Origin of the sequence: Stappia indica, assembly GCF_001696535.1 — a bacterium.
GTDB classification, from domain to species: domain Bacteria; phylum Pseudomonadota; class Alphaproteobacteria; order Rhizobiales; family Stappiaceae; genus Stappia; species Stappia indica.
The window spans coordinates 57672-114722 of sequence record NZ_MBQE01000002.1 but is presented as its reverse complement, the minus strand read 5'-3'; the positions used below and the strand labels follow the sequence as shown (position 1 = coordinate 114722).

At 67.0% G+C, this 57051-nt stretch carries 49 protein-coding genes (1 of these 49 cut by a window edge); 20 read left to right on the top strand and 29 right to left on the bottom strand.

The genetic code is table 11. From position 1 onward, the window contains the following. The first annotated feature begins 253 nt into the window (after positions 1-253). The gene (gene hisN, locus BBX35_RS08505; RefSeq protein WP_067218613.1) at positions 254-1045 is read left to right on the top strand and encodes a histidinol-phosphatase; all 792 of its coding nucleotides are present in this window, start codon (positions 254-256) and stop codon (positions 1043-1045) included. Here hisN and BBX35_RS08500 read toward each other — a convergent pair. Together BBX35_RS08500 and BBX35_RS08495 are read right to left on the bottom strand one after the other, a co-directional pair. Beyond that, a complete protein-coding gene (locus BBX35_RS08500; protein WP_067218610.1) occupies positions 1039-1998 on the bottom strand; it encodes an alpha/beta fold hydrolase in 960 nt (319 codons plus the stop codon). The genes hisN and BBX35_RS08500 overlap by 7 nt on opposite strands. A 180-nt stretch (positions 1999-2178) precedes the next feature. Further along, a complete protein-coding gene (locus BBX35_RS08495) occupies positions 2179-2574 on the bottom strand; it encodes a hypothetical protein (RefSeq protein WP_067218607.1) in 396 nt (131 codons plus the stop codon). Between the two features lie 305 nt (positions 2575-2879). Here BBX35_RS08495 and BBX35_RS08490 point away from each other — a divergent pair, with 305 nt between their 5' ends. Next, positions 2880-3329, top strand: coding sequence for an Hsp20 family protein (locus BBX35_RS08490; protein WP_067218606.1), 450 nt, complete (start codon positions 2880-2882; stop codon positions 3327-3329). A gap of 115 nt (positions 3330-3444) precedes the next feature. Here the strand turns inward: BBX35_RS08490 and BBX35_RS08485 are convergent, their stop codons facing one another. Then, the gene (locus tag BBX35_RS08485) at positions 3445-3903 is read right to left on the bottom strand and encodes a GyrI-like domain-containing protein (protein WP_067218603.1); all 459 of its coding nucleotides are present in this window, start codon (positions 3901-3903) and stop codon (positions 3445-3447) included. 144 nt (positions 3904-4047) lie between these two features. Further along, the gene (locus BBX35_RS08480; RefSeq protein ID WP_067218601.1) at positions 4048-5082 is read right to left on the bottom strand and encodes a threonine aldolase family protein; all 1035 of its coding nucleotides are present in this window, start codon (positions 5080-5082) and stop codon (positions 4048-4050) included. Positions 5083-5744: 662 nt separating this feature from the next. On the opposite strand from BBX35_RS08480, the gene gltB reads away from it, so the two are divergent. Beyond that, entirely contained in the window at positions 5745-10463 is a 4719-nt protein-coding gene (gene gltB / locus BBX35_RS08475; RefSeq protein ID WP_088946082.1) for a glutamate synthase large subunit, read from the top strand. A gap of 15 nt (positions 10464-10478) precedes the next feature. Then, on the top strand, positions 10479-11909 hold the full coding sequence (locus BBX35_RS08470) for a glutamate synthase subunit beta (RefSeq protein ID WP_067218597.1): 1431 nt from the start codon (positions 10479-10481) through the stop codon (positions 11907-11909). 240 nt (positions 11910-12149) lie between these two features. Here the strand turns inward: BBX35_RS08470 and BBX35_RS08465 are convergent, their stop codons facing one another. After that, on the bottom strand, positions 12150-13493 hold the full coding sequence (locus BBX35_RS08465) for a methyl-accepting chemotaxis protein (RefSeq protein WP_067218595.1): 1344 nt from the start codon (positions 13491-13493) through the stop codon (positions 12150-12152). 139 nt (positions 13494-13632) lie between these two features. Beyond that, positions 13633-14835, bottom strand: coding sequence for an SGNH/GDSL hydrolase family protein (locus BBX35_RS08460; protein WP_171901413.1), 1203 nt, complete (start codon positions 14833-14835; stop codon positions 13633-13635). Between the two features lie 141 nt (positions 14836-14976). On the opposite strand from BBX35_RS08460, the gene BBX35_RS08455 reads away from it, so the two are divergent. Next, positions 14977-15372, top strand: a complete 396-nt coding sequence (locus BBX35_RS08455) for a VOC family protein (RefSeq protein ID WP_067218592.1) — start codon at positions 14977-14979, stop codon at positions 15370-15372. On the opposite strand, the gene BBX35_RS08450 is transcribed toward BBX35_RS08455, so the two are convergent. The 3 genes from BBX35_RS08450 to BBX35_RS08440 form a co-directional block, all read right to left on the bottom strand. After that, on the bottom strand, positions 15324-16013 hold the full coding sequence (locus BBX35_RS08450) for a helix-turn-helix transcriptional regulator (protein ID WP_067218590.1): 690 nt from the start codon (positions 16011-16013) through the stop codon (positions 15324-15326). The two genes, BBX35_RS08455 and BBX35_RS08450, sit on opposite strands and share 49 nt — an antisense overlap. A gap of 4 nt (positions 16014-16017) precedes the next feature. Then, on the bottom strand, positions 16018-17253 hold the full coding sequence (locus BBX35_RS08445; protein ID WP_067218588.1) for a lytic murein transglycosylase: 1236 nt from the start codon (positions 17251-17253) through the stop codon (positions 16018-16020). Positions 17254-17387: 134 nt separating this feature from the next. Then, positions 17388-18932: an outer membrane beta-barrel protein gene (locus BBX35_RS08440; protein ID WP_171901412.1), complete on the bottom strand. Its 1545-nt coding sequence runs from the start codon at positions 18930-18932 to the stop codon at positions 17388-17390. Between the two features lie 181 nt (positions 18933-19113). Between BBX35_RS08440 and BBX35_RS08435 the strand changes: the two genes are divergently transcribed. The 3 genes from BBX35_RS08435 to BBX35_RS08425 all read left to right on the top strand — a co-directional run bounded on the left by BBX35_RS08435 (position 19114) and on the right by BBX35_RS08425 (position 21941). Beyond that, entirely contained in the window at positions 19114-20121 is a 1008-nt protein-coding gene (locus BBX35_RS08435) for a KpsF/GutQ family sugar-phosphate isomerase (protein ID WP_067218584.1), read from the top strand. A gap of 157 nt (positions 20122-20278) precedes the next feature. Continuing rightward, positions 20279-21046: a motility protein A gene (locus BBX35_RS08430; protein ID WP_067218581.1), complete on the top strand. Its 768-nt coding sequence runs from the start codon at positions 20279-20281 to the stop codon at positions 21044-21046. A 40-nt stretch (positions 21047-21086) separates the two neighbouring features. Then, entirely contained in the window at positions 21087-21941 is an 855-nt protein-coding gene (locus BBX35_RS08425) for an OmpA/MotB family protein (RefSeq protein WP_067218579.1), read from the top strand. An 87-nt stretch (positions 21942-22028) separates the two neighbouring features. On the opposite strand, the gene BBX35_RS08420 is transcribed toward BBX35_RS08425, so the two are convergent. From BBX35_RS08420 to hemH, 3 genes are all read right to left on the bottom strand, one after another. Continuing rightward, positions 22029-22487, bottom strand: coding sequence for an NfeD family protein (locus BBX35_RS08420; protein WP_083206136.1), 459 nt, complete (start codon positions 22485-22487; stop codon positions 22029-22031). Beyond that, on the bottom strand, positions 22484-23485 hold the full coding sequence (locus BBX35_RS08415) for an SPFH domain-containing protein (protein ID WP_067218575.1): 1002 nt from the start codon (positions 23483-23485) through the stop codon (positions 22484-22486). Before BBX35_RS08415 ends, BBX35_RS08420 begins: the two co-directional genes overlap by 4 nt. A 166-nt stretch (positions 23486-23651) precedes the next feature. Continuing rightward, positions 23652-24722, bottom strand: a complete 1071-nt coding sequence (gene hemH / locus BBX35_RS08410) for a ferrochelatase (RefSeq protein ID WP_088946080.1) — start codon at positions 24720-24722, stop codon at positions 23652-23654. A gap of 287 nt (positions 24723-25009) precedes the next feature. Between hemH and BBX35_RS08405 the strand changes: the two genes are divergently transcribed. Next, entirely contained in the window at positions 25010-25489 is a 480-nt protein-coding gene (locus BBX35_RS08405; protein WP_067218571.1) for a response regulator, read from the top strand. 22 nt (positions 25490-25511) lie between these two features. Here the strand turns inward: BBX35_RS08405 and BBX35_RS08400 are convergent, their stop codons facing one another. From BBX35_RS08400 to BBX35_RS08365, 8 genes are all read right to left on the bottom strand, one after another. Then, a complete protein-coding gene (locus tag BBX35_RS08400) occupies positions 25512-25964 on the bottom strand; it encodes a response regulator (protein ID WP_067219882.1) in 453 nt (150 codons plus the stop codon). Between the two features lie 150 nt (positions 25965-26114). Continuing rightward, on the bottom strand, positions 26115-27356 hold the full coding sequence (locus tag BBX35_RS08395) for a phenylacetate--CoA ligase family protein (RefSeq protein ID WP_067218568.1): 1242 nt from the start codon (positions 27354-27356) through the stop codon (positions 26115-26117). Between the two features lie 112 nt (positions 27357-27468). Further along, on the bottom strand, positions 27469-28305 hold the full coding sequence (locus BBX35_RS08390; protein ID WP_067218567.1) for an ABC transporter ATP-binding protein: 837 nt from the start codon (positions 28303-28305) through the stop codon (positions 27469-27471). A gap of 120 nt (positions 28306-28425) precedes the next feature. Beyond that, positions 28426-29748, bottom strand: coding sequence for an ABC transporter substrate-binding protein (locus BBX35_RS08385; protein ID WP_067218565.1), 1323 nt, complete (start codon positions 29746-29748; stop codon positions 28426-28428). Positions 29749-29872: 124 nt separating this feature from the next. Beyond that, positions 29873-30949 carry a branched-chain amino acid ABC transporter permease gene (locus tag BBX35_RS08380; protein ID WP_067218562.1) on the bottom strand — a complete coding sequence of 359 codons (1077 nt, stop codon included), beginning with the start codon at positions 30947-30949 and terminating at the stop codon, positions 29873-29875. A 12-nt stretch (positions 30950-30961) separates the two neighbouring features. Continuing rightward, a complete protein-coding gene (locus BBX35_RS08375) occupies positions 30962-31915 on the bottom strand; it encodes a branched-chain amino acid ABC transporter permease (RefSeq protein ID WP_067219879.1) in 954 nt (317 codons plus the stop codon). 5 nt (positions 31916-31920) lie between these two features. After that, complete coding sequence (locus tag BBX35_RS08370; RefSeq protein ID WP_067218561.1) at positions 31921-32742, bottom strand: ABC transporter ATP-binding protein; 822 nt, start codon at positions 32740-32742, stop codon at positions 31921-31923. Continuing rightward, a complete protein-coding gene (locus BBX35_RS08365) occupies positions 32739-34727 on the bottom strand; it encodes an AMP-binding protein (RefSeq protein ID WP_067218558.1) in 1989 nt (662 codons plus the stop codon). Before BBX35_RS08365 ends, BBX35_RS08370 begins: the two co-directional genes overlap by 4 nt. Before the next feature lie 265 nt (positions 34728-34992). On the opposite strand from BBX35_RS08365, the gene BBX35_RS08360 reads away from it, so the two are divergent. Together BBX35_RS08360 and BBX35_RS08355 are read left to right on the top strand one after the other, a co-directional pair. Further along, positions 34993-36933 (top strand): PAS-domain containing protein, encoded by a 1941-nt coding sequence (locus tag BBX35_RS08360; protein WP_067218557.1) that lies wholly within the window; start codon positions 34993-34995, stop codon positions 36931-36933. Further along, positions 36930-37697, top strand: coding sequence for a response regulator transcription factor (locus BBX35_RS08355; RefSeq protein WP_067218554.1), 768 nt, complete (start codon positions 36930-36932; stop codon positions 37695-37697). Before BBX35_RS08360 ends, BBX35_RS08355 begins: the two co-directional genes overlap by 4 nt. Before the next feature lie 458 nt (positions 37698-38155). On the opposite strand, the gene BBX35_RS08350 is transcribed toward BBX35_RS08355, so the two are convergent. Beyond that, entirely contained in the window at positions 38156-41617 is a 3462-nt protein-coding gene (locus tag BBX35_RS08350; RefSeq protein WP_067218551.1) for an indolepyruvate ferredoxin oxidoreductase family protein, read from the bottom strand. Positions 41618-42021: 404 nt separating this feature from the next. Between BBX35_RS08350 and BBX35_RS08345 the strand changes: the two genes are divergently transcribed. Further along, complete coding sequence (locus tag BBX35_RS08345; protein ID WP_067218548.1) at positions 42022-42594, top strand: TRAP transporter small permease subunit; 573 nt, start codon at positions 42022-42024, stop codon at positions 42592-42594. Next, a complete protein-coding gene (locus tag BBX35_RS08340) occupies positions 42594-43985 on the top strand; it encodes a TRAP transporter large permease (RefSeq protein ID WP_067218546.1) in 1392 nt (463 codons plus the stop codon). Before BBX35_RS08345 ends, BBX35_RS08340 begins: the two co-directional genes overlap by 1 nt. Before the next feature lie 150 nt (positions 43986-44135). On the opposite strand, the gene BBX35_RS08335 is transcribed toward BBX35_RS08340, so the two are convergent. Next, on the bottom strand, positions 44136-45230 hold the full coding sequence (locus tag BBX35_RS08335; RefSeq protein WP_067218544.1) for a TRAP transporter substrate-binding protein: 1095 nt from the start codon (positions 45228-45230) through the stop codon (positions 44136-44138). A gap of 388 nt (positions 45231-45618) precedes the next feature. On the opposite strand from BBX35_RS08335, the gene BBX35_RS08330 reads away from it, so the two are divergent. The 5 genes from BBX35_RS08330 to BBX35_RS08310 all read left to right on the top strand — a co-directional run bounded on the left by BBX35_RS08330 (position 45619) and on the right by BBX35_RS08310 (position 49248). Then, positions 45619-46380 (top strand): gamma-glutamyl-gamma-aminobutyrate hydrolase family protein, encoded by a 762-nt coding sequence (locus tag BBX35_RS08330; protein ID WP_067218542.1) that lies wholly within the window; start codon positions 45619-45621, stop codon positions 46378-46380. 43 nt (positions 46381-46423) lie between these two features. Continuing rightward, positions 46424-47104, top strand: a complete 681-nt coding sequence (gene nthA, locus BBX35_RS08325) for a nitrile hydratase subunit alpha (protein ID WP_067218539.1) — start codon at positions 46424-46426, stop codon at positions 47102-47104. Continuing rightward, positions 47101-47760, top strand: a complete 660-nt coding sequence (gene nthB / locus BBX35_RS08320; protein ID WP_067218536.1) for a nitrile hydratase subunit beta — start codon at positions 47101-47103, stop codon at positions 47758-47760. Before nthA ends, nthB begins: the two co-directional genes overlap by 4 nt. Continuing rightward, positions 47747-48145, top strand: a complete 399-nt coding sequence (locus BBX35_RS08315) for a nitrile hydratase accessory protein (protein WP_067218534.1) — start codon at positions 47747-47749, stop codon at positions 48143-48145. Before nthB ends, BBX35_RS08315 begins: the two co-directional genes overlap by 14 nt. A gap of 158 nt (positions 48146-48303) precedes the next feature. Then, on the top strand, positions 48304-49248 hold the full coding sequence (locus tag BBX35_RS08310; protein WP_067218532.1) for a DMT family transporter: 945 nt from the start codon (positions 48304-48306) through the stop codon (positions 49246-49248). A gap of 6 nt (positions 49249-49254) precedes the next feature. On the opposite strand, the gene BBX35_RS08305 is transcribed toward BBX35_RS08310, so the two are convergent. Further along, the gene (locus BBX35_RS08305) at positions 49255-50403 is read right to left on the bottom strand and encodes a nickel/cobalt transporter (protein ID WP_067219877.1); all 1149 of its coding nucleotides are present in this window, start codon (positions 50401-50403) and stop codon (positions 49255-49257) included. A 22-nt stretch (positions 50404-50425) separates the two neighbouring features. Continuing rightward, positions 50426-51076, bottom strand: a complete 651-nt coding sequence (locus tag BBX35_RS08300; protein WP_171901411.1) for a DUF1007 family protein — start codon at positions 51074-51076, stop codon at positions 50426-50428. Positions 51077-51436: 360 nt separating this feature from the next. Between BBX35_RS08300 and BBX35_RS08295 the strand changes: the two genes are divergently transcribed. Beyond that, positions 51437-52513, top strand: a complete 1077-nt coding sequence (locus tag BBX35_RS08295; protein WP_067218528.1) for a Leu/Phe/Val dehydrogenase — start codon at positions 51437-51439, stop codon at positions 52511-52513. 34 nt (positions 52514-52547) lie between these two features. Here the strand turns inward: BBX35_RS08295 and BBX35_RS08290 are convergent, their stop codons facing one another. The 5 genes from BBX35_RS08290 to BBX35_RS08270 all read right to left on the bottom strand — a co-directional run bounded on the left by BBX35_RS08290 (position 52548) and on the right by BBX35_RS08270 (position 56684). After that, positions 52548-53456, bottom strand: a complete 909-nt coding sequence (locus BBX35_RS08290; protein ID WP_067218525.1) for a LysR family transcriptional regulator — start codon at positions 53454-53456, stop codon at positions 52548-52550. Between the two features lie 35 nt (positions 53457-53491). Then, the gene (locus tag BBX35_RS08285; RefSeq protein WP_067218523.1) at positions 53492-53989 is read right to left on the bottom strand and encodes a DUF2937 family protein; all 498 of its coding nucleotides are present in this window, start codon (positions 53987-53989) and stop codon (positions 53492-53494) included. A gap of 29 nt (positions 53990-54018) precedes the next feature. After that, a complete protein-coding gene (locus BBX35_RS08280) occupies positions 54019-54993 on the bottom strand; it encodes a WD40 repeat domain-containing protein (protein ID WP_067218521.1) in 975 nt (324 codons plus the stop codon). Between the two features lie 5 nt (positions 54994-54998). Further along, a complete protein-coding gene (locus tag BBX35_RS08275; RefSeq protein WP_067218519.1) occupies positions 54999-56084 on the bottom strand; it encodes a CobW family GTP-binding protein in 1086 nt (361 codons plus the stop codon). Between the two features lie 141 nt (positions 56085-56225). Continuing rightward, entirely contained in the window at positions 56226-56684 is a 459-nt protein-coding gene (locus BBX35_RS08270) for a methylated-DNA--[protein]-cysteine S-methyltransferase (RefSeq protein WP_067218516.1), read from the bottom strand. Positions 56685-56840: 156 nt separating this feature from the next. On the opposite strand from BBX35_RS08270, the gene BBX35_RS08265 reads away from it, so the two are divergent. After that, positions 56841-57051, top strand: the 5' end (the start) of a protein-coding gene (locus tag BBX35_RS08265) for a pyridoxal phosphate-dependent aminotransferase (protein WP_067218514.1). It continues 968 nt past the right edge of the window; only the first 211 of its 1179 coding nucleotides appear in the window; its start codon is at positions 56841-56843; its stop codon lies off the right edge, out of view.

Genomic DNA, 57051 nt, shown 5'->3' with positions numbered 1-57051 from the left:
TTCTTGAATAATTCGCCGCAAGGCCCGATTCCGCCCCTTCGGACCGCTCAAAAGCGCGCCACTCTCTGATTTGCCTACATTTTAATCAGGCGCATCCACCCCACTCTTCGCGCCGCAGCGGAAACCCGCCTGCCCGCACCCGCCACCGCACCGCCGGCCTTGCGAAGATTGCCCGCACGCCGTTCCCGCGCTATTGCGGGCAGGATCTTTTGCGCGCCGCCGCTCTCCGCCTCTTGCCCCGGAAGGACCCTTCATGCCCACGTCCGACGTTCTCTCCGCCTTCTCGGCCGAGCTGTGCCAGGCTTCGTCCGCCGCGATCCTTCCGCATTTCCGCGCGGCCCTGTCGGTGGAGAACAAGCTGGCCGAGGGCTTCGATCCGGTGACGGTCGCCGACCGCGCCGGCGAGGAGGCCTTGCGGGCGCTGATCGAGGCGCGCTTCCCCGAGCACGGCATTCTCGGCGAGGAGCACGGCAATGTCCGTCTCGATGCCGAGCATGTCTGGGTGCTCGATCCCATCGACGGCACCCGCGCCTTCATCTGCGGCCTGCCGACCTGGGGCACGCTCATCGGCCTGACGCGCGGCGGCAAGCCGGTCTTCGGCGTCATGGACCAGCCTTACGTGGAGGAGCGGTTCCTCGGCGATTGCGACAAGGCCTGGCTGGTCAACCGCGAGGGCACCCGGCCGATCTCGACCCGTCCTTGCGCGGACCTCGCCCAGGCCATCATGTGCACCACCCATCCGGGCCTCTTCCAGGGCGCGGAGGCGGATGCCTACCGGCAGATCGAGGGCACCGTGCGCACCGCCCGCTACGGCACCGACTGCTACGGCTATGCGATGATCGCCAGCGGCCAGGTCGACCTCGTCATCGAGACCGGCCTGCAGCCCTACGACATCGTCGCGCTGGCCCCGATCATCGAGGGCGCCGGCGGCGTGGTGACCAACTGGTCCGGCGGCTCGCCGGCAAACGGCGGCCAGATCGTTGCGGCCGGCGACCCGGCCCTGCACGCGAAGGTTCTGGAAATTCTCGCCCGCGCCGCTCAGTAGCTCCAGGCGCCGACCGGCTCGCCGTCCGCAACGAAGGCGTCGAAGGCTGCCAGGAACTGGTCGCGGTGGAAGTCGTCTTCCATCAGCAGCTCGTGGCGGGCGCCGGCGATCTCCAGATAGCGGCAGGAGCGGGTCTGGCGGGCGAAGCGTTCCGAGGCCCGCGCCGAGACGATGCGGTCGCCGGTCGAGGCGACCAGCAGCACCGGCAGCTGCAGCGAGGGGCCGAAATCCGGTTCGAAGAACCGCGTCATCGCGCGGCAGGCCGCTGCCAGCCAGTCGATGGTCGGCGCGCCGATCTCCAGGTCCGGATGCGCGCTCAGCACAGCCTCGTTGCGGCGGAAGCGCATTTCGTCGCTGGTCAGCGGGTTGCCCTCGAACGGCATGTGAAACTTCGCGCTGCCGCCCGGCACATAGGCGGTGCCGAAGCCGATGGAGGACAGCGCCGCCGACAGCGGGCAGATCACCCGTTGCGGCAGCCCCACCTTGCCGAGACCGATCAGCGGCGCCGACAGCACCGCCCGCTCGATGCGGGTGCGCAGCCGCCCGGCCGCCAGCAGCAGCACCGCCCCGCCGGTCGAATGCGCCAGCACGTGGTGCGGACCGGGCATCGAGGCGAGCGTCACCTCGCTCATCACCGTGTCGAGATCCGTGACGAAATCGGCGAAATCGTCCACATGGCCGCGCGCGGGGTTGGACAGCAGGCGCTGCGAGCCGCCCTGGCCGCGCCAGTCGAACGTGACGACGGCAAAGCCGCGCGCGCGCAGGTCCGCGACCGTCTCGTAATATTTCTCGATGAATTCGGCCCGGCCCTGCAGCAGCGTCACCGTGCCCTTGAGCGGGCCGCGGTCGGGCATCCAGCGCGCGGTGCGCAGGCGGATGCCGTCCGGCGTCGTCACCTGCTGGCAGATCGCCCCCGCCGGCACCGGGTTGTCCGGATGATCGTAGAGCTCCATTGCCACCGCGCCGCACTCCGCTCTTTCCGGGCCGGGTGTCTTTGCCGGTGTCGTTCGATGACAGCCGGCGTCGTCGCAAATCCTGCGTTCCCCGTGCCTTGACCCATACAGGAGCGGGGCCGCCGGCTCAACTCCGGCGGCCCCGTTCAGGCAGGCTGGCGGGTATGGAACCCGCTGCGATTACAGGCGGCCGTGGCGGCCCCAGCCGTGTCCGTAGCCGCGGCCGATCGGCGAGCGGCCGACGACCTGGCCCGAATAGGCGTCCACCACAAGGCGCTGCGGCATGCCGCGATAGCCGCGGGCATGGGCGACATAGACATGGCCCCGCGGGCGCACGTTGCTGATGTCGCGGAAGCCCTGGCGGTGCAGCCGGTTGACGATCTGGCGCGGGCCCAGGCGGTCGAGGCGGTAGCCGCGGCGGTCGCGGCCGCGATGGCCGGCAAGCTGGACCTCGACGGCGACGCCGGAAGAGGCGCCGGCCGGGCCGGAACCGATGCGGATATCGAGCGCCTGGGCGCTGGGAACCGAAAGAACGACACCAAGGGCGGCGACGGCGGCAAGAAGCGACTTCCTCATGGATCTGTCTCCTGTTTGGGCGCGTCAGCGCCTGTTGACGATCGGAAAGATGCACCGCCGCGCGTGAACCCTCCCGGAAGGCTCCGTTCACCTGTCGTTCAGGTGCCGGAGCCGGTCGCAGCCCCTCTTGCCGGGGGAGACGACGCGCCCGCTGCGATGTCCCTCTTGAAAGCCGATTTCGCGCTCCCCATCTCGTATTTCGCGGGTGCCACTGACGGGCCCGCAAGCGGTTCCCCTCCCGGCCACGACGGCGGGATACAGCGGAACCGACACCATCATCTGTTGCTCAACGAGAGGACACACCGATGCGTCACTTCGATTTCAGCCCGCTCTATCGTTCCACCGTCGGCTTCGATCGCCTGCTCTCCATGCTCGACACCAACACGGGCCAGGAGACGCCGAGTTATCCGCCCTACAACATCGAGCGGACCGGCGAGAACGCCTACCGCATCACCATGGCGGTGGCCGGCTTCGGCGAGGCCGACCTGACGATCGAGGCCAAGGAGCACACGCTGTCGGTCAAGGGCGAGCGCGCCCAGGAGACCGAGACCGGCGAGGTGCTCTACCGCGGCATTGCCTCGCGCGCCTTCGAGCGCCGCTTCCAGCTCGCCGACCATGTCGAGGTCAAGGGCGCCAGCCTGGAGAATGGCCTGCTGCATATCGACCTTGCCCGCGAGATTCCGGAGGCGATGAAGCCCCGCAAGATCGAGATCGGCAAGGGCGGCCAGAAGCAGATCGAAGGCAGCACCCACTGACGATCCCCAAGGATCAGGCAGGCGGAACCTCGCTATCCCCCCTCGGCGAGAGCAACGCCTGCCCCCCGCGCCCGGCCTTTTCGAAGGCCGGGCGCCTTTTGTTCGGGACAGGCCGTCAGCGCGACAGCTCGAACTGGATCTCGATGCGGTTGTAGCCGGCCTTGCCGCCGCGCCAGTCGTGATAGACCTCCCGGCTCTGGCCCGACAGATGATGCCGCGTCTCGCCGATGTCGCTCAGCAAGGGCGCGTAGCCTTGCGTGAACAGGGTCCTGACCGGCCCCAGATGCACGGCGGACGCCACCATGATCGGCTCCAGATGCAGAACCTCCAGCGGACCGTCATAGGCGGCAGCGCCCGCCACCGGCAGGCAAATGCGCCAGTCGAACGCGGTCTTGCCGTCGCGCGGCAGGTTCTGCGCAATGAAGGTCCACGGCCCCGCCGCCGCAAGGCCAGCGCGCTGGCGCTCCGCCTCGATCTCGCTCGACAGCTCGGCGGCAGCCGATGCCACCTCAGGAATGGTCAGCCTGCGGGCAATCGAGAGGACATGCATGTCCTCGGTGGGATGGATCTTCATCTGCTGTCGCTCCGGTCGTTTCGCTGAAACCGGCGCGAAGCTAGCCCCGTTCGGCTTTGCGCCAATCCGAAACGCGAAAACGAATTCCAAATTTCCGGCAAGAAAGCCGCACACGGAGAAAATTCTTCCACGCGCGGCCATCCCCTACCCCGCGGCGATCTCCAGGAAGCGCGCGACCTCTTCCGGCGTCGTCGCAAAGGACGTCACCAGCCGCACGCCGGACGTGCCCTCGCCCGCCTCGATCTCCGGCCATTCGTAGAACGCCGCGCCCGCCTCGCGCAGCCGCGCGATGGTGGCAAGATCGAGCACCGGGAACACCTCGTTCGCCTCCACCGGATGCGCAAGCGCATGGCCGGACGCCGCGAGCCCCTCGGCAAGCCGGCTCGCCATCGCGTTGGCGTGGCGGGCGCTTTCCAGCCAGTGGTCGTTCTCCAGATAGCCGTCGAGCTGGGCTGCGACGAAGCGCGACTTGGAGAACAGGTGCCCGGCGCGCGAGCGGTGTGCGGCAAGATCGCGCAAGGCATCCTGGTTGAACACCACGATCGCCTCGGCGCACCAGCAGCCGTTCTTGGTGCCGCCGAAGGACAGCACGTCGATCCCCGCCTTCCAGGTCATCTCCGCCGGGCTGCACCCAAGATGCACCAGCGCATTGGCGAAGCGCGCGCCGTCCATGTGGCAGACGAGATCGCGTTCCTTGGCAGCCCTCGTCAGCGCCGCCAGTTCATCCGGCCGGTAGACCGTGCCGCACTCGCTCGCCTGGGTCAGGCTCACCGCCACCGGCGTGCCGAAGCGGCTGCCGGCCGGGTGCCTGGCCAGTTCGCGCGACAGGGCTTCCGCCGAGATCCGCCCGTTGCGCGTCTCCACCGGCACCATCTTCATGCCGTGCGAGAAGAACTCCGTCGCTCCCCACTCGTCGCACAGCACATGCGCGATGTCGCTGGTCAGCACCAGCCCGCCGGGTCTTGCGCAGGCCGCCATGGTCAGGGCGTTCGCCGCCGTGCCGGTTGCGGTGAACCAGACCGTGAGGTCGTCCGTCTCGAAGATCTCGCGAAACCGGTCGCGGACCTTGAGGGTGAGCGGGTCCGTGCCGTAGGCCGGCGCGGCGCCCGTGTTGTGGCGGACCATGGCATCCATAACCGGCTGCGAGGCACCCGCCCAATTGTCGCTGGCGAAGATCATGGCGCGATCTAAGACCGGTGCGCGCAGCCTTGCAAGCCCGTCCGCATCCTTCCCTCAAGGCATGCGCGGGACCCGCTTTCCGCGCCCGCCGACACAATCTTTCCTTCCCGCCGAAACAGCATTGCATTAATGACAAAAGCCCCCGGCCGTGGCGCAAGAAATAGTTTTGCGCGGGCTTGCAAGCCGCTTGCCCCCCCACGGGAAATCTGGCATTGTGCGCCTCCGCCAGATAGGACAGGATTGCTGTCCCTTTTGGCGAAAGGGAAGAGGCCGGGGCTGGCCGGCTTCCCGCGCCGCGCCCGCGGCACTCCGTCGGACAGGGCTGAACGCATCCGACGGCTGATCGCAGGCGGCAGCGTGTGCTACAACTGGTCGCGGGGATCCGCCGGCACGGTTGCCGGCGTATGACTGCGGCACGCGAAGCGATATCGCCTTGCCGGTGCACGGGCACCGAAACGGATTGCCGGCGGACGTTCCTCAAGGAACAAGCACCGCCGGAACAGGCGGACTGCTGGGCAGGTCCGCTTCACTGGTCAGCGTCAGGGCGAACGCCCGTTCGACGGACGAGCCGGGCTCCTCGATCACGAGAGAGCGCGACCCGAACGGAGAAGGACGGTCCCGGCGCAGGATGAAAGAGGGCAGACATGAGCAAGACCGAAGCGATGATCGAGGCGCTGGACTTCGTGACCGAAACCGCACCGGCCAAAGCGACGACTGCCCGCAAAACGCTGAACGAGCGACGCGAGGAAGCCGCACGGTCGGGTCTTTACAATCCCGCGCGCGAGCATGACGCCTGCGGCGTCGGCTTCGTCGCCCATCTCAAGGGCGTTCCCTCCCACCGCATCGTCTCCGACGGGTTGCAGGTGCTGGAGAACCTCACCCATCGTGGCGCGGTCGGTGCCGACCCCCTGATGGGCGATGGCGCCGGCATGCTGGTGCAGATCCCGCACGACTTCTTCGCCGCCGAGACCAAGAGCCTCGGCTTCGAGCTGCCCGAGAAGGGCCGCTACGGCGTCGGCTTCCTCTTCCTGCCGCAGGACCCGGCGCTGCGCCGCGTCTGCGAGGAGATCGTCGAGCGCGTCATCAACGCGGAAGGCCAGGCGTGCCTCGGCTGGCGCGACGTGCCGGTCGACAATTCGTCCCTGTCCAAGGCGCCCGACATCGCGGCGACCGAGCCCTGCTCGCGCCAGGTGTTCATCGCCTGCCGCGACTGCGAGACCCAGGACGATTTCGAGCGCCGCCTCTTCGTGCTGCGCAAGGTGATCTCCAACGTCATCCGCGCCGAGACCGATGCCGTCACCAAGGGCTTCTACATCGTCTCGCTGTCGAGCCGGACGCTGGTCTACAAGGGCATGTTCCTGGCCTATCAGCTCGGCGCCTACTATGCCGACCTGAAGGACCCGCGCTTCACCTCGGCGCTGGCGCTGGTTCACCAGCGTTTCTCCACCAACACCTTCCCGTCCTGGGATCTCGCCCATCCCTACCGGATGGTCGCCCATAACGGCGAGATCAACACCCTGCGCGGCAACGTCAACTGGATGGCCGCCCGCCAGGCCAGCGTGTCCTCGCCGCTGTTCGGTGACGACATTTCCAAGCTGTGGCCGATCTCCTACGAGGGCCAGTCCGACACCGCCTGCTTCGACAACGCGCTCGAGTTCCTCGTGCGCGGCGGCTACTCGCTCGCCCATGCGGCGATGATGCTGATCCCCGAGGCCTGGGCCGGCAACCCGCTCATGGACGAGAACCTGCGGGCCTTCTACGAGTACCACGCCGCCCTGATGGAGCCGTGGGACGGCCCGGCCGCCGTCGCCTTCACCGACGGCCGCCAGATCGGCGCGACCCTCGACCGCAACGGCCTGCGTCCGGCCCGCTACGTGGTGACCGACGACGATTTCGTGATCATGTCCTCCGAGGTCGGCGTGCTGCCGGTGCCGGAAGAGAAGATCATCCGCAAGTGGCGCCTGCAGCCGGGCAAGATGCTGCTGATCGATCTCGAGGAAGGCCGGATCATTTCCGACGACGAGATCAAGCGGCAGCTCTCCACCGCCAACCCCTACAAGGACTGGCTGCACCGCACCCAGATCGTGCTGGAGGAGATGCCGGCGGTGCGCGGCCGTGCGCCGGTCGCGGCGGAGACGCTGCTCGACCGCCAGCAGGCCTTCGGCTACACCCAGGAAGACATCAAGCTCCTGATGCATCCGATGGCGACCGTCGGCCAGGAAGCCATCGGCTCGATGGGCACCGACACGCCGATCTCCGCGCTCTCGGACAAGCCGAAGCTGCTCTACACCTATTTCAAGCAGAACTTCGCCCAGGTCACCAACCCGCCGATCGACCCGATCCGCGAGGAGCTGGTGATGAGCCTCGTGTCCTTCATCGGGCCGCGGCCGAACCTGTTCGATCTCAAGGGCCTGGCCACCTCCCGCCGTCTGGAGGTTCGCCAGCCGATCCTCACCAATGACGACCTGGAGAAGATCCGGACCATCGGCGACACCGCCGACAACCAGTTCTCGGCCAAGACGCTGGACATCACCTACGACGCGTCCAAGGGCGCGGGCGGCATGCGCGAGGCGCTCGACAACCTGTGCGCCAATGCCGAGAAGGCGGTGGTCAACGGCTACAACATCGTCATCCTGTCCGACCGCCTGGTCAGCCGCGGCCGCATCGCCATCCCGGCGCTGCTGGCGACCGCTGCCGTGCACCATCACCTGATCCGCAAGGGCCTGCGCACCTCGGTCGGTCTGGTGGTGGAGACGGGCGAGGCGCGCGAGGTGCATCACTTCTGCGTGCTGGCCGGCTACGGCGCCGAGGCGATCAACCCCTATCTCGCCTTCGAGACGCTGCTGCAGCTCCATGCCGAGCTCGACTTCCCCGAGGAGGTCGACGCCGACGAGGTCGTCTATCGCTACATCAAGTCGATCGACAAGGGCATCCTCAAGGTCATGTCCAAGATGGGCATCTCGACCTACCAGTCCTATTGCGGCGCCCAGATCTTCGACGCGGTCGGCCTGTCGACCGACTTCGTCAACGAGTACTTCTTCGGCACCGCCACCATGATCGAGGGCATCGGCCTTGCCGAGGTCGCCGAGGAGACCGCCCGCCGCCACGCCGTCGCCTTCGCCGACGTGCCGGTGCTGCGCCGCTCGCTCGATGTCGGCGGCGAATACGCCTACCGCGTGCGCGGCGAGAGCCACCTGTGGACGCCGGAAGGCATCGCCTTCCTGCAGCATGCGGTGCGCTCCAACCTGCCCGAGCAGTATCGCGAGTTCGCCCGCGAGACCAACGAGCACAACGGCCGCTTCACCATCCGCGGGCTGTTCCGCGTCAAGACCGCAGAGGATGTCGGCCGCGCGCCGATCTCCATCGACGAGGTCGAGCCGGCGGCCGAGATCGTCAAGCGCTTCTCGACCGGTGCCATGTCCTTCGGCTCGATCTCGCGCGAGGCCCACTCGACGCTGGCCGTCGCCATGAACCGGATCGGCGGCAAGTCGAACACCGGCGAGGGCGGCGAGGAGCCGGAGCGCTACATGCCGCTGCCGGACGGGTCGCAGAACCCGATGCGCTCGGCGATCAAGCAGGTCGCCTCGGGCCGCTTCGGCGTGACCACCGACTACCTCGTCAACTCGGACATGATCCAGATCAAGGTGGCCCAGGGTGCCAAGCCCGGCGAGGGCGGCCAGCTGCCCGGCCACAAGGTCGACGCGGTGATCGCCAAGGTCCGCCACTCGACGCAGGGCGTCGGCCTGATCTCGCCGCCGCCGCACCACGACATCTATTCGATCGAGGATCTGGCGCAGCTGATCTACGATCTGAAGAACGTCAACCCGGCGGCCGACATCTCGGTCAAGCTGGTGTCGGAAGTCGGTGTCGGCACGGTTGCCGCCGGCGTTGCCAAGGCGCGCGCCGACCACATCACCGTGTCCGGCTATGACGGCGGCACGGGCGCCTCGCCCCTGACCTCGATCAAGCATGCCGGCAGCCCCTGGGAGATCGGCCTTGCCGAGACCCAGCAGACGCTGGTGCTGAACGGGCTGCGCTCGCGCATCGCCCTGCAGGTCGACGGCGGCCTGAAGACCGGGCGCGACGTCATCGTTGGCGCGCTGCTGGGGGCCGACGAGTTCGGCTTCTCGACCGCGCCGCTGATCGCCGCTGGTTGCATCATGATGCGCAAGTGCCACCTGAACACCTGCCCGGTCGGCATCGCCACCCAGGACCCGGTGCTGCGCAAGCGCTTCAAGGGCGCGCCGGAGCATGTGGTCAACTACTTCTTCTTCGTCGCCGAGGAAGTCCGCGAGATCATGGCCGCGATGGGCATCGCCCGTTTCGACGATCTCGTCGGCCGCACCGACCTGCTCGACCAGGAGAAGATGATCGACCACTGGAAGGCGCGCGGCCTCGACTTCTCGCGCATCTTCCACATGCCCGAGGCCCCGGCCGAGGCGAAGCGCTGGACCGAGCGCCAGAAGCATCCGATCGACGACGTTCTCGACCGCCGCCTGATCGCGGCCGCCGAGCCGGCGCTGGAGCGCAAGGAGCCGGTCGTGATCACCGAGACCATCGGCAATGTCGACCGCTCCGCCGGTGCGATGCTGTCGGGCGAGGTGGCCAAGCGCTTCGGCCACAAGGGTCTGAAGGGCGGCACCATCGACGTGCGGCTGACCGGCACCGCCGGCCAGGCCTTCGGTGCCTTCCTCGCGCGCGGCATCACCATGACGCTCGAGGGCGACGCCAACGACTATGTCGGCAAGGGCCTGGCGGGCGGCAAGCTCGTCATTCGTCCGAACCCGAAGAGCGCCGCCGATCCGGACTACTCGATCATCGCCGGCAACACCGTGCTCTACGGTGCGACCGAGGGTGAGTGCTACATCCGCGGCATCGCCGGCGAGCGTTTCGCGGTCCGCAACTCCGGTGCCATCGCCGTCGTCGAGGGCGTGGGCGATCACGGCTGCGAATACATGACCGGCGGTGTCGTCGTCGTGCTCGGCTGGACGGGGCGCAACTTCGCCGCTGGCATGTCGGGCGGTGTGGCCTATGTGCTGGACGAGGACGGCTCGTTCCGCAACCGCTGCAACCTCGCCATGGTCGACATCGAGCCGGTCCCGGAGGAGGACGACCTCCTGGAGAAGCTCCACCACCATGGTGGCGACATCGAGCACAAGGGCCGCGTGGACCTGTCTGCCGACATGACGCGGCATGACGACGAGCGGCTTCGCCAGATCATCTCCAACCACATCGCCCATACCGGCTCGGCCTGGGCGCAGGAGATCCTGGAGAAGTGGGACGAGTTCCGCCCGAAATTCGTGAAGGTGATGCCGGTCGAGTACCGCCGCGCCCTCAGGGAAATGGAAGAAAAGCGGCTCGGCCTGGTGGCGGCCGAGTAAGGGAGACGAGAGATCATGGGAAAAGTTACCGGTTTCCTGGAGATCGACCGGCAGGAACAGAAGTACCAGCCGGCCTCCGACCGCATCCGCCACTTCAGGGAGTTCACCCTGCCGCTCGAGGACAAGGAAGTCGAGCGACAGGCTGCCCGTTGCATGGATTGCGGCGTGCCCTATTGCCATGGGCCCGTCGGCTGTCCGGTCAACAACCAGATCCCGGACTGGAACGACCTGGTCTATAACGGCGACTGGGAAGAGGCGGCGCGCAACCTGCACTCGACCAACAACTTTCCGGAGTTCACCGGCCGCATCTGCCCCGCCCCGTGCGAGGAAGCCTGCACGCTGAACCTCGAGGACGTGCCGGTCGCCATCAAGACCGTGGAACAGGCGATTGCCGACAAGGCCTGGGCCGAAGGGTGGATCCGCCCCGAGCCGGCGCCGTTCCGCACCGGCAAGACCGTCGCCATCGTCGGCGCCGGTCCCGCCGGCCTTGCCGCGGCCCAGCAGCTCGCCCGCGCCGGCCACACGGTGCATGTCTACGAGCGCGAGCCCCGCGCCGGCGGCCTGATGCGCTACGGCATTCCCGACTTCAAGATGGAAAAGCACTACATCGACCGCCGCGTCGAGCAGATGGAGGGCGAAGGCGTCGTCTTCCATTACGGTGCCAATGTCGGCGTCAACCTGACGGTCGACGAGCTCAAGCAGCGCCATGACGCGGTGCTGCTGACCGTCGGCGCCGAGCGTCCGCGCGATCCCGAGCTTCCGGGCATGGACCTTCAGGGCTGCATGTATGCCATGCCGTTCCTGGTCCAGCAGAACCGCCGCGTCGGCGGCGAGGACGTCTCGGCCGAGCAGCCCTACTGGGCCGGCGGCAAGCATGTCGTCGTCATCGGCGGCGGCGACACGGCCTCGGACTGCGTCGGCACCTCGTTCCGCCAGGGCGCCCTGTCGGTGACCCAGCTCGACATCCGCCAGCGTCCGCCGGAGAAGGAGGACAAGCTGACGGTGTGGCCGTACTGGCCGACCAAGATGCGCACCTCCTCCAGCCAGGCGGAAGGCGCCGACCGCGAGTTCGCGGCGGCCACCCTTGCCGTCGTCGGCGAGGACGGCCACGTCACCGGCGTCAAGTGCGCCCGCGTCGACGAGAAGCGCCGGCCGATCCCGGGCAGCGAGTTCATCCTGCGCGCCGAGCTGGTGCTGGTCGCCATCGGCTTTGCCGGGCCGATGGAAGGCACCTACCTCGCCGAGCTCGGCGACAGCATCGAGCGCGACGCCCGCACCAACGTCAAGGCGAACACCCAGGACTACAAGACGTCCATCGACGGCGTCTTCGCCGCCGGCGACGTCCGCCGGGGCCAGTCGCTGGTGGTCTGGGCGATCCGCGAGGGCCGTCAGGCCGCGCGGGCCATCGACCTGCACCTGACGGGCAGCTCGAACCTGCCGCGCTGACCGGGGCGATTTTGCAAGGCGTGAGGCCGTTTGGGACGGCCTTTCGCAAAATCTCGCAAGATTTTGCAAAATCGTCTCAAAAAAAGATGAGCAATATCAAAGGGAAAGGCGCCGCTTGCGGCGCCTTTCTCAATTTCTCGAGGCCGAAAACGGCACTTATCCTCGCCGGGGCGACACCGCAAGGCGTCCCTTATCCCCTTCCGCGAGGCAGAGCCGAGCGCTGGTTTATCCCCGTGAGGGTCAGGCCGCGCGGATGCTCGACAGGAAGCCGCCGACCTGCTCGCGCAGCGCCTCGGAAAGGTGGGCAAGTTCGGAGCTGGCGCCGCGGATTTCATCCGTGGCGGCCCGGGTCGAACCGCTGGCCCGGCCGAGCGCGTCCATGCTGGAGGCGACATTCTCGGTGCTTTGCGTCGCGAACTCGACGCTCTGGCTGATCTCGCCGGTCGCCGACATCTGCTTCTGCACCGCCTGCAGGATCGTGTCGGAGATCGAGTGGATGCGTTCCACCGTACCGGCGATGGAGCGGATCGCCCCGACCGCCTGCTCGGAGACCTGCTGCACCGCCTCGACCTGCTGCGAGATATCCTCGGTCGCCCGCGAGGTCTGGCCGGCCAAGGTCTTGACTTCATTGGCAACGACGGCAAAGCCCCGGCCCATTTCCCCGGCCCGCGCCGCCTCGATGGTGGCGTTCAATGCCAGCAGGTTGGTCTGGTCGGCGATCTGCTTGATCAGGTCGACCACCTCGCCGATGGCCCGTCCGCTTTCCGCCAGCCGGCCGACGATGGCATCGGTCGAGCGCGATTCCTCCACCGCCGCCCGCGCCATTTCCGCCGCCTGCTCCATCTCCCGGCCGATCGACAGGATCGACTGGGACATCTCTTCGGCCGCCTCCGCCGCCGTCGAAACCGAGCTGGAGGCCTGGATCGAGGAGCCGGACGCCTCGTCGACGGCGCTTGCGGCCATGTCGACCGCCCCGTCGAGATCCTTGGTCAGATGCGCCACCCGCCCGGCCGCATCGCCGAGCCGGTGGACGACGCCGACCACGGTCTGCTCGAACTCGGCCGCCACCTGGTTCAGCGTCTCGCCGCGCTGGCGCGCCATGCGCTCCTGCTGCTCCACCGCCTCGCGCGCGTCCTGTTCCGCCTTTTGCGACAGCCGCACGCGGAAATCCGCCACCGACCGGGCGATGGCGCCGATCTCGTCGCGTCGCTCCGCGCCTGCCACCGTGATGCCGAAGTCGCCGTTGGACAGGGCGACCAGCCCTTCCTGCAAGGCCTTCAACGGCCGGCGCACGCCCATCGCCAGCACGAAGGCCAGCGCCAGGAAGGCGATGCCGACGGGAAGGCAGACGAGCGCGATCTCGACCATCTGGTCGAGGATCAGCCCGTCGAGCTTGGCGGTGGCGGAAGGACCCAGAAACTCCTGTGCCTGCACCGGATCGCCTAGCGCCGACAGCAGCGAACGGCGGAACACGTAGAAGGCATAGCCCGTGCCGGCCATCATGATGAGCGCGGCGGTCGCGACCATCAGCAGGAAGCGTCCCGTTACGGTAAGGGACAAGAAGGCGGGGCGGGATGCGGCCATGTTCGGGACCCGGACTTGCGTTGCGAGGTCGTCAGGCTTCCCGAAAAACGTGAAAAATTAGGTAATTACGTAAATACACGGAGGGCGGTGGCCGGCCTTTGCCGGCCGGTGCTGCTAAAGGTGCGGCTCACGGTGTCGCTCAGGGCGCGGCGCTGCGGAAGTCGTCGACCCGCCCGTTCTGCGGCGCGATCGGCGCGCCCTGCACGATCAGCTGGTATTGCGGCGTGTCGACGACCGGGGCGTTCCTGGCGTTCTCGCCGCCGGCCAGCACCGTTTCCGGCGCCCCCTGGCGCCCGGTCAGCACGATGAAATTCGGATCGTCCTCCACGCCCTCGAAGGCGAAGGCGCCGGAGGAGCCGAGGATGCGGGCAATCGAGCGCTCGGCGAAGAAGGCGATCTTGCGCCGGCCGTGCCAGGTGAAGCCGACGCCGTCGCCCGAGCGCAGCTGCCGCCGCGTGCCTTCCACGTCCGGACCGTAGGAGGTGTAGCCGCCGTTCTCGTCCAGGAACACGTCCCACACGTCGACATAGATGGCGTTGGCGGCCTCCGCGCGCTGCTTGGCGACCGTGTTGATATGGGCGAAGTCGTTGCGCCGGGCGACGCCCTTGGGCGGCGGCAGGCCGACCCAGACCACCGGCGTGCGCTGCGCCCGCCCGATCGCCACCAGCTCGGCGATCCGCTGGCCGTACAGCGCGTTCCATGCCTCGCTGCGGAACGGCGCGGTGCCGGTTTCCGTAGTGATGTCGCGCACGTCGAGCGAGCCGATCAGCACCACGATGGCCGCGACGCGCCGTCCCTGGATGATGCCGCGGACCCGGTCGCCGAGGGTTTCGGCCCTTGGCCCTGCAAGGCCTGCATCGTTGATCGACAGGCTGTCGACGCGCACCGACGGGACTTCCGAATAGGTCGCCTCCAGCCCTTCCGCCAGCTCGCCGGCCAGCGCATCGCCGACCACCAGAACAACGCGCGCATCGGCCTCCTTCGGCACTTCGACGACGACCGGCCGGGCCGGCTCGCGCGAGGGCTGCAGCCGCTGGCGCGGCTCGCGCTCCTGGATGCGGGTGCGGCGACGGCTGTTTTCCACGCCGAACAGCCGCAGCAGCGGCGACAGCGGATGGAAGTTGGAATTGCGCGAATCTCCCGGCTGGACGATCGGCCGGCCGTTCTGCGCCAGCGCCGAAACCGGGCCGAAATCCGCCGTTCTTCCCGGCTGCAGGTCGGGCAGCAGCAGGCAGAATGCCGTGACCAGCGCCACCAGCGCGGCCAGCCGGAAACGCCCGCGCGCCAAGGGGCGGGCAGGCACGTCGGGACGGCGCGCGAAGAAGCTGGCACAAGGTGTCATGGCACCGATTTTACGGCCCTTGCAGCAGGAAGGGAACAGATTCCGGTCGGACATCTCGATCAACCGCCTGTCGCGATCCTTCAAGACAGGCCTCGCCGACCTTGCCATAGCAGGCCTCCACCCGGCTTTTCGGAGAAGAACATGATCTTCAGATACACGATCCTCTATGTCGAAGACGTCCCGGCGACGATGGATTTCTACGAGCGCGCCTTCGCGCTGACCCGCGGTTTCCTGCATGACAGCGGGGATTACGGCGAGCTGGCGACCGGCGAGACGCGCCTTGCCTTTTCCTCCAGGTCCCTGATGCGCCAGCTTGGCAAGACGCCGGCCGCGGCCGATGCGAAGGCACCGGTCTTCGAGCTGGCTTTCGAGACCGACGACGTGCCCGGAGCGCTCGAGCGGGCGGTCTCCGCCGGCGCCACGTTGCTGCAGGACGCGCGCCGCGAGGAGTGGGGACAGACCACCGCCTATGTCAGCGATCCCAACGGCTATCTGGTGGAAATCTGCTCGCCGGTCCAGTTGCCGAGCGCCGGCTGACACGCCAGCTCCAGAAGGGCGCGATCCCGGCGCAGCCGCTCCGGGCTCGCTCCGAACCAGCGGGCAAGCTCCCGGGTCATGTGCGACTGGTCGGCGAAGCCGCACTCCGCGGCGATCTCCGCCAGCGGGGCGGCACCGGACAGCCGCCCGGCCGCCCTGCGTGCCCGCCCCAGCAGGCGCCAGTGATCGGGCGGCGGCAGGCCCTGCTCGCGAAACCGCCGTTGCAGCGAGCGCGGCGACACGCCGAGCCCGCGTGCGACCGAGGCAAGGCTTTCGCCCGGCCCGGCCAGAACACGGATCGCAGCGCTGACGTCTGCGTCCTCGCCTTGCGGGTCGCTCAGTGCATTGCCGAGGATTTCCGCCGTCCCGTCGCCCTCGCCCTGCGCAGCATCGAGGGCAATTGCCGCGAGAACCTGCGGGGACGCACCGGCGCCGGGCCTCAGGCGAAAGCCTTCGATCAGCGTTCCGGCTGCCAGCTCGGCGATGCGCGGGCGAAGGTCGAACTCGGTCAGGACGACCCGGGGCGCCGCACCCGCCGGGCGCAGCACCAGCACGTCGCGGCAGCCGTCGGGCAGCACCGGCGCCCGTTCGGGCGCCGTCGCCAGATGTTGCCAGGCGAAGAAGGCGGTCCCGCCCCTCACCGGCTCAGCGTCCCCTGCGGATGTGCTCCAGCAGCGCCACCGAGGCATAGCCGTCCGGGATCAGGCCGGCTGCCGTCTGATAGGCGCGGATGCCGCGCCGCGTCGCCGGCCCCACCTGTCCGTCCGCCGTGCCGACGGAGAAGCCGCGCCTGTTGAGCAGCGTCTGCAGCTCCTCCGCCTGCGGCTTCGACAGCGGCAGGGCATCGCGCTGCCAGGCATGGACGAACGGCCCGCCGCCGCGGATCCGGTCGGCGAGATGGCCGACGGCCAGCGCATAGGCGGTGGCGTTGTTGTAGCGCTTGATGACGAAGAAGTTCTTCAGCATCAGGAAGGCCGGGCCCGACGCGCCGGCCGGCAGCACCAGCTCGGCATTGTCGGACGGGCGCGGGAAGTCCCGGCCGCCGGGGCGGCGGATCCCGATCCGTGACCATTCGGCGAGCGAGCGGTCGGTGTCGGCCAGCGTGTAATCGAAGCCGCGCGGCAGCTCGACCTCGTAGCCCCAGGTCTTGCCGCCCTGCCAGCCGTGCTTTTTCAGGTAGTTGGCGGTGGAGGCGAGCGCATCGGGAATGTTGGTCCAGATGTCGCGCCGGCCGTCGCCGTCATAGTCGGCCGCATACTGCTTCCAGCTGGAAGGCATGAACTGGGTGTGGCCCATGGCGCCGGCCCAGGACCCTTCCATCCGGTCGGGCGAGACGTGGCCGGCATCGAGGATCTGCAGCGCCGTCACCAGCTCGCGCTGCCAGAACTCGCGGCGGCGCGGCGCGGCATAGGCCAGCGTCGCCAGGGCGCGCACCACATAATGCTTACCCATGAAGTTGCCGTAGTTGGTCTCCATGCCCCAGATCGCCACGACCGCGTGGCGCTCGACGCCGTAACGGCTCTCGATCACCGCCAGCTCGCGGGCATAGGTCTGCAGCATCTGGCGACCGTTCTCGACGCGCGTGTCGGAGACGGCGCTGTCGAGGTACTCCCAGATCGGCTTCACGAATTCCGACTGGCGGTTCATGAGCCGGATCGTGTCCTCGTCCGGCGTCATGCCCTGGAAGGCCCGGCGATAGGTCGCCTGCGACACGCCGGCCGAGCGCGCCGTCGACCAGAATCCGTCGATCCAGCGGCTGAACGCGGCATCGGCCACCGCCGCGCCGGCGGGCAGGCACAGCGTCAGGGCAAGTCCGAGGGCACCGGCCAGCCGCCGCGCGGTACGGGCCGGCCCCCTTGCATGGCTCTGAAGCAAAAACATCAACACTCCTGATCGTCTCCCGGTGGAACCGCCTGCTTGCATTGCGCAGGCCCGGTTCCCTCGCCCCCCGACGCCCCGGATTTCCGGACCGGACCACGAGGGCCGGCCGCACCGCCACTGTCGGCAAGTATGCCTCAGTGGCGGAATCTCAACCCCGCCTCGATGGTGTTCGAATTGTAGCTCGATCCCGTATTGCTCGAGACGAAGCGGCGGAACGTGTAGCGGCCCTGCAGCGCGACATTGGACGTCAGCGCCCAGGTCAGCGCCGTGGTCGCGCGCGCCTCCTGCTCGGTGAGCACGAGGCCGGTATAGTCGCGCCAGGTGTAGCCGACGCCGACCTCGCCGCTCAGCGCGTCGCTGAAGCCGTGCGCCAGCCGCAAGTCGCCGGAATAGGCGACGGAGCCCGGCGTCCCGGCCAGCGAGGACGGGGCGAAACTGGTGTTGGCCAGCGCCGTCACCGTGGTCAGCCTCGTCGGCGACCACACCAGCGAGCCGTCCACCGTCATGCCTTCCAGCCGCGCGAGGCGTGCATCGTCCAGCGTCTCGCTGCGCCAGCCGACGGCGATGTCGCCGGAGATCTTGCCGCCATTGTCGAAGGCAAGACCGGCCCTCAGGCCATAGCCGGAGGAATCGCGATCCTCGCACAGCGCCAGATTGTTGCATGCGTCCGTGTAGCGCCGGGCCAGCAGGCTCGCCTCCGCGAAAGGCGTCACCGTGGCACCGGTATTGCCATCGACGCGCAAGGTCGCGGTGAACAGGGCGTTGTCGCGGTCGCGGTTGGCGACCGCCCCGTTCGTGCCCTGATAATAGGTCGCATCCACTTCGCCGCGCAGCTCCGCGCCGACGATGCCGAGATCGCGGCGCAGCGCCAGTTCGCCGCCGAGCGTATGGATTTCCTGGTCGCCGCCGGCCGATTCGGCCGTGCCGCGGTCCTGCATCGACAGGCCGTAGCTGGCCGAGACGTCGATCTCGCTGCGCTCGCCGACTTCCAGCCGCAGCAAAGCATCGCTCGAGACGTTGGGATCGGCCTTCAGGCTGCTGTCGGGATAGCCGGTATAGCTGCCGCGGAAATTGATGCCGAGGCTGTGGCGCGACCAGTCGGACTGCACCCTCAGGCTCGGCGCGAGGCGATAGGTCGCGCCGCTGTCGCCATTGGCATCGCCCGCCCGGTTGTCGGACCAGCCGAGCCCCGTGAACAGCTCGGGATAGAGCAGGAAGGAGCCGACGCGCATGCCGCGCGGCTCGTCGCGGGTCGTGTCACCGGCATAGGCGGTGTTGGCGATGCGTCCGCCGCCGGCAAGCGCCGAACGCCTCTGCACCGCCCGCAGCCGCTCGGAAAACGGCTGCACCGGCTGGGCGCGTCCCGTCGCCGTCAGCGCCTGCGCTTCTTCGCCGGCACCCGGTCCGATCTCGGAAATCGTGCCCCGCGTGCCGCTGCGCCCTTGCGGGGAAACGCCGTCCTCGCGGCCGAGCGGGTCGACCCCGTCCTCCGCTTCGCCGTCGAAACCGATATCCGCGGAGGCGCCCAGCGGCGCGGAACCGAACAACGGGCCCGAGCCCGACGCCGACCCGGCCCCGGAGCCCATGCCTGCGTCCTGCGCCTGGACGCGCACGGCCGTCGGCAGCTGCGCGGACAGCAGCACCATGACGGCAAGGGCGGAGACGGCGGTACGTGTCATTCTCGATCCAGCTGCGACGGGCGGCCGGGCTACGGCCAACTTTGGCCACGATAATGGTCTGTTAAGGTTAACGGAGCGTTGAGCACACCGGTGCGACGCTCCGTCCGCCGCCCTTGCGAAAGCCCCCGGCTGGGGGGTAAGACGGGCGCAACCGAACATCGATACGGCCGGACCCCGCCTCATGACCGCACCTGTTGCCCTCGACACGTCTCCCGCCAGCGGCGGCCAGGACGCCTGCGCCTCCGCCCTGCGGACGATCGAGACCGAGGCGGCCGGCCTTGCGATCCTGAAGGCGGCGCTCGGCAACGGCCTCGGCGAGCCCTTCGCCCGTGCGGTCGCCACCATCGCCGCCGCCCGCGGCCGGGTGATCGTCACCGGCGTCGGCAAGAGCGGCCATGTCGGCGCCAAGATCGCCGCGACCTTCGCCTCCACCGGCACGCCGGCCTCCTTCGTCCATGCGACCGAGGCCAGCCACGGCGATCTCGGCATGATCACCGACAACGACGTGGTGCTCGCCCTGTCCTGGTCCGGCGAAACGCAGGAACTGGCCGCGACCATCGCCTATACGCGCCGCTTCAAGGTGCCGCTCGTCGCCATCACCTCGCGCGCCGAAAGCGCGCTGGGAACCGCGGCCGACATCGTGCTGGCGCTGCCCAAGGTCGAGGAAGCCTGCCCGCACGGCCTCGCCCCGACCACCTCGACGATCCTGCAGATGGCGACCGGCGATGCGCTGGCCATCGCGCTGCTGGAAGCGCGCGGCTTCACCGCCCAGGACTTCAAGGTCTACCACCCCGGCGGCCGGCTCGGCGCCAGCCTGCTGCATGCCCGCGACGTGATGCATGGCGGCGAGAAGCTGCCGCTCGCCACGCCGGCCACCACCATGCGCGACGCCATTGTCCTGATCACCCAGAAGGGCTTCGGCGTGCTCGGCATCATCGACGAGGCCGAACGGCTGGTCGGCATCATCACTGACGGCGACCTGCGCCGCCATCTCAGCCACGATTTCCTCGACAAGACCGCCGGCGACGTCATGACCCGCGCGCCGAAGACGATCCCCGGCGACATGCTGCTGGCCTCGGCGATGGAGTTCCTCAACCGCACCTCCATCACCGCCGTCTTCGTCGTCGAGGACGGGCGTCCGGTCGGCATCATCCACCTGCACGATCTGCTGCGGCACGGTGTCGCCTGAGGCATTCTTGACGCCGAACGGCCACCGCCCTCGCGATTTTTTCCGATTACGCAGCGAATTTCCCGTCGCCCCTTTAGGGATTGATTAGCCACGCCCTGCCTATGATCGCCTTAAGGTCCGCGATCGGACCACAGGTTTTTTCGGAGAGTGGCACGGCATGGATCTCGGTTCGATCATCGGCATCGTTGCAGCATTTGTGGTCGTTCTCGTCGCCATCATGCTGGGCGGCAACATCACCCAGTTCATCGACGTGCCCTCCATCCTGATCGTCATCGGCGGCGGCTTCGCCGCGACCCTGGTGCGCTTCCCGCTCGCCGGCATCGGCGGTGCCTTCGTGGTCGGCGGCAAGGTCGCCTTCACCCACAAGAAGTCGAGCCCGCGCGACCTGATCGAGGAAATCAGCAGCCTCGCCGACATCGTCCGCAAATCCGGCCCGCTGGGCCTGGAAAGCGTCGAGGTGAGCGATGCGACCCTGGCCAAGGGCGTGCAGTACATCGCCGACGGCTACGAGGGCGAGTTCATCAAGGACGCGATGGAGCGCGACCGCGACCTCTATCTCGACCGCCTGCAGGAAGGGCGCAAGGTGTTCAAGGCGCTCGGCGACTCAGCCCCCGCCTTCGGCATGATCGGCACCCTGGTCGGCCTGGTGCAGATGCTCGCCACCATGGACGACCCCTCGACCATCGGCCCGTCGATGGCCATCGCGCTGCTGACGACGCTGTACGGCGCGCTGATCGCCAATGTCATCTGCCTGCCGCTGGTCGACAAGCTCGATTCGAAATTCGAGACAGAAGAGGTCAACCAGACCCTCGTCATCGACGGCATCCTGCAGATCCGCGAGAACAAGAGCCCGGCGCTGATCCGCGACATGCTGATCGCCTACCTGCCGGAAAAGGCGCGCGCCGAGTTCGCGGAAGCCGCCTGATCCACGGCACGACACATCACGCGACGGAGACCGGCGCATCATGGCCAGAAAGAAGAACGCAGGCGGCGGCGGCGCCCCGGAATGGCTGGTCACCTTCGCCGACCTGATGTCCCTGCTCGTCTGCTTCTTCGTGCTGATCATCTCCTTCTCGATCCAGGACAAGCAGAAGCTGCAGATCGTCGCTGGCTCGATGCGCGAGGCCTTCGGCGTCAAGGAGACGTCCCGGCGCACCGGCATCATCGAGGTCGAGGGCATCCCGGTCCGCGACTACATGAAGGACGTCAGCCAGGTCCCCGAAGAGGTGGATTCCGATTTCTCGCAGGAGCGTCACGAGCAGCGCCGCAAGCAGGGCCCGGAAGCCAACACCCACGATGTGCGCAAGTCGGACATCGAGCATCCGCGCCAGTTCGCCACCGCTGCCGCGTCCCTGCGCCAGGCCTGGCAGGAAATGCCCGACATCACCGAGATCTCCTCCAACATCATCCTGGAGGAGACCGACGAGGGCCTGAACATCAGCCTCGTCGACCAGGACGGCCGCTCGATGTTCCCGGAAGGCTCGAAATACCCGTATGAGCTGACCCGCCGGCTGCTGGCGAAGATGGCCCCGGTCATCGCCCGGATGCCGAACCGCATCCAGGTCACCGGCCACACCACATCCGGCGGCATCGCGCTCAATCCAAGCTACACCAACTGGGAACTGTCTGCGGACCGCGCCAATGCGGCCCGCCAGATCCTGACCGAATACGGCGTGCCCTCCGACCGGTTCTACGGCGTCGTCGGCAAGGCCGACAGCGAGCCGCTGTTCCCCAACGATCCCTATCTCGCGGCCAACCGCCGCATCGGCATCCTGTTGATGCGCGAGGAACCGCCGATCCCGCTCGGCCACAATCCGTAAGGGCGGCCCCGCAACGAGAGCGAAAACGACGAAGGGCCGGGAGATTTCTCCCGGCCCTTTTGCATTCGTGCGAGGCGTCTTTCCAGGTCACTCGCCGACGGGCGTCACCACCAGCGTGCTGCCGTCGACCGCGGCGACGCGGATGCGCGTGCCGGCCGGGCAGTCGATGCCGCTCACCCGCCAGACGCTGTCGTCGACCCTGACCGAGCCCTGCCCGCCGGAAATCGGTGTGGCCAGCACGAACTCCCGGCCCACCATGCGCGCGCCGCGCTGGTTGAGCCCGGCTTCGTCGCCCTCCCTGCCCTGGCGGCGCATATACATGCGCCCGGCCACCACGGCGACGACCGAGAACACGCCGAAGAGCACGATCTCGAGCTGCCAGGGCATCTCGATCAGGATCGCAAGCGTGCCGACGAGGATGGCCGCAAGGCCGAACCACAGGAAGAACGTGCCCGGCGCCAGGACCTCGAGGCCGAGCAGGAGCAGACCGCCGATCCACCAGATCCACGGGCCCAGCTCCATCACCAGACGCTCGATCATGGTCATCCCCGCGGCTCGCTGCCGTCACGCGGCGCAGCGGTCGTCGTCGGCACGCTGCCGCGCGGACGCGACGGAGCGCCGGTACCGAAGGCCTCCTTGGCGATCTCGGCGATGCCCGAGAGCGAGCCCAGAACGGCGGTCGTTTCGGTCGGCAGGATCAGGAGCTTCTGGTTCGGCGAGCGGGCGAACTGGCCGAGCGCCTCGACATACTTGTTGGCGACGAAATAGTTGATCGCCTGCATGTCGCCGGCGGCGATCGCCTCGCTGACCATGCGGGTCGCCTTGGCCTCGGCCTCGGCGGCGCGCTCGCGCGCCTCCGCATCGCGGAACGCGGCCTCGCGCCGGCCTTCCGCCTCCAGGATCAGCGACTGCTTCTCGCCTTCCGCCTGCAGGATTTCCGAGGCCCGCTTGCCTTCCGCCTCGAGGATCGCGGCACGCTTCTCGCGCTCCGCCTTCATCTGCCGGCCCATCGCCTCGACGAGGTCGCGCGGCGGATTGATGTCCTTGATCTCGATGCGGGTCATCTTGATGCCCCAGGGCGAGGCGGCCGCATCCACCACACGCAGCAGGCGGGCGTTGATCTCGTCGCGATTGGACAGCAGCTCGTCGAGATCCATCGACCCCATGACCGAACGGATGTTGGTCATGGTCAGGTTGAGGATCGCGTTCTCCAGGCCCGAGACCTCGTAGGCGGCCCGCGCCGCGTCCAGCACCTGGTAGAAGGTCACGCCGTCGGCGCTCACCGTGGCGTTGTCGCGGGTGATCACTTCCTGGGTCGGAACGTCGAGCACCTGCTCCATCATGTTGATCTGATGGCCGATGCGGTCGACGAAGGGCACGATGATGTTGAGGCCCGGGGTCAGCGTCTTGCGATACCGGCCGAAGCGCTCGACGGTGTAGTTGTAACCCTGCGGGACGGTCTTGACGCCTGCCAGGACAACGAGGACCAGCAGGACGAGCAGAACCAGCACGAGGATATCGAAACCGAAAAGGCCTTCGAGCATCTTGCGTCACCTTCACCAGGGCCGCACGGGCGTGCGGCGGAACAGAGTGCAGACCGCTCGCGCGCAACCGGGCGGCCCGCCGCTACATGTACCCGGCGAGCCGCGATCTGCAAGCGCAAGCGGCATGCGATGGTGAAGAAGACAGACGAACCGCGGCGCGAACGCCTCAGATCCAGCCGGACAGCTCCCGCTGCACCAGGGTCCGGATGACGTCCATGCCGTCGTCGCCGTCGTTGAGGCACGGGATATGCGCGAAGTTCTCGCCGCCGTTCTCGTGGAAGATCTCCCCGGCCTCGCCGGCGATTTCCTCCAGCGTTTCAAGGCAGTCGGCGACGAAGCCCGGATTCATCACCGCGATGTTGCGGGTGCCGGCCTTGGCCATCGCCTCGACGGTCTTGTCCGTATAGGGCTGCAGCCACTCCTCGGGGCCGAACCGCGACTGGAAGGTGATCTTCAGCTTGTCTTCGGACCAGCCGAGCCGCTCGCGCAGCAGCCGCGTCGTCTTGTGGCAATGGCAATGGTAGGGATCGCCCTTGCGGAAATAGGACTGCGGGATGCCGTGATAGGAGGCGATCACAGTCTCCGGCTCGAAGTCGAGGCCTGCGAGCGTCTTCTCGATCGAGCTGGCCAGCGCGTCGATATAGACCGGATCGTCGTGATAGGGCGGCACGGTGCGCAGCGCCGGCTGCCAGCGCAGCTTCAGCAGCTCGCGGAACACCACGTCGTTCACGGTCGCCGTGGTCGAGGCCGAATATTGCGGGTAGAGAGGGAAGACCAGCAGGCGGTCGCAGCCCTGCTCGCGCAGCTTCGCCAGTTTGTCCGGGATCGACGGCTGGCCGTAGCGCATCGCCCAGTCCACGACGATGCGGTCGTCGATACCGGCCATGGCGGCGGCCAGCTTGTCGGATTGCGAACGGGTGATGGTGCGCAGCGGCGATTCGTCGAGCTCCCGGTTCCAGATCTCGTCGTAGGCCTTGCCGGACTTCTTCGGCCGCGTGTTGAGGACGATGCCGAAGAGGATCGGGTACCACAGCGCCTTCGGCCACTCGATGACGCGCTTGTCCGTCAGGAACTCCTTCAGGTAGCGGCGCATGGAGCGGAAATCGGTGCCATCGGGCGTGCCCAGATTGACGATGAGCACGCCGATCTTGCCCGCCTTGACGCCGGGATGGCCGCCCGGCAGCTGCACCTTGCCCATCTGGCGACGCCTCGTTTCCCGCTCGCTGTCGCTGTCCATCACGCTCATGCTGTCCTTCTGGCTCCCGATCACATTCCGGTCCGGCTGAGCCGCACATAAGGCGCAAAAGCCGGATGGTCCATATCCTAGATGTTTCTACGCAGGTCCTGCCGGGAAGGTTCATCCGCAGGCGCGACAGGCTGACGCAGCAAGGCATTTTTTCAAACGACGCCCATCGTTAACGGTCCTTTCAAAACAGATCGTCAAAACTGTCGAAATTACCAAGGCTTGGCTGGTGCTTCCGGTTGCAGGAGGCGCGCCTGCACGCCGCCATCGGGGCAATTTCAGTGAAGAACGAGAAGATCCTTCTCATCGAGGACAGTGCATTCACACGCCGGCTGCTGCGCGGCATGCTGAAGGACCTCGGCTTTCAGGCCGTGACCGAAGCGCCTGATGGCCTGGAGGCCGAAAAACTGCTGAAGCTGCACCGCTTCGACGCGATGCTGATCGACTGGCGCATGCCGCGGCAGGACGGTGCCGAGTTCCTGGCCAAGCTGCGCGCGCACGACAATCCGGTCACCGCCGCCACGCCGGCCATCGTCATCAGCGCGCATGTCGATCTTGCGCTGCTGCAGCAGGCGGCAACGCTGGGCGCCCAGTCGGTGGTGGTGAAGCCGTTCTCGCTGCAGGTGCTTAAGTCGCATCTCGACGCCGCGCTGGCCCGGCCCATCGATCGTGCCTTGCCGGACCCCAAGCCCGCCGCAACGCCGGTCGAGGAGCCGAAACCCGCTCCCGAGGACGACGCCTACGAGATCGTCTATCTCTAGGCTGACGGCCGCGCGGACGGGATCACTCGCCGCGATAGCGCTCGGCGACGCGGAACCAGAACTCGACGATGGTGTGGAGGACCTCGCTCATGCCGGCAAGGCTGTCGGCCTTGGTCACCACGGCATTGGCGCCGGCCGCATAGGCGCGGCGGATGGTCACCGGGTCGTCGGCGGTGGTGAAGACGCACACCGGCACCGCGCTGAGGCGGGCGTGCTGGCGCAGCTTGGCCAGAAACTCCGTTCCCGTCATCACCGGCAGATTGAGGTCGAGCAGGATCAGATCCGGCGCCGGGGATCCGGCGGCCACCGCGCGGTTGAGATGGTCGAGCGCTTCGGCACCGTCGGAGGCAACCTCGAGGTGCACGGGCACGCTGGAGGCCTTCAGCGACTGGCGGATGATGGTGACGTCGTCCGGATCGTCCTCGACCAGCAACACGAAAGCGCCGTCGACAGCCTTCTCCGCTTCATCCTGCATGGTATCGCTCGTCCGCACCTGAGGCCGTCCGCCGGCCATCGCCATCGGGTCCCGTGCAACCGGGGTCCCCTTGCATAGGCCAGGGCGTTGCAACTGCGCAAGGGGCGAGGACATCGCTGCCCACCGCCGGCTGCCGTCGCAGACGCGTCCTCAGGCTTCGTAATTGCGCTCGTCGGCGATCACCTTGCCGTCGTTCGGCAGGGCACCCGGCGACACCCGCTCGACACGGCCGGAGAGCTTGGTGACCTCGCGCAAGGTCGCGGAAATCGCCTGGTCGAGCCCGTCGCCATGCGCCTCCGCCTCATAGGCCAGGCGCATCACATCCTGTTCCGCCTGCCGCTCGACGATGAGCCGGGCGCGGGTGATTTCCGGATGGCGGCCGAGCAGCTCGGAGATCTGCTTCGGATCGACGAACATGCCCTTGATCTTGGTGCGCTGGTCGGCGCGGCCCATCCAGCCCTTGAGCCGCATGTTGGTGCGCCCGCAGGGAGAGCGGCCCGGCAGCACGGCCGAGAGATCGCCCGTGCCGAAGCGGATCAACGGATAGGCGCGGTTGAAGTTGGTGACGACGACCTCGCCGACCTCGCCCTCCGGCACCGGCACGTTCGAGCCCGGACGTACGATCTCGACGATCACGTCCTCGTTGACGATCATGCCCTGGTCCGCCGCCGCCTCGTAGGCGATGACGCCGGCATCGGCCGTCGCATAGGCCTGCAGCACCTCGATGCCGCGCTCCCGGTACTCCGCCCGCAGGCTCGGGAACAGCGCACCGCCGGAGACCAGCCCCCGCCGCAGCGAGGAGGTATCGCGACCGAGTTCCGCGGCCTTGTCCAGAAGGATCTTCAGATAGTCGGGCGTGCCGGCATAGCCGGTCGGGCGCAGGGTGGCGATCGCCTCGAGCTGCATCTCAGTATTGCCGACGCCGGCGGGAAACACCGCGCAGCCGAGGGCCCGCGCGCCGTGGTCGAGAATGAAGCCGCCCGGCGTCAGGTGATAGGACAGCGCATTATGGACGATGTCTCCTGCCCGAAAGCCGGCGGCGAAGAAGGCGCGTGCGGCCGACCAGGGATCGACCTCGCCGCCCTGCGGCTCCCAGATCGGGCCGGGCGACATGAAGATGCGGCCCATGGCCGACAGCGGCGCGGTGGCGAATCCGCCGAAGGGCGGCGTCTGCGCCTGCGCCGCCATCAGGTCCGGCTTGCGCAGCACCGGCAGGCGGGCGAGCGCTGCCCGGTCGACGAGCGAGGCCGCGTCGCAGCCTTCCAGGTGGCGAGCCCAGCCGGGCGCCTTTGCCATCGCCTCGGCCACATGGCCGGGAAGCCGCGCGAAGAGGTCGGCGTCCCGTTCGCCCGGCTCGCGGGTCTCCAGGGTGTCGAAATGCTCTGCGCTCATGACGCGCTCCTCGTGGCTTCTTGGCTTGGCGGAAGGGTGCACCTTCCGCGTCTCCCGCGCCGGGGTCCCTGCCCTGCGCGGGTCTGCTGCTTCGACTGGACGGGCCGCCGGCTCAGGCGAGCCAGCGCTTGCGGCGCTTGTAGTGCTTCACATTGCGGAACGACTTGCGCCCCTCGCCGCCGACGCCGAGGTAGAATTCCTTGACGTCCTCGTTCTCGCGCAGCGCCTTGGCGGCGCCGTCGAGCACGATGCGTCCCGACTCCATGATGTAGCCGTAGGTGGCGTAGCGCAGGGCGACGTTGGTGTTCTGCTCGGCAAGCAGGAAGGACACGCCCTCCTTCTCGTTGAGCTCCTTGACGATCTCGAAGATCTCCTCGACCAGCTGCGGGGCAAGGCCCATGGACGGCTCGTCGAGCAGGATCATGTTCGGCTTGCTCATCAACGCGCGGCCGATGGCGCACATCTGCTGCTCGCCGCCGGACGTGTAGCCGGCCTGGCTGTTGCGCCGCTCGCGCAGGCGCGGGAAATAGGCGTAGACCTTCTCGAGGCTGGCCTTGACGGCCGCATCGCCGTCGCGCCGGGTGAAGGCGCCGGTCAAAAGGTTCTCTTCGATGGTCAGGTGGCCGAAGCAATGGCGGCCTTCCATGACCTGGATGCAGCCGCGGCGCACCAGGTCGCTCGGCGACAGCGCCTGCACCTGCTCGCCCTTGAAGACGATGTTGCCCTTGGTGACGTCGCCGCGCTCGGCCTGCAGCAGGTTCGACACGGCCTTCAGCGTCGTGGTCTTGCCGGCGCCGTTGGCGCCCAGCAGGGCGACGATGCCGCCTTCCGGCACGGTCAACGAAACGCCCTTCAGCACCAGGATGACGTGGTTGTAGATCACCTCGATGTTGTTCACCGCGAGGATGGTCGAAGCGGACGTCTCGGTCTGCCGTGCATTGGCGTCCATGTCAGTCTTCCGGCGCTAGGCGTTGGGCGGGCCGGCCCGGGCGGCAAGGCTGCGGGCCGGCGGATCTGGTGCCGGTCCGCAGCCTCGCCGCGGACCGGAGGTGTCGTGGAAACGCCTGGCTCAGTTGGCCGGGCAGGCGTCCGCGCGGGTCGGCCACGGGGCGTTCGACGTCGCGTAGTCCTTCGAGGCCTGCATCAGGATCGGCGTGACCTCTTCGGTCATCGGCGAGAACCAGTCGGTCGCCGGGGTCCACTTCTCGCCATCCCATTCCTGGATGAACAGCGGATGGTGACCGGAGTGGTTGGCGCAGGTGATCTCGATCGGCGCGATCATGCCCTTCAGGCCGATGGCCTCCAGACGGGCCTCGTCGATCTTCAGGTTCTCGAGGCCGACGCGCATGTCCTCGGCGTTGATCACCTTCTTGCCCGTCATCTCCTGGGCGATGCGGATCGCTTCGACCATGTAGACCGCGTTGACGACGCCGCGGTTGTAGAGGTTCTCACCGACCGTGCTTGCCGGAGTACCCGACTTGCCCGCATCGACGACAAGCTTCTTGATGTCCTGCAGCGCCGGATAGTCGGCACCAACATTGTTGAAGCTGACGGACTTGTAGCCCTTGGCGCCCGTGCCGCCGGCCCGTGCGTCCTCGTCGCCGCCGGCCCACCACACGCCGATGAACTTCGACATGTCGAAGCGGTTCTTCACGGCTTCCTTGATGGCGGTCGGGTTCATGGCGCCCCAGCCCCACATCACGACATAGTCGGGACGGTCGCGGCGGATGGACAGCCACTGCGAGGACTGGTTCTGCATCTCCTTGCCCGGAACCGGGTACTGGAGCACTTCGAAGCCGTACTTCTGGGCGAGATTGTCGAGCAGCGGGATCGGCTCGCGGCCGTAGCCGGCGTCAAGGAAGATGTAGCCGATCTTCTTGCCCTTGAGGCCTTCCATGCCCCCTTCCTGCTCGCCGATATACTTGATGATGGCCGACAGGCCGTCCCAGTACGTGTCCGGCGGATTGAACACCCACGGGAAGGTGTTGCCATCGGCCGCGGCGGACAGGCCATAGGCCATCGACAGGACCGGGATCTTGTCGACCGACGACTTGGGGATCACCTGCAGGGTAATGCCCGTCGACCACGGGTTGAACACCAGCGTGTTCTTCGCCTTGGCCTGCTCGTAGCACTCCACGCCCTTCTGCGTGTCGTAGCCGGTCTCGCATTCGTCGAAGGCGATCTTGACGCCGTTCACGCCGCCGTCGCGCTCGTTGATCATCGCCAGGTAGTCGGACATGCCGTTGGCGATGTGGATGCCCGAGCCGGCATAGGGGCCGGTCCGGTAGGTCGGCAGCTGGATGTAGACGGAATCCTCGGCGACGGCCGGGGCGGCGAAGGACGCCGCCAGGCCCATCAGGACCGATCCCGCCAGGAGAGTTCTCATTCGCATGTCTTTCCTCCCATACGTGCCCCTTGGGGGGCCTTGCAGTGGAGCCTCGCCATTTGGACCGGGTCCGGCTCGCGCCCCGATGGCATGCCTGAGGGTGGCCCCCTCCTTCGCGGATCCTCCCCGATCACGCGTAAGGGAACGGCCAGACCCTGAGCTTCTCCTTGCCGATCGCCCACAGCCGGGCCAGCCCGTGCGGTTCGACGATCAGGAAGAAGATGATGAGCGCGCCGATGACCATCTGCGCGACCTGGAACACGGTCTCGGCGGCGACATCGACACCGAGAGCCGGCAGGCCGACGCGCAGCAGGATCGGAAGGATCCAGATGAACGCCGCGCCGAAGAACGACCCAACCAGCGAGCCGAGGCCGCCGATGATCGCCATGAACAGCACCTGGAACGACAAGGTGATCGAGAACACCGCCGGCTCCGAGGCGCCGAGATAGAAGAACACGAACATCGCACCGGCGACGCCGCAGACATAGGACGACACGGCGAAGGCCGACAGCTTGGCGATGAGCGGACGAACGCCCATCAGCTCGGCGGCGATGTCCATGTCGCGGATCATCATCCACTGCCGGCCGATGCGGCCGCGGATCACGTTCTTGATGAGCAGGGTCATCACCACGACGATGGCCAGCACCACGTAGTAGCGCGCCGTGCCGCTGGCGGCAGGACCGGTGATCAGCGTGCCGAACACCTCGCGGCCGGGCACCTCGATCGCGCCCGACGAGTTGTAGTTGTACAGCCACGGGATGCGGATGAAGCACCACTCGAGGAAGAACTGCGCGGCAAGCGTCGTCACGGCAAGGTACAGGCCCTTGATGCGCAGCGACGGCAGGCCGAAGACCACGCCCGCGGCCGCGGCGAAGACACCGGACAGCAGGATGTGGACGATGACATTCACGTCCGGGAAGATCGTCACCAGCTTGTAGCAGCTGTAGGCGCCCACCCCCATGAAGGCGCCGGTGCCCAGCGAGAGCTGGCCGGCATAGCCCGTCAGGATGTTGAGGCCGATCGTGGCGAGCGCCAGGACCAGGAAGGGAATGGCGATGGCCGAGAGCGTGAAATCGCTCGCCACCAGCGGCAGCAGGAGGGCGACCACGAGAATGACGGCAATGCCGATGCGGTCCTGGCGGATCGGGAAGATCTGCTGGTCGGCGGCATAGGTCGTCTTGTACTGGCCGGCTTCACGATAGAACATGGCTGGCTTCCCTCAAATCCGCTCGATGATCTTTTCGCCGAACAGGCCCTGCGGACGGAACAGCAGGAAGATCAGCGCGATGACATAGGCAAGCCAGCTTTCGATGCCGCCTCCCACGAGGCCGCCCCAGTAGATCTCGCCGACCTTCTCGCCGATGCCGATGATCAGCCCGCCGATGATGGCGCCCGGGATGGAGGTGAAGCCGCCGAGGATCAGCACCGGCAGCGCCTTCAGCGCCACGATCTCCAGTGCGAAGGACACGTCCGAACGTGCGCCCCACATGATGCCGGTGGCCAGCGCGACGATGCCGGCGGCGAACCAGACGATGGCCCAGATCTGGTTGAGCGAGATGCCCACCGACAGGGCGGCCGTATGGTCGTCGGCCACCGCGCGAAGGGCGCGGCCGATGCGGGTGCGGTTGAAGAAGACCGCAAGCCCGCCGACCATCAAGAGCGCGATGACCGCCGCCGCGATGTCGATGTGCTGGAGGATCACCAGGCCGCGCTCGCCCATCTCGAAGGCTGTCGAGCCGGTCGGCAGGCCGAGTTCGGAGGTGATCATCTGCTTCGGCTCGCCGCCGAAGATCACTTCGCCGAGGCCGATCAGGAAATAGGTCATGCCGATGGTCGCCATCAGCAGGATGATGTCCGGCTGGCCGACCAGCGGCCGCATGACGAACTTCTCGATGCACACGGCGAGGATCGCCATGATGGCGATCGCCAGGATCAGCGCCAGCCAGGCCGGCACTCCCTTCTCGTGCAGGCCGACCAGAGACAGGCCGGCGAACACGACCATGATGCCCTGGGCGAAGTTGAAGACGCCCGACGCCTTGTAGATCAGCACGAAACCGAGCGCGATCAGGGCGTAGAGCACGCCGGCGACGAAGCCTTCCCAGACCACCTGGATCAGGAAGTCCGGCGCGTCGACCATCTGCACGAAGGGGTCGATGAGGATGTTGTAGAGCATGTCCATTAGTGCGGGACCCCGAGATACGCGTCGATCACATCCTGGTTCGACTGCACCTCCTCAGGAGGTCCGTCGGCGATCTTGCGGCCGTAGTCGAGCACCACGACGCGGTCGGACAGGTCCATGACCACGCCCATGTCGTGCTCGATCAGCGCAATCGTCGTGCCGAACTGCTGGTTCACGTCGAGGATGAAGCGGCTCATGTCCTCCTTCTCCTCGAGGTTCATGCCCGCCATCGGCTCGTCGAGCAGCAAGAGCTCCGGCTCCATGGCCAGCGCGCGGGCAAGCTCCACCCGCTTCTGCAGGCCGTAGGGAAGCCGACCGACGGGCGTCTTGCGGATCGCCTGGATCTCGAGGAAGTCGATGATCTCCTCGACCTTGCGGCGATGCTCGATCTCCTCGTTCAGCGCCGGCCCCCAGTGCAGGCACTGCCAGAAGAAGTTCTTGTTCATCTTCAGGCCGCGGCCGGTCATGATGTTGTCGAGCGTCGTCATGCCCTTGAACAGCGCCACGTTCTGGAACGTGCGGGCGATGCCCTGGCTTGCCGCCTCGTAGGGCTTCATCTTCCGCCGGACCTGGCCGCGCCAGGTGATCGTCCCCTCCTGGGGATGGTAGAAGCCGTTGATGACGTTGAGCATCGACGTCTTGCCGGCGCCGTTCGGCCCGATGATCGCCCTCACCTCTCCCTTGAGGATATCGAAGGAGATGTTGGTGATCGCCTTCACGCCGCCGAAGGACAACGAGACGTTGTCGACGCGCAGAAGGACTTCGCCCTTGGCAAGGCCGGAATGCCCGGCCATGCCGGCGGGATCGACAAAGGCGTTCATTCTGCCGCCTCCCTGAGGCCGCTGCCTGCGGCCGGATAGGTCTGCATGTCGCGGATCTCGACGGTGGCCTCGATCGCGCCCTTGCGGCCGTCCTCGAAGGTGACCTCGGTGCGCACATGCTTGTTGGTGGAACCGTCGTAGAGCGCCTCGATCAGCGGGGCGTAGCGGTCGGCGATGAAGGAGCGGCGGACCTTCTGCGTGCGCGTCAGCTCGCCGTCGTCGGCGTCGAGCTCCTTGTGCAGAACCAGGAAGCGCTTGATCTGCGCGCCCGCCATCATCGGCTCGTTCGCAAGATCGCGGTTCACCTCGTCGACATGGCTGCGAACCATCTCGTAGACCTGCGGATGCGCCGCCAGCTCCTGATAGGAGGCATAGTTGACGTTGTTGCGCTCGGCCCACGATCCCACGGCGGTCAGGTCGATATTGACGAAGACGCCGCAGAAATCGCGACCATCGCCGAAGGCCACGACCTCCTTCACGTTGGGATAGAACTTCAGCTTGTTCTCGATGTATTTCGGCGCGAACAGCGAGCCGTCGGTGAGCTTGCCCACGTCCTTGGCACGGTCGATAATCTTGAGATGTCCGTTGTCGGCGATGAAGCCCGCATCGCCCGTCAGCACCCAGCCGTCCTCGGTCTTGGTGGTGCGGGTGGCTTCCTCGTTCTTGTAGTAGCCGACGAAGACGCCCGGCGAGCGGTAGAGCACCTCGCCGTTCTCGGCGATCTTGATCTCGACGTCCGGCGCCGGCATGCCGACCGTGTCGCCGAAAATCTCGCCGTCCGGCTGCATGGTGATGTAGACGCTAGCTTCCGTCTGGCCGTAGAGCTGCTTCAGGTTGAGGCCGAGCGAGCGGTAGAAGCGGAAGATCTCCGGGCCGATCGCCTCGCCGGCAGTGTAGCCGACGCGCAGACGGGTAAAGCCCATCTGGTTCTTCAACGGTCCATAGACCATGAATTCGCCGAGCTGGTAGAGCAGCCGGTCGACCAGCGACACCTTCTCGCCGTTGAGGATCGGCTCGCCGACCCGGCGCGCCAGCGCCATGAAGCTGTCGAACATCTTCTTCTTGAGCCGCCCGGCATCTTCCATCCGGACCATGATCAGGGTCAGAAGACCCTCGAAGACACGCGGCGGGGCGAAGAAATAGGTCGGGGCGATCTCGCGCCGGTCGGACAGGACCGTGTCGAGGTTTTCCGGGCAATTGACGCAATAGCCGGCGAGATAGGCCTGGGCGAGCGAGAACACGTGGTCGCCGATCCAGGCCATCGGCAGATAGGCGATGGTCTCCTCGGTCTCGTTCAGCTTGTCGAAGGCGTTGCCGTTGCGTGCCGAGATGACGAGGTTGTCGAAGGACAGCATCACGCCCTTCGGCCGTCCGGTGGTGCCGGAGGTGTAGAGCATGACCGCAAGGTCGGCGCCCTTCGTCGCGGCGATGCCCGCGAGCCAAGCCTTTTCGCGCGCCCCGTCCGTGGCGAGAGCGGCGCGGCCGTTCACCTGCAGCTGCTCGAAGGAATGAAGCCGGGTGTGGTCGTAGTCGCGCAGGCCCCGCGGATCGTCGTAGACGATATGCTCGAGCTTGGGCAGCTGCTCCGACATGGACAGCAGCTTGTCGACCTGCTCCTGGTCCTCGACGCAGGCGAAGCGCACCTCCGCATGCTCCAGGACATACGCCATCTCTTCGGCGACGGAGTCCGAGTAGAGCGGAACCGGCACGCCGCCGAGCGACTGCGCCGCAACCATCGACCAGTAGAGCCTCGGCCGATTGGCACCGATGATGGCGATCTTGTCGCCGGGCCTGAAGCCGGTGTCCTGGAGGCCGATCGCGAAGCTGCGGATTTCCTCCAGCACCTGCGACCAGGTCCAAGTCTGCCAGATTCCGAGATCCTTCTCGCGCATGGATGGCCGGTCGGCAAAGACACGGGCATTGCGCAGAAGAATTTTCGGAAAGGTGTCCTCGTCGAGGCGCTCGACGACGGGCGACCCTGCCATGCGTTTCTTCCCCTCTGGACGCCCCGTTTTCGGGGTCGTTCGTTTCAGCGTTGCCGGGACACGGTCGGCCCCTGCGGCGGCAACCCCTTCTCTCTTGTTGGAGACTCGGCACGGGTTGACGCGGATTTCCGCTTAAAGGCAACGCTAGGGCCCCAGCGTTGCGCCAGTATGTGCCAATTGCAACGAATTGTTTCAGAGACGAGGAAGACCCGGTATCGACGAGAAACGATATCGACAGGCGCGGCGGGCCGGATAAACTCGCCCCATGACACGCCGCGACCTGTATCGCGAGCGGCTCGACCTGCTGCAGGCGGCGCTCGATCACATCAACCAGGGGTTCTCCGTCTTCGACGCGGACCTGCGCCTCGTCGCGTGGAACCGCCAGCTGTTCTCGATGCTGGAGTTTCCCTGGCACCTCGCCCGTCGCGGCACGCATCTGTCCGCCTTCCTGGAGGTGAACGCAGCACGCGGCGAATACGGTCCGGGCGATGTCAGCGACATCGTTGCCCGGCGCGTTGAGCGAGCGAAACTGTTCGAGCCGCACACATTCGAGCGGGTGCGCCCGGATGGTCAGGTGGTGATGGTGACCGGAGCGCCGCTCCCCGAAGGCGGCTTCGTCACGACCTATACCGACATCACCCGCGAGCGGCAGCACCAGGCCTCGCTGGAGCGCACCGTCGCCGAGCGCACGCACCAGCTGCGCCAGAGCGAGGACTGGCTGCGGCTGGTCACGGAAAACATCCCCGCGCTGGTCGCCTATATCAGCCCCGGCCCGATCTACCGCTTCGCCAACCGTCGCTATGCCAAGTGGTTCGACCAGACGGTGGAATCCATCGCCGGCAGACATGTCGGCGACGTGCTCGGCCCCGAGCTCTACTCCAGGCTCGAGCCGCATATCGAGAAGGCCTTCCAGGGCCAGGCGGTTTCCTATGAGTATTCCCGCACCCGGCCGACCGGGGTGGTCGCGCACATGCGCTCCACCCTCATCCCCGACCGCACGCTGGACGGGCGGGTGCTCGGCTGCTTCGTGCTGTCGCTGGATGCGACCGAGCAGAAGCGCAGCGAGGCGGCGCTTGCCCAGGCCCAGCGCATGGAGGCGGTCGGCCAGCTGACCGGCGGGCTCGCCCACGACTTCAACAACCTGCTGACGATCATCATCGGCAATGTGCTGGCGCTGCGGCGCAAGGTCGACATTCCGGCGATGCCCGACCTTGCAATGCATCTCGACCCGGTTCACCAGGCCGCCCAGCGCGGCGCCGACCTGACCCGGCGTCTGCTGGCCTTCGCCCGGGGCGATGCCTCCGACGTGCGGCCGCTGCGGCTCGCCCCCCTGACGGCGAATGTGGAAGGGTTGCTCGCGGGCTCGCTGCCGAAGTCGGTGGAGCTTGCGCTCGATCTGGCTGCCTGCGACGCCATCGTGCGCGTCGACCCGGCCGAGTTCGAGAACGCGCTGGTCAACCTGGTTCTCAACGCCCGCGATGCCATGCCGTCCGGCGGCACCATCGCCATCTCGCTCACCTGCGCCGATCTCACCCGGGCGGACGCCGACCGCTTCGGCGTCGCGCCGGGACCGCATGCCCTGCTGGAAGTGCGCGACAATGGCGAGGGCATGAGCGAGGAGGTGCGCCGCCAGGCCTTCGACCCGTTCTTCTCCACCAAGCCTTTCGGGACGGGCAGCGGCCTCGGCCTGCCGACCGTCTATGGCTGCGTGCGGCGCAGTGGCGGCGGCATCCTGATCGACAGCACCCCCGGCGAAGGCACGGCGATCCGCCTCGCCTTCCCGATGATCGACGCGGAACCCGGTCCGCACGACAGCGCGGAAGGCGAGCCGGCCACCAACGGCAACGGGGAACTGGTGCTGGTGGTCGACGACGACACCGACGTCGCCGACGTGGTGCGCGATCAGCTCTGCGCCCTCGGCTATTCGGTGCTGGTGACCGGCAGCACGGACGACGCGCTCGACCTTGTCCGCGACGTCGAGGACATCCGCGCGGTGATCAGCGACATCGTCATGCCGGGCCAGACGAACGGCATCGCGCTTGTTGCCGAGCTAAGAAAACGGCGGCCGGGTCTTCCGGTTGCGCTGATGACCGGTTACCGTCAGGGGCCGACACGGGAGGCTCAGGCACCGGATTGCCCTGTGCTGCCGAAACCCTTTTCCAGCCGCCTGCTTGCCCGGACCATGAACGAGATACTTGCTTCATGAACCATCCCGACCCGATCCAGGGCAGAGACGTCGCCGCCGGCACGGACCCGCTCGTCTTCATCATCGAGGACGAGGCGGACATCCGCAGCCTGCTGGCCGAGACGCTCTCCACCTACCGGTTCCGCACGGAAGTCTTCGCGACCGCCGATGCGGCCCTGATCGGCATCGGCCAGCGCATGCCCTCCGCGATCATCCTCGACCTCGGCCTGCCCGACATGGACGGAATGGAGATGATCAACCGGGTGCGCGCGCGCGGGCCCGTGCCGATCCTCGTGCTCTCCGCCCGCGCACATGCCTCCGACCGGATCATGGGACTGGAATTCGGCGCCGACGACTATGTGGTGAAGCCGTTCGACCCGCGCGAGATCGTCGCGCGGGTGCGCTCGCTGCTGCGCCGCGCCGCGCCGGCGGCAACAAGCACCAGCGAGAGCGGCGAGCGGGTGCCGCGGGAGTTTGCGCGTTTCGAGAACTGGCGGTTCGAGCCGCAGAGCCACCGCCTCGTCGATCCGGACGGCGAGGAGACGTTCCTGTCTACCAGCGAAGCGGCGATCCTGACGGCCCTGCTGAAGGCCCCTCGCCGCGTGCTCAGCCGCGACTACCTGCTGGAGCATGGCGGGCGCGACGACACGCTCGACCGGGCCATCGACGTGCGCATCTCGCGGATCCGCAAGAAGCTGACCCGCCCCGACACGCCGACCCTCATCCGCACCGTCTACGGGTCGGGCTACATGCTGACCGCGCAGGTGGACTGGGTGTCAGGCTAAGGGACGGGCCGCATCTTCAATGACAGTGATAAGGCTGGGAACCGGCGTGGCAACACTGACCACGCGGGCTGTCCTTGCGACATCCACCGCCATGGGCGCTGGCGTTGACCGTTGCAAACGCAACACTCATCAGAACGCAAACCAGAAAATACATCGTCTTCATTTCAAAATCCCCCTAATCGATAAAAAACAAATCTATATTCGAACCAAAAAATATTCAAATAAATTACCTACAGCCCATCACAACCATAAGATTTATTAGAGAATTAGAAGATTTATAATAATAATTCGCACACGAAATAGGAAAGAAGCGCACTGTTAGATCTTTTCGTTCGCAAAGCTGGCCGGCGGAACCAAAATCTGCGCGTCCGAGCACAACCGAAAACGAACACGGCCGCCCGAAAGCGGCCGTGACCTGATTTTTCAAAAACGCGATAGCAACGATCCCAGCGTGTGTCCTACTCAGCCGCAAGCCGGGCACTACGCCCCTCGCGGAACGCAGCAAGCAACTCGGGCAGGCGCGCCTCCGCCTCGTGCATCGAGGCTTCCCGGACCGGGCCGAAGCCGCGGATCGAGCGCGGGAAGGCGAGCAGCGCCTGCGCCGCAGCCGCGTTGCCGGCATCCAGCGTACCCGCCACCTCGTCAACGATCCGCTCGTACTCGTCGCGCAACCGGCGCTCGCGCTTCCGCTCCTGTGTGCGTCCGAACACATCGAACGCGCCGCCGCGCAGGCCCTTCATGCGGGCAAGCAGGCGGAAGAGCGGCATCATCCAGGGGCCGAAGCGGCGCTTGGCCGGACGCCCAGTCCGCTTGTCGGTGCGCGACAGCAGCGGCGGGGCGAGATGGAACTCCAGCTTCTGGAAGCTCTCGAAGGTCTCAGAAAGCTGCCGCTTGAAGCTGTCGCCGGTGAAGAGCCGGGCGACCTCGTATTCATCCTTGATCGCCATCAGGCGGAACAGCTCGCGCGCCACCGTCTCGCGGATCTCCTCGCCGGACGCGCCAAGACGGCTTGCCGCCTGCGACAGGCGCGCGATGCGCTCGCTGTAGCGCGCCGCATAGGCCGCGTCCTGGTAGTCGGCGAGGAAGGCGGCACGGCGCGCGACCATCTCCTCGACGCTTTCCGACAAGCGCCGGTGCTCGAGTTGGTCGGGACGCGACTTCGCCGCCCGCACCACCGCCTCCGGATCCACCGCCGCGACCCGCCCCCAGGCAAAGGCGGACAGGTTCATCTCCACCGACACCTTGTTGAGGCGGATCGCCTCTTCCAGAGCCTCGCGGGTCAGCGGCAAGGCACCGAGCTGCCAGCCGAAGCCGAGCAGGAACATGTTGGCGGCAATCGCATCGCCAAAGAGTTCGGTGGCAAGCTCCGTCGCATCGACGAAGCGGGCGCGGTCAGGCCCTGCCGCCTCACTGAGTGCCGCCACCAGGCGCCGGCCGGGAAGGCTGAAGTCGGGATTGCGGGCAAAGTCGCCCGGCAGGGTCTCGTGGGTGTTGATCACCGCGAAGCTCCGTCCCGGCGTCATCGCCGAGAGGATCTTGGCTGAGCCGGCAACGACGATATCGCAGCCAAGCACCAGATCCGCCGAGCCGGGGCCGACGCGGATCGCCGAGATGTCCTCGGGCCGCGGCGCCAGCTTGAGGTGGCTGATCACCGCCCCGCCCTTCTGGGCAAGGCCGGCCATGTCGATGATGCCGCAGCCGAGCCCGTCGAGATGGGCGGCCATGCCGATCACCGCGCCGATGGTGACGACGCCGGTGCCGCCGACGCCGGTGATCATCACCGAATGCATGCCGGTGAGCGGAGCGATCTGCGGCTCTGCGACCTGCGGCGCCGCCGGCGGCATCACCGCACGGCCCTTCAGAACGCCGCCGCGCACGCTGACGAAGGAGGGGCAGAAGCCCTTCACGCAGGAGAAGTCCTTGTTGCAGGACGACTGGTCGATCATCCGCTTGCGGCCCCACTCGGTCTCGACCGGCTGGATGGCAACGCAGTTGGACTGCACGCCGCAATCGCCGCAGCCCTCGCAGACCAGCTCGTTGACCACCACCCGCTCGTCCGGATCCGGGAAGAGACCACGCTTGCGCCGACGCCGCTTCTCGGCGGCGCAGGTCTGGTCGTAGATCAGAACGGTGAGCCCCGGTTCGCCGGCCAGCTCCCGCTCCACCTCGATCAGCTCGTCGCGGTGATGGATCGCCGTGCCGGACGGCCAGGCGGTCGCCGGGGGATACTTGCCCGGCTCGTCGGTGACGATGACGATCCGCCGCGCACCTTCCGCCGCGACCTGCCGGGCGATCTCGTCGACGCGCAGGCCGCCGTCATGGGACTGGCCACCGGTCATCGCCACGGCGTCGTTGTAGAGGATCTTGTAGGTGATGTTGACGCCGGCCGCCTTGGCAGCGCGGATCGCCAGCGCGCCGGAATGGTTGTAGGTGCCGTCGCCGAGATTCTGGAAGACGTGGCCGGTGCGCGAGAAATGCGCCTCGCCGACCCAGTTGGCGCCCTCGCCGCCCATCTGGGTATAGCCTTCCGTGTTCCGGTCCATCCACTGGACCATGTAGTGGCAACCGATGCCAGCATAGGCGCGGCTGCCCTCGGGAACGCGGGTCGAGGAATTGTGCGGACAGCCGGCGCAGAAATATGGGCTGCGCACGGCAACGTCCCGCGTCGCGGCCAGACGCAGGGCGCGCTCTTCAAGATCGCCGAGCCGGGCGGAAAGCGCATCGGACGTACGCCGCCGTGCCACCCGCCGGCCGATCTCGCGGGCGATCTGGATCGGCTCCAGCGCGCCGGGGGCGCGGAACAGCACGGCCCCCTCCTCGTCCGCCTTGCCGATCACCGCCGGGGCGTCGGTCATGCCGTAGAGGATTTCCTTGACCTGCGGCTCGATCAGCCCGCGCTTTTCCTCCACCACGATGAGCAGCTCGAGGCCCTTGGCGAAATCGCGCAGACGGCCCGGCGACAACGGCCAGGGGCAGCCGATCTTCAGGAAGGCGACCCCGAGATCCGCGGCCGCCACCTCGTCGATGCCAAGCAGGTCCAGCCCCTCCAGCACGTCGAGATAGCTCTTGCCGGTGGAGACGATCCCGACCACCGGCTGGCGACCGCCCGACAGCACCACCCGGTCGAGCGGGTTGGCGGCGATGAAGGCCTTGGCCGCCGGCAGCTTGACCTCGTGCAGGCGCGCTTCCTGCACCAGCGGATGATCGGACGGGCGGATATGCACGCCATCCGGCGGGAAGGGAAAGTCCGGAAGCACCGGCAGGACCCGGTCGAGCCGCCCGTCGATGGTCGCGGTCGATTCGACATTGTCCTTGACCAGCTTCAGGCCGGCCCAGATGCCGGCATAGCGCGACAGGGCCCAGCCATAGAGACCGAAATCGAGGATCTCCTGGGCGCCGGCGGGATTGAGGATCGGCATCATCGCATCGACCAGCGCGAATTCCGACTGGTGGGCGGTGGTCGAGCTCTCGCAAGTGTGATCGTCGCCCATCAGCGCCAGCACGCCGCCATGGCGCGAGGTGCCTGCGAGATTGGCGTGGCGGAAGGCATCGCCGGACCGATCGACGCCCGGCCCCTTGCCGTACCAGATGCCGAAGACACCGTCGTATTTGCCCTCGCCGCGCATTTCCGCCTGCTGGGTGCCCCAAAGCGCGGTAGCTGCCAGGTCCTCGTTGATCGCCGGCGAGAACACGACATCCTGCGGGGCAAGCAGCCGCGCAGCCTTCTGGAACTGCTGGTCGAGGGCGCCGAGCGGCGACCCGCGATAGCCGGTGACATAACCGCCGGTGTTGAGCCCGGCGCGGCGGTCCCGCTCCTTCTGCATCAGCACCAGACGGATCAGCGCCTGGGTGCCGGAGATGAAGATGCGCTCTCTCGAAAGGTCGAACTTGTCGTCGAGCGAGACCGTATTGCGTGCCATGTAAACTCCCTCCCTGCGGCCGCCTATGCGTGCGTCCGCTTCGCCAAGGTTCTTTCCCAACCACTGGCGTCGTCAAATGAAATCCGCAACCGCGCCTCGCAAAGACCGTCCCGCAGGCCGCAGCTTCACACCCTGACTTGGGTCATTCGGCGCCTCAGGTCGCACTTGCCGCAACGTCCGTTCCCCAACATGCTGCGGCGATGCGGCCGAGGCGATTTTGCCTGCAACCGGCGCAGCATTGCTTTTGCAACGGGCGCAAAGCTGCTAAGCAAACGCCCATCGTCATATGGGGAAGCGGGCTGGAACGGCGAATACGTCGACGCCCCGCTGGGGGAACTACCGGAGAAGGTCTGTGATGAAACTCGAGAACGCGCGCCGCCAAACGCGCGACTGGGAGTGAGCCCGTGCGTGCGCTCGCCCTGATCGTCCGCATCATCAGCGGTATCAACGCGCTGGTCGGGAACGTGTTTTCCTGGCTGTCGCTGGCCATCGTCGCCGTCTGTTTCACCGTCGTGGTACAGCGTTACGTCTTCGCGATCAGCTATGTCTGGATGCAGGACCTGTACGTCTGGCTCAACGGTGCGATGTTCACGGCCGTCGCGGGATTCGCCCTGCTGCGCAACGACCATGTCCGCGTCGACATCTTCTACCGGCCCGCCAGCACCCGCCGCAAGGCGGTGGTCGACCTGATCGGCGTCTTCCTGTTCCTGCTGCCCTTCACCTATGTGGTGACGAATTACGGCTGGAGCTTCGTCTCCCGTTCCTGGCGCCTGCACGAGGCCTCGGCCAATGTCGGCGGCATGCCGGGACTGTTCATCCTGAAGTCCTTCATCATCGCCTTCGCCGTGCTGCTCGCCCTGCAGGGCATCGCCATGGCCGCCCGCGCCGTGCTGGTGCTTGCGGACCGCGAAGACCTTCTGCCGCCGCATCTGCGCTACGAGACCGTTGCCGCATCCACTGGGGAGGCTGAGGCCTGATGGATCCCGTTCTTCTCGGAGAGCTCCTCGCCGGGCTCATGTTCTTCGGCATTATCGGCTTCCTGCTGCTCGGCTTCCCGGTCGCCTTCACGCTTTCGGGCGTGTCGCTGCTGTTCGGCCTCGTCGGCATGTGGTTCGGCGTCTTCGACCCGTCCAACTTCGGCAGCCTCGCCAACCGCTATATCGGCTACATGACCAACGAGGTCCTGGTCGCCGTGCCGCTGTTCATCTTCATGGGCGTGATGCTGGAGCGGTCCAAGATCGCCGAGCAGCTGCTGCTGACCATGGGCAAGCTGTTCGGCAACCTGCGTGGCGGTCTCGGCATGTCGGTGATCGTGGTGGGCGCACTGCTGGCCGCCTCGACCGGCGTCGTCGGTGCGACCGTCGTCACCATGGGCCTGATCTCGCTGCCGGCGATGCTGCGCGCCAACTACGATCCACGCCTTGCCACCGGCGTCATCTGCGCCTCCGGCACCCTCGGCCAGATCATCCCGCCCTCGACGGTGCTGATCTTCATGGGCGACATGCTGTCGGGCATCAACGCCCAGGTACAGATGTCCAAGGGCAATTTCGCCCCGACCCCGGTCTCGGTCGGCGACCTGTTCGCCGGCGCCCTGCTGCCGGGCCTGCTGCTGGTCGGCCTTTACCTCGGCTGGACGATCTTCAAGGCGATCTTCGATCCCGAATCCTGCCCGGCAACGCCGGTGCCACCGGAAGAGAAGGCCCACCTGTTCCGCGAGGTGCTGACCGCCCTCCTGCCGCCGCTGATGCTGATCCTTGCCGTGCTCGGCTCCATCCTCGGCGGTGTTGCCACCCCGACGGAAGCAGCGTCCGTCGGTGCAGTCGGCGCGCTGGTGCTCGCCGCCCTGCGTTGGCGCCTGTCCTTCTCGATCCTCCGGGAAACCGCGATCGCGACGGCGACCATTACCTGCATGGTGTTCATCATCCTGTTCGGCGCGGCCGTGTTCTCCATCGTTTTCCGCCTGATGGGCGGCGACAACCTGGTGCACGAATTCCTGTCGAACCTGCCCGGCGGCACACTGGCGGCCGTGGCGGTGGTGATGTTCATCATGTTCCTGCTGGGCTTCATCCTCGACACGTTCGAGATCATCTTCATCGTGATCCCGATCACCGCGCCGATCCTTCTGGCGCTGGACGTCGATCCGGTCTGGCTCGGCATCATCGTCGGAGTGAACCTTCAGACCTCGTTCCTGACGCCGCCCTTCGGCTTCGCGCTGTTCTACCTGCGAGGCGTCGCACCGCACTCGGTGTCGACGGCGATGATCTACAAGGGCGTGCTGCCCTTCGTCTGCCTGCAGGTGCTGGCCATCGCGATCCTGTTCATGTTCCCGGAAATCGCGACCTGGCTGCCCAAGGCGATCTACAACTGAGGAATGGGCGCCGCCTTGAAAGGCGGCGCCGGTCCGCTCGCCTGTTCGGGCGAAATACCTTCCGAGACCAACAAAAAACCCCGGCCTCGCGGCCGGGGTTTTCTCGTTTCGGACGGGCCGCGCGAAGGCGGGCCCGTCCGGGATGTCGCATCAGATCTTGAAGTAGGCCTTGCGCGCCTCAATGAAGGCACCGTCGGTGCCCTCGGTGCGGGTGCGCAGGATGTTGAGCGACTCGATGAAGCTCTCGGTGGTCTTCTTGACCAGAGCGTCGTCGGAATCGCGCAGACCGTTCAGGATCTCGATGGCAGCCTTGGCGCCGGCTTCCATGATGTCGTCCGGGAACTGGCGGACATTGACGCCATGATCGTCGACGAGCGTCTTCAGCGCGCGCGGATCGTTGGCGTAGAAGTCCGAAGCGACCTGGTCGTACTCGGCCTGGCAGACGTCGCGGACGATCGCCTGCAGGTCGGCCGGCAGGGCCTGGAACTTGGACTTGTTGACGACCAACTCGGTGGCGAGGCCCGGCTCGACGAAGCTCGGGAAGTAGTAGTTCTTCGCCACCTGGTAGAAGCCGAGGGCCAGGTCGTTGTACGGGCCGACGAACTCCGCCGCGTCCAGCGTACCGGACTGCAGGGCCTGGAAGATCTCGCCGCCGGCCATGTTGGTGACGGTGGCGCCGAGCTTCTCCCACACGCGGCCGCCGAGGCCCGGGGTACGGAAACGCAGGCCCTTGACGGACTCAAGGCTCGTCAGCTCGTTGCGGAACCAGCCGCCCGCCTGGGTGCCGGTGTCGCCGGACAGGAAGCCCTGCACGCCGAACTGGTCGTAGATCTCGTCCCAGAGTTCCTGGCCGCCCATGAAGCGCACCCAGGCGGTGAGCTCACGCGAGGTCATGCCGTAGGGCACGCCGGTGAAGAACGACAGGGCCGGGCTCTTGTTCTGCCAGTAGTAGGCGGCGCCGTGGCTCATCTCGGCCGAACCGTCGATGACCGCGTCGAGCGACTGGAGCGGCGGAACCAGCTCGCCGGCCGAATAGACCTGGATGGTCAGACGGCCGCCGGACGCGGCGGTGATGCGATCGGCCAGACGCTGCGCGCCGACACCCAGGCCCGGGAAATTCTTCGGCCAGGTGGTGACCATGCGCCAGGTCTGGTTGCCCTGCGCGATGGCCGGAGCGGCGAGCGTCGCGGCACCGGCGCCAACGCCGGCAAGGCCGGCCTTCTTGATGAATGAACGGCGATCCATGCGGTCCCTCCCTTGGGATTTTGCCGAGATGCCGAGTTCCTCGCCCGGTCTCTCGAACTCGTGTCGGCAACCGGGGTTGCCAGACGTTGCCAAGCGCCCTTCTCCTAAAGGCACTTTGACAGCGATATAAACCGCATATGCCATTGGGACACAAGGCCGACCGGTACAACTGCGCGAATTTTCACCACGCCCGCAAACGCCGGCAAACTCCCGTCGAAGGCCCGGCAAACGGACCTGTACGAACAAGGCCGATGGTGGACAAGCGCGCGCCTTTCGCTAATCTCGCGAAGCATGACCGGCGACCCCGCGGCCGTTCTCCGGGCTTGCGGTTGCACCGCGCGCGACCAGACCCATCCGCAGCCCCTCTCGGAGCTTTTCAGGAGCCCACATGTCCGCCCCCGTTGTTCTCGTCAACTGCGACGTGAAGGAACTCGACGGCTATGCCTGGCATGCCGCCCCCTCGACCTATCTGGAGGCCCTGGTGCAGGGTGCCGGCGCCCTGCCGTTGCTGCTGCCCTCCATGGGCCCGGCAATCGACCTCGATGCGGTGCTCGACCGTGTCGACGGCGTGCTGCTGACCGGCTCGCGCTCCAACGTGCATCCCACGCTCTACGGCGCCGAGGCGCACGAGAAGGACGGCCCCTTCGACAGCCGCCGCGACACGACCACCCTGCCGCTGATTCGCCGCGCCGTTGCCCGCGCCATGCCGGTCTTCGCCATCTGCCGCGGGTTGCAGGAGCTGAATGTCGCGCTCGGCGGCACTCTTGTCAGCGAAGTCCAGGAGATGGACGGCCGCCGCGATCACCGCGCGCCGGAGGCCGACAGCCAGGACGCCCGCTTCGCGCTGGCGCATCACGTGGAGATAGTTCCCGGCGGCAAGCTTGCGGCCGTGCTCGGCGATGCCCGCATCGACGTCAATTCCCTGCACCGGCAGGCGATCGGCCGGCTGGCTCCCGGCCTGACGGTCGAGGCGACCGCCGACGATGGCACCATCGAGGCGGTTTCCATCGACGGCGCCGCCGGCTTTGCGCTCGCCACCCAGTGGCACCCGGAATACTGGGTCGGCAGCGATGCCGCGTCCTCGCGCCTGTTCGCCGCCTTCGGTGCGGCCTTGCGGGAAGTCCGAGGCGCCCGGCAGGCCGCCGAATAGCGGCAGCAACCGGCATCAAAGATACGAAGAAAGGCCCATCACCATGTCAGGCGGCAACGACCACCACGGTCACCATCACCACGATCACGACCATGATCACCATCATGACCACGACCACGGCTCGCACCTGTCGGAGACGGATGCACGGGTGCGCGCGCTGGAATCGATCCTGATCGAGAAGGGGTATGTCGATCCGGCGGCCCTCGACGTGCTGATCGAGACCTACGAGACGCAGGTCGGCCCGCACAATGGCGCCCGTGTGGTGGCAAAGGCCTGGAGCGATCCGCAATTCCGCGACTGGCTGATGCGCGATGCCACGGCCGCCATCCACTCGCTCGGCTATATCGGCCGTCAGGGCGAGCACATGGTCGCGGTGGAGAACACGGCCGACGAACACAACATGGTCGTCTGCACCCTGTGCTCCTGCTACCCGTGGCCGGTGCTCGGCCTGCCGCCGGTCTGGTACAAATCCGCCCCCTATCGCGCCAAGGCGGTCCGCGATCCGCGGGGCGTGCTGGCGGATTTCGGCGTCTCCCTGCCCGGCGACACGCAGATCCGCGTCTGGGATTCCACCGCGGAGATCCGTTACCTCGTGCTCCCGCGGCGCCCGGAAGGCACCGAGGGCTGGAGCGAGGAAGAGCTCGCGCGCCTCGTCACCCGGGACAGCATGATCGGCACCGGGCTCGCCCTGACCCCGGCCGAGCTTCAGGAGCAGAACGCATGAACGGCGCACAGGACCTCGGAGGCATGATGGGCTTCGGCGCGGTGGTGCCGGAGCCGGTGAAGCCGCTGTTCCATGCGGACTGGGAGCCGCGCGCCTTCGCCCTGACCCTGGCCATGGGCGCGACCGGCGAGTGGAACATCGACATGTCCCGCCGCGCGCGGGAAAGCATGGAGCCGGGCCGCTACCTGACCTCCAGCTACTATCAGATCTGGCTGTCTGCGCTGGAAAGCCTGCTTGCCGAACGCGGCCTTGTCGAACCCGAGGAGATCGCCGCCGGCCGCAGCCTGCACCAGTCCCGCCCCGTCAAGCGGGTACTGGCCGCCGGAGACGTCGCCGCCGTTCTGGCCCGTGGCGGACCCAGTGATCGCGAGAGCGATGCCCCTGCCGGCTTCGCCGTCGGCGACCGGGTGAGGGCCCGCAACATGCACCCGACCGGCCACACCCGCATCCCGCGTTATTGCCGCGGGCGCGTCGGCGTGATCGAGGCCGTGCACGGCGTCCATGTCTTCCCCGACGTGAGTTCGACCGGGACCGGCGAGCAGCCGACCTGGCTTTACGGCGTCGTCTTCGACGGACCGGAGTTGTGGGGGGAAGGGACCGACCCTTCGCTCAAGGTGCGTATCGACCTGTGGGAGCCCTATCTTGAAGCCCTTTGAAACAACGGCCGGGGCGTCCCCGCTGCCGCCGCTGGAAAACCTGCCGCAACACGGCGGCGAGCCGGTGTTCCGCGAGCCCTGGGAGGCGCGGGCCTTCGCGCTCGCCGTGGAGCTGAACGGCCGCGGCGTCTTCACCTGGACCGAGTGGGCGGAAACCCTGTCGCAGGCGATCCGCGATGCTCAGTCGCGCGGCGATCCCGATTGCGGCGACAACTACTATGAGCACTGGCTGGTCGCGCTCGAAACCATGATCACGCGCAAGGCGTTGACCTCCACCGAGCGGATCGACGCGAGGCGGGACGCCTGGCTACGCGCAGCGGCCGCCACGCCGCATGGCGAGGCGATCGAGCTCGGCCGCGACGGGATGCCGGTCCCGCCCGCCTAAGCGACCCTGCCCCTCGGTCATATCTCAGTATTTCTTGCAATGTCGCGTTGGGTGCGTCAGGAGTGGCGGCAGCCGCACTCGGCAATTTTGCTGATCCATTGCAACCCGATACAACCTGGACGCTTCCCTTGGACGGCGCCCCGGCCTAGTCTGCGACCATGACCCAGGACAAGCCCCTGAGCGGCATGCTGCTCATGACCGGTTTCTGCATTCTCGCCCCGCTCGGCGATGCCTTCGCCAAGATCCTCGGCGAGACGGTGCCGCTCGGCCAGTTGCTGCTGGTCCGCTTCGCCCTGCAGGCCGCGCTGCTGATCCCGGTCGTGTGGCTGATGCGAGGCAGCCTGCGCATGCCCATGCGGTTGCTGCATCTCACGGTGCTGCGCACCATCCTGCATATTCTCGGCATCGCGGCGATGTTTGCCTCGCTCCGCTTCCTGCCGCTAGCAGACGCCATCGCCATCGCCTTCGTGATGCCGTTCCTGATGCTGTTGCTCGGCCGTTTCGTGCTGGGCGAGGAAGTGGGGCCCTACCGGCTGATGGCTTGCCTCGTCGGGTTCGCCGGCACCCTGCTGGTGATCCAGCCGAATTATGCCGCCGTCGGCGCTCCCGCACTGTTGCCGCTTGGCGTCGCCGTCGCTTTCGCGCTGTTCATGATGGTCACCCGCAGCATCGCCAAGGCGACGGATCCGATCAGCTTGCAGGCGATCAGCGGCCTCATCGCCACAGCCATTCTCGGCAGCGCCTGGCTCGCCTTTTCCAGCGCCGACGTGCCGGGGCTCGGGTTCGTTTCGCTGGAAGGGCGGGAGATCTGGCTGCTGGGCGCCATCGGCGTGCTCGGGACTGTCGCACACCTGCTGATGACCTGGTCGCTGCGGCTCGCGCCCGCCGCGACGCTGGCGCCGATGCAATACCTGGAGCTGCCGTTCGCGACCCTGATCGGCTTCGTGATCTTCAGCGACCTGCCCGACACGCTTGCCTCGCTCGGCATCCTGCTGACGATCTGCTCCGGTCTCTACGTCATCCACCGCGAGCAGGTGGCAGCGCGGCGGCAGGCCGCTGCCGTTGTCGGCGCCTCTCCGGCGAACGCTGGCAGCAAGGCCTGACCCTCGTCAGACGGCACCGCCCCACCCGAGCGCTGCGACCAGCAGGGACGTTCCCAGCAGGAAGACGACGAGAGCCGCAAAACCCTCGATGCCGGCGTGAAGGCGCGCGGCAGCACGGCCGCCGACGCTGCGCAGCGCCACGTCCTTGGCAACCACCGCAAGCACCGCCAGCACCGAGACCGTCAAACCGGTCCCCACCGCCATGGCGAAGGTCGCTGCAACGCCCGCCAGCGCAAGCCCCTGCGAAATGGCAAACACCAGCACCACCAGTGCACCGGTGCAGGGCCGCAGGCCGATGGCCAGGATCACCGACCAGGCGCGGGCCAGGGTGAAGCGGCCGGCCAGCATCGACGGCGGCGGCGCATGCACATGGCCGCAGCTGCCGCAAACCTCGCCCGCCTCATGGGCGTGGTCATGGTGGTGCACATGGTCATGGCCGTGATGGTGATCGTGATGCCCGTGCCCATGACCGTGATCGTGATCGTGATCGTGATCGTGATCGTGATCGTGGTGATGATGGTCGTGACCGTGGGAGTGATCGTGCGCGCAGGCTGCCACCGCCTGCGCGCCCAGCGCGACGGGTCGGCGCGGCGTCAGCAGCGGCTTCAGGATCTTGCGCCAGACCAGAAAGGCACCAAGCAGGGCGACCGCCGCATAGGAGCCGATCTCGAACCAGCGGGTGGTCTCGGTGATGGCGATCGAGGTCATCCGCAGCAACACCGAAGCGATGCCGATCAGCACCACCGCCGTCACTGCCTGAGCGAAGGCGGAAGCAAAGGACAGAGCGATGCCGCGCCGCAGAGTCTCGCCGTTCGCCAGCACATAGGAGGAGATCACCGCCTTGCCGTGCCCGGGACCTGCTGCATGGAAGACACCATAGAGGAACGACAGACCCATCAGCCACCAGGCGGCGCTGCCGTCTTCCTTCATCGCCTTGATCGCCGTCGTCAGCGAGGCATAGAAGGCCTTCTGCTGTTGGGCGATCCAGCCGAAGAAGCCGGAAAAGATCCCGCCGGGAGCAATCGAAGGCTCGACCAGGCCGACGCCAAAGGGCGACGGCGAAGCCAGCGCCGGTGTGGCGGCAACAAGCACCAGACAGGCAAGCGCCAGAAAGACAGGAAGCGAGGACGAAACGCGCGGGGCGGAACGGGTCATCGGATGCCTCATCGGCAGGGCCTCACTTGCAGCCGATCCTTGCGGAGTTCGACAGGGTCTCGGTGATCTGCACCAGATCGGAAGGCAGTTCCCGCTCGGTCTGGGGAATGGCGGCCAGCGTCGTCGCGGTCTGCGGATCCAGCGGCGGCGGCGGCGTGAAGTCGAGCGTGCAGGTGGACGGCGCGTCCACCATCGCGAAGGGCGTTTCCTGCGTCATCTCGAAGGCGACGAAATAGTTCGGATCGAAGACATCGAGCTCGACGGTGGAGGCGTCCATCACCCTCGCCTCGCGCAGGGGCAGCGTGAAGAACAGCGTCAGCCGGCCGCCGTAGAAATCGAGCCAGTATTCCTTCGGCGGGTCGAACGCCACTTCGGCATCGCCCTGCTGCAGGAAGGTGAAGAACTCGTACTCGGCAAGCGACTCCACATTGACCTGCGCCAGCGGCTGCAGTTCCTCGCGGGAGAGTTCGCCATCGCCGTTCTCGTCGAGCCCCTGCACGGCAAAAGCCGTGAATGCCTCGTCGAAGCTCCAGACATGACGCACGGCCGACAGACGCCCGGCATCGTCGAAAACCACCTCCGCCCGCGCTTCAACGAAGACATGCGGATGGGCCCGTGCCGCGCCGGCAAGGCCGGCCGTCAAAGCGGCGGCAATCAGTCCGGTCTTCCACATGCGGTGCATTTCTCCCAGCCTCGAATCCATGTTGCCGATATTGGCAAACTTCACGGCAACAGCAAGGCAGGCGGTCTCCGCCCGGCATACTCGCTGGCCCATGCTCCGAGGGTGTTCACCGGCAGCACAGTCCACCATGAAGCGGATAATTTTTTCGATTCTTCAAACTTATATGGATTTTTTTATGCTCTAACCAGGACCAAGTCGAACAAAAAAGACGGAATTTTCGAGTTCACAGACCTATATTTTTCTTGTCCAGAGAAGAGCGATGGCACATGGCTCGGCGCCGCCCCCGCAGGTGGCGCGCCCCGTCGTGCCATCCGTTGCATGCTGCCTCGACAGGGCGGGAGGAGAGACGTCATGAATGCCCCAGTGATCGGCCGCAAGCTTCAATCGGTGGAGAACGGCATGTTCGATCATCCGGAATTCCGCGGCCACGAGCAGGTGGTCTTCGGTCACGACCGCGCCAGCGGCCTGTTCACCATCATCGCGGTTCACGACACACGCCTCGGACCGGCGCTCGGCGGCTGCCGCATGTGGGCCTACGCGAGCAGTGCCGAGGCGTTGACGGACGCACTGCGGCTGTCGCGCGGCATGACCTACAAGAACGCACTGGCCGGCCTCGATCTCGGCGGCGGCAAGGCCGTGATCATCGGCGATGCCCGCAGTGCCAAGACGCCCGAGCTGCTTGCCGCCTTCGGCGCCCAGGTCGACCGCCTGGGCGGCACCTACATCACCGCCGAGGATGTCGGCATCTCTGCGCCCGACATGGAGATCGTCGCCACCCGTACGGATCATGTACGCGGCACGCGTGCCACGGGTCTCGGGGATCCCTCGCCTTACACCGCGCTCGGCGTCTTCTGCGGCATTCGCGCAGCACTCCGCCATCGCTTCGGCTCGGACAGCCTCGAAGGACGCAGGGTCTGCGTCAAGGGGCTAGGCCATGTCGGCATGGATCTCGCCGGACAGCTGCATCGTGCCGGCGCCCGCCTCGTGCTCGCCGACATCCACAAGCCGACCCTCGAAGACGCCGCCGCCCGCTTCGGAGCGGAGGTCGTGGCCGCCGACGCGGCGCATGCGGCCGATGTCGACGTCTTTGCACCCTGCGCGCTTGGAGCTGGCCTCAATGACGAGACGATCCCGCAGATCCGTGCCGGCATCGTCGCAGGCGCGGCCAACAATCAGCTGGCCGAGGAACGCCACGACGAAGCGCTGCGCGAACGCGGCATCCTCTATGCGCCCGACTATGCCATCAATGCGGGCGGGGTGATCTCCATCGCGCTGGCCACCCCGGGCGGCGACGACGCGCTGGTGCGGAGCAAGGTCGAGGCCATCGACGAGACGCTGACGCGCATTTTCGAGCGGGCCGAGCGGCTGTCGCTGCCGACGCAGCAAGTGGCAGACACGCTGGCGGAAGAGCGGCTGGCCGCCGCCTGAATCTCAAGACAGGGACCGGAAGGCAGGCGCGGGATCAGCAGACCTCGCCCTGCCGCCGCCGCTCGGCGAACCACTCGCCGAGGAAGTCGACAAAGGCGCGCACCTTGCCCGAAAGGTGCCGCCGATGCGGGTAGACGACATAGATCGCCTGCCCTTCGGGGTGAAACCCTTCCAGCATCGGCTCGAGGCGACCGTCCGCGAGTTCCCGGTGCACGAAGATATAGGGAATGCGAAGGAAGCCGAGGCCGGCGACGGCTGCCGCACGCGCCGCCTCGGCGCTGTTCACCTCGACACGCCCCTTCACCGGCACGTTGATCCGGTTGCCTTCCACCTGGAACTGCCAGTTGTTCCGGAACCGGTAATTGTTGTCGATGATACAGGGCAGGTTCGCCAGATCCTGCGGATGCTCCGGCCGGCCGAAGCGCGCGACCGCCTCCGGCGAGGCGCAGACCACGCCGCGAAACGGCGCCAGCTTGCGGGCGATCAGGCTGGAATCGGTCAGCTCCGCCACGCGGATCGCTGCATCGAAGCCTTCCTCGACCAGATCGACGAACCGGTCCTCCAGCCGCAGGTCGACGGAGATCTGCGGCTCGGCCGCCAGAAAGTCCATGATCGCCGGGTTGAGGAAGTCATCGCCCATCGACCGCGGGGCGGAGATCCGCAAGGTACCGCGCGCTTCCTGATGCGTGTTCTGGATCGAGGCCTTGAGATCGTCGATGCGGGTCAGGATATCGCTCGCCTCCTTGTAGAAGGCATGGCCGACCTCGGTCATCGAGATCTGACGGGTGGTGCGGTTGAGCAGCCGGGCCCCGAGCTCGTCTTCCAGCTCGCCGACATATTTCGAGACGAGCGCCTTGGAGCGGCCCAGCTCGCGCGCAGCGGCCGAAAAACCGCCCGCGTCCACCACCTTCAGGAAGCAGCGCATCCGGCTGAGCGTGTCCATGCCTTCCCCCTCTTCCCGCGACCAGCGCGCGTGCCTCAGGCGTCCCGCCGCCGGCGCAGCCGCCGTGTTGCCCTGCCGAAAAGCCCCGCACCGAACAGCACCGTCAGGAAGCCGCCCGCCGCCGTAACCGCCCCTTCCATCGTCGCCGGCACCGCCGGCTCGAAATCCTCGAAGGCGCGGCTGGCGATCTGCGGATCGAGATCGCGCACCATTACGGCGAGCCGGCCAAAGGGACCGGCATCGCGGAAGGCCTCCTGCTGCCGTTGAAGGTTCGCCAGACGATCGAGGGCACGTTGCGCGCGCTCGCCCTGGGCGGCGACCAGCCGATCGGAAGAGCCCTCCAGCCGGTCGATGGCCTCGCCCGGTGTCAGGCCGTGGATGGCGGCATCCGCACGAAATTCCTCGACCACCTGGGTGAGCGCATCGATGGCCCCGCCGAGCCGCTGGCGGTACTGCTGGGCGAACTCCGGGAGCTGGGACGTGGTAACGCCGCCGAGCATCGCGACGGCCAGTGCCATGGTGCGAGCGATCATGCCCCGTCCCTCCCTTTGTGTGAGATCCTCTACAGCGAGATCAGTCCCGCCTCGCCGGTTTCGGTGCCGAAGGCCAGCTGCGTGCCTTCGTCGTTCCAGGCAAGCGCGCTGACCGCGCCCTCGCCCGGACGCCTGAGCAGCACCTCTTCGCTGTCGGAGAAGCGCGACATCAGCACCAGTCCGTCCTGATAGCCGATGGCCACCACCTCCTCGTGCGGATGGCAGGCGACGCGCGTGACAATCTGGTCGCCGCGGGTTCCCAGCTGCAGCGGCTGCTGGCCCATCGGCCCGCTCTTTCCGAAGAACGGCCAGACGATGGCGGCATTGGCGCCGGAAGTCGCGAGATAGCGCCCCTTCGCCGACCAGCTCATCGAGCGGATCTTGCCGGGATAGCCGGTCATCCGCATGTCCTGACCGTCGGACAGCCGCCAGCCGTGCAGCGCATTCTCCTGCATGGTCGTCACCAGATACTTCCCGTCGGGCGAGAATGTGACGTCCTTGTGCGCGCCCTTCCAGTCGAGCTGCTGGGGCGCAGCTGCCGTGTTGACGAATTGCAGCGTCGCGCCGTCGTACCTGGCGATCGCAAGCCGAAGCCCCTTCGGGGCAAAGGCGAGCCCGCCGACGGCGCGGGGTTGCGAGAAGTCCTTCACGGTGCCGTCGGCCTGGCGGACGAAGGCACTGCGCCCTGCGCCATAGGCGACGGCGCGCTGCGGACCGGCCGCCAGCATGTCGATCCACTTGCGCGGCATCTCGGCGAGCGTCTCGACGGTACCGTCGGCCCCAAGGCGCCGCACCGTTCCGTCGTCCCCGCCGGACAGCAGCGCATCGCCTTCCAGCGTGCGGCAGGCAACGAGCAGCCCGCCGTCATGGACGGGAATGCGGCGCTCGCCCGCATCGGTAAGAAGAAGCACGGCGCCGGCGCCGGAGGCGAAGGCCGGCTGCCCCCGAAGGAAGGCAGCCGCCACGACGAAACCGCCCGGATCGAGCGGAGCAACGGAGACCATCCCGATCAGGCCTCGCACGCCTTGAACGCGACCTCGAGCGCGTCGAAGTCGAGTTCCCGGCCGATCACCACCAGGCGGCTGTTTCGGACCTCGCCGTCCTTCCAGTCGCGCTGATGGTCGCCCTCCAGGATCATGTGCACGCCCTGCACCACATAGCGCTGCGGGTCGTCCTTGAAGGCGATGATGCCCTTGAGCCGAAGGATGTTTGGCCCGTTGACCTGGGTCATGTCGCCGATCCAGCGGAAGAAGACCTGCGGGTCGAGCTCGCCTGCGGTCATCGACACGCTCTTCACCGAATGCGGCGCGTCGTGGTCATGGTGATGGTGGTCATGGCCGTGATCATGGTCATGATCATGATGATGATCGTGACCGTTATGGTGGTGGTGATGGTGGTCATGGTCGCAGTCCGGCCCGCATTCATGCGTATGCTCGGCCTCTTCCAGGAAATGCGGATCGAGCGACAGGATCCGTTCCAGGTCGAAGGCACCGCGATTGAGCACCTCGTCCAGCGGCACGGCACAGCGCTCACTGCGGATCCGCTTGGCATAGGGGTTGATCGACTGGATGCGCGTCTCGACGGCCTTCAGCTCGTCGGCAGTCACCAGGTCGGTCTTGTTGAGCAGGATCACGTCGGCGAAGGCGATCTGGTCCTCGGCCTCGTCGGTGTCGGCCAGCCGCTGCAGCACGTGACGGCAGTCGACGACGGCAACCACCGCATCGAGCTTGGCCTTGGCGCGCACGTCCTCGTCCATGAAGAAGGTCTGGGCGACCGGCGCCGGATCGGCGACACCCGTGGTCTCGACCACGATGGCATCGAAGCTGCCCTGACGCTTCATCAGGTTCTCGACGGTGCGGATCAGGTCGCCGCGAACGGTGCAGCAGATGCAGCCGTTGTTCATCTCGAAGATTTCTTCGTCGGATTCGACGAGCAGGTCGTTGTCGATGCCGATCTCGCCGAACTCGTTGACGATCACCGCATAGCGGGTGCCGTGGTTCTCGCTGAGAATGCGGTTGAGCAGCGTCGTCTTGCCGGCGCCGAGATAGCCCGTCAGCACGGTGACGGGGATCTTGCTGTCCTGGGATAGGGTCATGGCCTTGCCTGTATCTGACTTGGGCGCGGCCCGGCATGGATCGCCTGCCGCGCTTTCCCGTGAATATGGGGTGCGTTACCCATCGCAGTACCGAATTTTCCGCGCCTTGGCAAAATCTGGCGCGCGAAACGGGGCCCGAACCTAGAGCAGGAACGGAAAGCCGCCCTCGAGCTTCAGCAGCGCGATCTTCGTCTCGCTGCCACCTTCCCCCGAATATCCGCCTAGGCCGCCGGCGGACAGCACCCGATGGCAGGGGATGATCACCGGGATCGGGTTGGCGCCGCAAGCCTGGCCGATGGGCTGGCCAAAGGTGGAAAGCCGGGCGGCAAGGTCGCCATAGGTGCGCGTTTCGCCATAGGGAATGGCCAGCAGCTCGCGAAACACCGACTGCTGGAACTCGTTGCCGGCCGGCGCCAGAGGCAGGTCGAAACGCGTCAGGTCGCCGGCGAAATAGCGCCGCAGCTGGTCGAGCGCCTCCTCCAGAAGCGGCGTTGGAGACGGATCGCGCCGGCGCCCCCAGCCGACGCGCACGATGGCATCGTGTGCCGCCTCGATCTCGAGCGGTCCGACAGGGGTATCGAGATGTGCAACGTCGCTCACGGCAACCGCTCCGGAAAGTGCGCGGGGAGATGCCCCTTGCGGCCCAGGACACCAGTCCCCTTCCAAGGGGCGTAAGCCCGCGATATCAAGGGCCTCAACGACTCTACCATGACACACCGTGCGGACGACATCGCCTGCCCGGTCCCGGGAGGAACCATGCTGAAAACCATCGAAGGCTTCAACAGGATCGGTGAGGAGAACGCCTTCGCCGTGCTGGCGCGCGCCACCGAGCTTGCCCGCAGCGGCAAGGACATCATCAATCTCGGCATCGGCCAACCCGATTTCCGCACGCCCGACCACATTGTCGAGGCGGCGGTGAAGGCGCTGCGCGACGGCCATCACGGCTACACACCGGCAACCGGTATCC

Bases quoted from the DNA above. Each gene is read 5' to 3' on its own strand.
- hisN (WP_067218613.1), top strand. From the start codon at position 254: ATGCCCACGTCCGACGTTCTCTCCGCCTTCTCGGCCGAGCTGTGCCAG.
- BBX35_RS08500 (WP_067218610.1), bottom strand. From the start codon at position 1,998: ATGGAGCTCTACGATCATCCGGACAACCCGGTGCCGGCGGGGGCGATC.
- BBX35_RS08495 (WP_067218607.1), bottom strand. From the start codon at position 2,574: ATGAGGAAGTCGCTTCTTGCCGCCGTCGCCGCCCTTGGTGTCGTTCTT.
- BBX35_RS08490 (WP_067218606.1), top strand. From the start codon at position 2,880: ATGCGTCACTTCGATTTCAGCCCGCTCTATCGTTCCACCGTCGGCTTC.
- BBX35_RS08485 (WP_067218603.1), bottom strand. From the start codon at position 3,903: ATGAAGATCCATCCCACCGAGGACATGCATGTCCTCTCGATTGCCCGC.
- BBX35_RS08480 (WP_067218601.1), bottom strand. From the start codon at position 5,082: ATGATCTTCGCCAGCGACAATTGGGCGGGTGCCTCGCAGCCGGTTATG.
- gltB (WP_088946082.1), top strand. From the start codon at position 5,745: ATGATCGAGGCGCTGGACTTCGTGACCGAAACCGCACCGGCCAAAGCG.
- BBX35_RS08470 (WP_067218597.1), top strand. From the start codon at position 10,479: ATGGGAAAAGTTACCGGTTTCCTGGAGATCGACCGGCAGGAACAGAAG.
- BBX35_RS08465 (WP_067218595.1), bottom strand. From the start codon at position 13,493: ATGGCCGCATCCCGCCCCGCCTTCTTGTCCCTTACCGTAACGGGACGC.
- BBX35_RS08460 (WP_171901413.1), bottom strand. From the start codon at position 14,835: ATGACACCTTGTGCCAGCTTCTTCGCGCGCCGTCCCGACGTGCCTGCC.
- BBX35_RS08455 (WP_067218592.1), top strand. From the start codon at position 14,977: ATGATCTTCAGATACACGATCCTCTATGTCGAAGACGTCCCGGCGACG.
- BBX35_RS08445 (WP_067218588.1), bottom strand. From the start codon at position 17,253: ATGTTTTTGCTTCAGAGCCATGCAAGGGGGCCGGCCCGTACCGCGCGG.
- BBX35_RS08440 (WP_171901412.1), bottom strand. From the start codon at position 18,932: ATGACACGTACCGCCGTCTCCGCCCTTGCCGTCATGGTGCTGCTGTCC.
- BBX35_RS08435 (WP_067218584.1), top strand. From the start codon at position 19,114: ATGACCGCACCTGTTGCCCTCGACACGTCTCCCGCCAGCGGCGGCCAG.
- BBX35_RS08430 (WP_067218581.1), top strand. From the start codon at position 20,279: ATGGATCTCGGTTCGATCATCGGCATCGTTGCAGCATTTGTGGTCGTT.
- BBX35_RS08425 (WP_067218579.1), top strand. From the start codon at position 21,087: ATGGCCAGAAAGAAGAACGCAGGCGGCGGCGGCGCCCCGGAATGGCTG.
- BBX35_RS08420 (WP_083206136.1), bottom strand. From the start codon at position 22,487: ATGACCATGATCGAGCGTCTGGTGATGGAGCTGGGCCCGTGGATCTGG.
- BBX35_RS08415 (WP_067218575.1), bottom strand. From the start codon at position 23,485: ATGCTCGAAGGCCTTTTCGGTTTCGATATCCTCGTGCTGGTTCTGCTC.
- hemH (WP_088946080.1), bottom strand. From the start codon at position 24,722: ATGGACAGCGACAGCGAGCGGGAAACGAGGCGTCGCCAGATGGGCAAG.
- BBX35_RS08400 (WP_067219882.1), bottom strand. From the start codon at position 25,964: ATGCAGGATGAAGCGGAGAAGGCTGTCGACGGCGCTTTCGTGTTGCTG.
- BBX35_RS08395 (WP_067218568.1), bottom strand. From the start codon at position 27,356: ATGAGCGCAGAGCATTTCGACACCCTGGAGACCCGCGAGCCGGGCGAA.
- BBX35_RS08390 (WP_067218567.1), bottom strand. From the start codon at position 28,305: ATGGACGCCAATGCACGGCAGACCGAGACGTCCGCTTCGACCATCCTC.
- BBX35_RS08385 (WP_067218565.1), bottom strand. From the start codon at position 29,748: ATGCGAATGAGAACTCTCCTGGCGGGATCGGTCCTGATGGGCCTGGCG.
- BBX35_RS08380 (WP_067218562.1), bottom strand. From the start codon at position 30,949: ATGTTCTATCGTGAAGCCGGCCAGTACAAGACGACCTATGCCGCCGAC.
- BBX35_RS08375 (WP_067219879.1), bottom strand. From the start codon at position 31,915: ATGCTCTACAACATCCTCATCGACCCCTTCGTGCAGATGGTCGACGCG.
- BBX35_RS08370 (WP_067218561.1), bottom strand. From the start codon at position 32,742: ATGAACGCCTTTGTCGATCCCGCCGGCATGGCCGGGCATTCCGGCCTT.
- BBX35_RS08365 (WP_067218558.1), bottom strand. From the start codon at position 34,727: ATGGCAGGGTCGCCCGTCGTCGAGCGCCTCGACGAGGACACCTTTCCG.
- BBX35_RS08360 (WP_067218557.1), top strand. From the start codon at position 34,993: ATGACACGCCGCGACCTGTATCGCGAGCGGCTCGACCTGCTGCAGGCG.
- BBX35_RS08355 (WP_067218554.1), top strand. From the start codon at position 36,930: ATGAACCATCCCGACCCGATCCAGGGCAGAGACGTCGCCGCCGGCACG.
- BBX35_RS08350 (WP_067218551.1), bottom strand. From the start codon at position 41,617: ATGGCACGCAATACGGTCTCGCTCGACGACAAGTTCGACCTTTCGAGA.
- BBX35_RS08340 (WP_067218546.1), top strand. From the start codon at position 42,594: ATGGATCCCGTTCTTCTCGGAGAGCTCCTCGCCGGGCTCATGTTCTTC.
- BBX35_RS08335 (WP_067218544.1), bottom strand. From the start codon at position 45,230: ATGGATCGCCGTTCATTCATCAAGAAGGCCGGCCTTGCCGGCGTTGGC.
- BBX35_RS08330 (WP_067218542.1), top strand. From the start codon at position 45,619: ATGTCCGCCCCCGTTGTTCTCGTCAACTGCGACGTGAAGGAACTCGAC.
- nthA (WP_067218539.1), top strand. From the start codon at position 46,424: ATGTCAGGCGGCAACGACCACCACGGTCACCATCACCACGATCACGAC.
- nthB (WP_067218536.1), top strand. From the start codon at position 47,101: ATGAACGGCGCACAGGACCTCGGAGGCATGATGGGCTTCGGCGCGGTG.
- BBX35_RS08310 (WP_067218532.1), top strand. From the start codon at position 48,304: ATGACCCAGGACAAGCCCCTGAGCGGCATGCTGCTCATGACCGGTTTC.
- BBX35_RS08305 (WP_067219877.1), bottom strand. From the start codon at position 50,403: ATGACCCGTTCCGCCCCGCGCGTTTCGTCCTCGCTTCCTGTCTTTCTG.
- BBX35_RS08300 (WP_171901411.1), bottom strand. From the start codon at position 51,076: ATGTGGAAGACCGGACTGATTGCCGCCGCTTTGACGGCCGGCCTTGCC.
- BBX35_RS08295 (WP_067218528.1), top strand. From the start codon at position 51,437: ATGAATGCCCCAGTGATCGGCCGCAAGCTTCAATCGGTGGAGAACGGC.
- BBX35_RS08290 (WP_067218525.1), bottom strand. From the start codon at position 53,456: ATGGACACGCTCAGCCGGATGCGCTGCTTCCTGAAGGTGGTGGACGCG.
- BBX35_RS08285 (WP_067218523.1), bottom strand. From the start codon at position 53,989: ATGATCGCTCGCACCATGGCACTGGCCGTCGCGATGCTCGGCGGCGTT.
- BBX35_RS08280 (WP_067218521.1), bottom strand. From the start codon at position 54,993: ATGGTCTCCGTTGCTCCGCTCGATCCGGGCGGTTTCGTCGTGGCGGCT.
- BBX35_RS08275 (WP_067218519.1), bottom strand. From the start codon at position 56,084: ATGACCCTATCCCAGGACAGCAAGATCCCCGTCACCGTGCTGACGGGC.